Consider the following 44,564-nt stretch of genomic DNA (forward strand, 5'->3'; position numbering starts at 1 on the left):
TCTACGCGATCCTGCCGCTCGCCGAGTTCGGGCTGCCGTTCGAGCGCGAGCGCAAGCAGGACATCCTGGACGCCGGACTCGCCCTGATGGAGGCCGTCAACGGCGGCCCGGACCGGCCGGTGCACCCCGAGGACCCGTCGATCCACAGCTGCCACCACGTCCAACTGCTCGCGCCCGGCTCCACCGCCGAGCACTCCCGGCACGCGATGGCCATCCACCCCGGCTGGTTCGACCGCTCGCCGTGCGGCACCGGCACCTCCGCGCGGATGGCCCAGCTGCACGCCCGGGGCGAACTCCCGCTCGGGCGGGACTTCCGCAACGACTCCTTCATCGGGACGACCTTCACCGGCCGCCTGGTCGAGGAGACCGAGGTGGCCGGACGGCCCGCCGTGGTGCCGACCGTCACCGGCCGGGCCTGGATCACCGGCACCGCCCAGTACTTCCTCGACCCGAGCGACCCGTTCCCGGCCGGGTTCCTGCTCTGAACCGCCTGAACACCCCGAAGGGCTGCCTGCTGTGACGATCCTTTCGTACAACCCCGCCGATCCCGAGGACCTCGTGGCCGAGGTCGACGCGCCCGGTGCCGAGGCCGTCCGGGCCGCCGTCGGGCGGGCCCGGGCCGCGCAGCCCGGCTGGCTCGCCGCCGGGGCCGCCGCGCGCTCGGCCGCGCTCACCCGGTTCGCCGGGGCGGTCGAGGAGCACGCCGAGGAGCTGACGGCGCTGATCGTCCGCGAGGTCGGCAAGCCGGTGGCCGAGGCGCGCGGCGAGGTCGGCCGCACCGCGGCGATCCTGCGCTACTACGCGCAGGCGCCGTACGCGCCCGCCGGCGCCGTCCACGAGACCGCCGCCGGCGAGGGCCTGCTGCTCACCCGCCGCCGCCCGTACGGGGTGGCCGGGCTGATCACGCCGTGGAACTTCCCGCTGGCGATCCCGGCCTGGAAGGCCGCGCCGGCGCTGGCGGTCGGCAACACCGTGGCGCTCAAGCCCGCGCCGGAGGCCACCGCCTGCGCGCTGCGGCTGGCGGAGCTGGCCTCGGCGGCGGGTCTGCCGGAGGGCGTGTTCACCGTGCTGCCGGGCGGGGCGGAGGAGGGCGCGGCGCTGGTCGACACGGCGGACGTGGTGTCGTTCACCGGCTCGACGGGCGTCGGGCGGGCCGTGGTGCGGGCCGCCACCGAGCGCGGCGTCCCGGTCCAGGCCGAGCTGGGCGGCCTCAACGCGGCCCTGGTGCTGCCGGACGCCGACCCCGAGCAGGCCGCCGCCCATCTGGCGGCCGCCATCGCCGGGTACGCCGGGCAGAAGTGCACCGCCACCAGCCGGGTGATCGCCGTCGGCGCGGCCCACGAGCCGCTGCGCGCCGCCCTGGTGAAGGCGCTCGGCCTGGTCGACGACGCGGCCTGCGGGCCGGTCATCTCGGCCGCCGCCCGGGACCGGCTCACCGGCGCCGTCGAGTCCGCCCGCGCCGCCGGGGCCACCGTGCTCACCGGCGGGGGCGTCCCGGAGCGGCCCGGCTGGTACGTCGAGCCGACCCTGCTCGCCGACGTTCCGGCCGAACACCCGCTGCGGCGCGAGGAGTTCTTCGGACCGGTGGCCGTCCTGCTGGCGGCCGCGGACCTGGACGAGGCGATCGCGCTCGCCAACGACACCCCGCACTCGCTGGCCACCTCGGTGCACAGCCGCAGCCTGGACGTGGCGCTGGCCGCCGCGGACCGGCTGGACGCGGGCATGATCCGGATCAACGCGCCCTCCAGCGGCGTCGACTTCCACCTGCCGTTCGGCGGCGCCAAGGGCGCGAGCCACGGGGAGCGCGAACAGGGCGCGGCCGCGCTCGACTTCTACACCGCGAGCCGTACCGTCAGCGTCCTCCCGGCCGGTGGCGCGTGATGCGGGTCAGCGCCGTGGACTACCACTGCGCCGGCGAGCCGTTCCGGATCGTCGTCGGCGGCGCCCCCGGCGTGCCCGGGGACAGCGTCGCCGAGCGGCGGGCCGTCGCGATCGGCGCGGGCGGCACGGCCACCGCGCCCCGGCCGGGCCCGCTCGACGAGGTGCGGCGACTGCTCGTCCGGGAGCCGCGCGGGCACGCCGGGATGTACGGCGGGTTCCTGGTGCCGCCGGACGACGACGAGGCGCACCTCGGCGTGCTCTTCTGGCACAAGGACGGCTACTCCACCGCCTGCGGCCACGGCACCATCGCGCTCGGCGCCTGGGCGGTGGACTCGGGGCTGGTCCGGGCCCCGGACGACGGGGTGGCCCGGGTGCGGATCGACGTGCCGTCCGGGCGGGTCACCGCCGCCGTGCACCGCGCCGGCGGGCGGACCACCGGGGTGACCTTCCGCAACGTACCGGCCGTCGTCAGCGCGCCGAAGCTGGCGGTGCGGACCTCGCGCGGCACCGTGGAGGTGGCCGTCGCGCACGCGGGCGCCTGCTACGCCAGCGTGCCGGCGGCCGCGCTGGGGCTCGCCGTCGAGCCCGGGCTGCTGCCCGAACTCACCGCCGTCGGGCGGGAGATCCGGGCCGCCCTGGCCGACTCGCCGGCCGTCCGGCACCCGACCGACCCGCGGCTCTCGGGGGTCTACGGGGTGATCCTCCACGACGAGCTGCCCGAGGGCCCGGCCGGGCCCGTCCAGCGCAACGTCACCGTCTTCGCGGACGGCCAGATCGACCGCTCGCCGTGCGGCTCCGGGACGTCGGCACGCCTCGCCGTGCTCGCCGCCGAGGGGCGGCTGGCCCCGGGCGGGGAACTGCGCCACGAGTCGCTGATCGGGACGGTGTTCACCGGCCGGGTGCTGCCCGGCGGCGACCCGCTCGGCGCCGGTGTGGTCACCGAGGTCACCGGCACCGCCCACCGCACCGGCGAGCACACCTTCCTGCTCGACCCGGACGACACGCTGGGGACGGGGTTCCTGCTGTGACCGCCCGCCGTCCCGAACCCCTCCTGCTGCCCGGCGCGGCGGCTGAGCCGCTCCAGCGCGTCGCGCCGGGCTCCGACCGGCCGGGCGCGGCCGGGCCCGTTTCCGAGGCCGGGCCGGTCCACGTCGTCGGGCCGGGCGCGGTCGGCTCGTTGGGCCCGGTCCGGGCCGCCGAGGCGATCGAGCGGGTGCTGCTGGCCGGCCTCGACCCGGAGGCCGGGCCCGCCCGGTCGGCGGTACCGGTGCCGGCGGGTGAACTGCTGCTGATGCCGGCGGCCACGGCCGAGTACGCCGGGGTGAAGATCGCCGGGGTGGCCCCCGGGAACGCCGCCCTCGGCCTGCCCCGGATCACCGGCAGCTACCTGCTGCTGGACGGCCCGACCCTGCGGCCCGTCGCCCTGCTCGACGGCGCGGCGCTCACCGCGCTGCGCACGCCCGCCGTCACCGCCGTCGCGCTGCGGCGCCTCGCCGCGCCGGACGCCGCGCACCTGGTCCTGTTCGGGGCCGGCCCGCAGGCGTACGGGCACCTGGACGCGCTGCTCGCCGTCCGGCCGCTGACCAGGGTCACCGTGGTGGCCCGCAGCGAGGCGCCCGCCGAGGCGCTGGCCGGGTACGCGCGCCGGCTCGGGCTCGCGGCCGCGGTGGGCACGGCCGCCGCGGTGGCCGAGGCGGACCTGGTGGTCTGCTGCACCACCGCGCGTACGCCGCTGTTCGACGGCGCGCTGGTGCCCGACCACGCGGCGGTCGCCGCGGTCGGCTCGCACGAGCCGGACGCGCGGGAGGTGGACGCGGTGCTGGTCGGCCGGGCCGAGCTCTACGTGGAGGCGCGGGCGGCCGCGCTGCGGGAGGCGGGGGACCTGCTGATGGCGGGGGTCACCGGCGCCGGTCCGCTCTGGAACCTGGCCGAACTGGTGCGCGGCGAGGTGCCGGTGCCGAGCGACCGGCCGCGGTTCTTCAAGAGCGTCGGGATGGCCTGGCAGGACCTCGCCGTCGCGGCGGAGGTCCACCGGCGGGGCTGAGCCGGGCGGGGGCGGGGGTCCTCCGGCGGGGTGGCCGCCGACCGTTGCGACGGGCGGCGGCCCACTGCCACGATGGGCCCGCCGGGACGCGGCCGCCGCCGGCTGTCCGAATCACGAAATGTTGCACACTCAACGTAACGTGACATTGTACGCTGGTGTTCTGCGACCCATCCGGAGGAACACCATGGCCGACCTCAAAGCCCGCACCCTGATCTCCGTGCAGGAGCGGCTGCGCGACCAGGTCGCCCACGCCCTCCGCGCCGCACTGATCTCCGGCGAGCTGCGCCCCGGCGTGGTGTACTCCGCGCCCGCGCTCGCCGCCGACTTCGGCGTCTCCGCCACCCCCGTCCGCGAGGCGATGCTCGACCTCGCCCGGGAGGGCCTGGTCGAGGCCGTCCGCAACAAGGGCTTCCGGGTCACCGAGCTGACCGAACGCGACCTCGACGACTTCACCGAGATCCGCGCCCTGATCGAGGTCCCGACCGTCGGCCGGGTCACCCGCACCGCCACCGCCGAGCAGCTGGAGGCGCTGCGTCCGCAGGCGGAGGCGATCGTGGCCGCCGCCGGCAAGCACGACCTGATCGGCTACCTGGAGGCGGACCGCCAGTTCCACCTCGACCTGCTCGGCCTGGCCGGCAACGCCCGCCTGGTGGAGGTCGTCGGGGACCTGCGCAAGCGCTCCCGGCTCTACGGGCTGAACCGCCTCGACCAGCGCGGCGAGCTGGTCTCCTCCGCCGAGGAGCACCTGGAGCTGCTCGACCTGATGCTCTCCGGCGACGCGGAGGCCGCCGAGGCCTGCATGTCCCGCCACCTCGGCCATGTCCGCTCGCTCTGGGCGGCCGGCCAGGAGGAGGCGGAGGAGGAGGCCCGCCCGGCCCTGCGGCTGCGGGCCCGGTAAGGGCCCCGGGTCGCTCGTTCGGGTGAACACCGACGATCGGGCGGCGGGCGGGGCAGGCGCTCCACGAAGATGCTCTCGACATCGGCAGTCGGGAGGACCTCCATGTCCGCCGCAGTGGAAGAGTCCGGTGAGCAGCTGATGCTGCTCGAAGCCGCCGAGCTGATCTCGGCCCGGCTCGCCGGCTACCGGGTCGAGATCATCGGGAGCGGGATCACCGTGACGCCGCCGTCGGACCTGCAGCACGGGCGATCGCTGACCAGGCTCATGCGCAGGCTCGTCGCGGCCGGGCTGGACGACGGGGAGGCGGAGGTCTTCCAAAGCGTCGCCGTCCGGCTGCCGGACGAGCCGTCAGGTTTCGCCGTACCCGACCTGGCGGTCCTCGACGCGGACAGCGACGACCGACTGGTCGGGTTCAACTGCTACGACCCCGCGGCCTTCCGCCTCGTGCTGGAGGTCACTTCCTCGAACCTCGGCGACGACCTGACGAAGAAGCCCGCCGCCTACGCCTCCGCCGGGGTGCCGGTCTACGTCATCGTGGACCGGACCGACCAGCGGGTGAGGGTGCTGACCGAGCCGTCGGACGGCGAGTACCGCGTGCACGCCGTCCACCACCCCGGGCAGTCGTTCACGTTGCCGGAGTCGATCGGGGCCTCGGTGACGCTCTCGGTGGACGACGTCCTCACCACGAAGAAGCGGCTCACACCGCCGCCGGCACCGTGAGCCGGCCGTCGTGGACCTCGGCGACGCGGTCGACGGCCGTGAGGTGGGCCCGGTCGTGGGTGACCAGCACGGTGGCGGTGGCGCGGCGGTGGGTGAGTTCGGTGATCAGGTCGATCACGGCGGCGCCGCGCTCGTGGTCCAGCGCGCTGGTGGGCTCGTCGATCAGCAGCACCGTCGGGTCGTTCATCAGGGCGCGGGCGATGTTGACGCGCTGGCGCTGACCGCCGGAGAGCTGGTGCGGTCGGCGCGCCGCCTGGTCGCGCAGTCCGACGGCGGCCAGGAGCTCCAGCGCGCGGGGGAGGGCGCCGCGCGGGGAGCGGCCGTCGAGGTGGGCCATCACCTGGAGCTGTTCGGCGGCGGTGAGCGAGGGCAGCAGGTTGGCCTGCTGGAAGACGACGCCGATCCGGCCGCGACGCAGCGCCGTCAGCTCGGCGCGGTTCAGTCCGGTGGTCTCGACGCCGTCCACCACCACCCGGCCGGTGTCCGGGGCGGTCAGCGTGGCGGCGACCGCCAGCAGGCTGGACTTGCCGGAGCCGGACGGGCCGACCACCGCGGTGATCGAGCCCTTCGGCACGGTCAGCGAGACGTCGTCCAGCGCGGTCAGCCGGCCCTCGCCGTCCGGGTAGGTGAGGGTCACGCGGTCGAGGTGCAGGCTCATCGGGCACTCCCCAGGGCGGTCAGCGGGTCGACGGAGGTGATCCGGCGGATGGACAGGGCCGCGCCGACCGCGCCGAGCGCGATCATCACGACGGCCGGGACGAGGACGGTCGGGGCGTCCAGGACGAACGGCACCGCCGAGCCGAGCAGGGTGCCGGCGCCGACCGCGATCGCGGTGCCGGCTGCCGTGCCCAGCACCAGCAGCAGGACCGCCTGGCCGAGCGCGTCCGTGAGCAGGTAGCGGGTGGAGGCGCCGAGTGCCTTCAGCACCGCGACGTCGCCGCTGCGCTGGATCGTCCAGACGGTGAAGAAGGCGCCGATCACCAGCGCCGAGATGGCGAACAGGAAGCCGCGCATCAGTTGCAGCGAGCCGTTCTCCGAGGTGTAGGAGCCGATCGCGGCGAGCGCGTCCGCCCGGCTCCGGGTCTCGGTGCCATACCGGGCGTCCGCCGTGCCGAGGTCCGCGCCGGGGGCCGTGGTCAGGGCGATCACCGTGGCGTGCCCGGCGCCGCCCGGGGCGACCGCCTGCCAGTCGGTGAGGCTGGTCCAGACGACCGGGGTGTGGCTGAAGGAGGCGTCGCCGGCCACCGCCGCGACCTGGAGCGGGCGGCCCGCCAGGGTGAAGGCCGCGCCGGGACGCAGACCGCCGAGCTCCTCGGCGGCGGCCTGCGACAGCACGGCCCGGCCGGGGCCGACCGCATCGCCCCGGGGGGCCAGCGGCGAGCCGTCCGGTACGCCGAAGGCGGAGAGCGCGGTGGTGCGCTGCCCGGCGGCGGCCTTGGTGGTGGTGATCCCGAGCGGTTGCGCGGCCGTGACCCCGGGGGCCCGCGCCCAGCCCTGCCACTGCTCGGGGGTGACCTGGGAGTCGGTGAAGGAGAGCCGCTGCCCGTCGGCGGGGACGGCGAAGGCGAGGTGGTCGGCGGGCAGGCCGGTGATCGCCGAGACGTTCTGCCGGCCGAGCCCGGCCGTCAGGCCGGACAGCAGGCCGACCAGTACGGTGATCAGCACGACGACGGTTCCCATCAGGGCGAACCGCCCCTTCGCGAACCGCAGGTCCCTCCAGGCGACGAACACGTCCGGGCTCTCCTCTTCCTCGGGTCCGCCGCGGCTTGCGCAGCGGCGGCGACGCTCACCACCGTCCCGCGGAAGGGGGCCGTGGGGCATCGCGCGCGGGATTGGAACCTCGGCATCGAAGGGGAGAGGCGGAGTTCAACCTTTTGATTGATCCGTCCGGGCGGCACGGACCCTAGGCTGGACGGATGGCGACCGAACGACCTCGAACCACCCCCGTCGCCCGCGTGCTCCAGGTCTGCCTGCACCTGCTGGTGGCGGGCCTGCTCGCACTCGCCGTGGCCCGTGCCGTGGTCGGCCGCGGCGCCGAGCCGGCGGCCGTCGTCGCCGCCGGTACCGCGATGGCCGCGGTGTACGCGGCCGGGCCGCTGGTCGGGGCCGTCCGGCGGTCGCGGTGGTCCACCGTCCTCTGGCTGGCCGTGCTCGGTGTGACCTGGGTGGGAGTGCTGACCACCACCCAGGACGGCGTCTGGCTCGCCTTCCCGCTGTACTTCCTGGAGCTGCACCTGCTCGGCCGCCGGGGCGGACTGGTGGCCGTCGCCGTCACCGCCGTCACCGCGGTCGTCGCGTGGTCCTGGCACCAGCACACCGTCGGCTTCGCCGCGGCGATCGGGCCCACGCTCGGTGCGGCCGTCGCCGTCGTCACCGTCTTCGGCTACCAGGCGCTCTACCGGGAGAGCGAGGAGCGCCGCCGGCTGATCGACGAGCTCACCGCCGCCCGGGCCGGCCTCGACGCCGCCCACCACACCGCCGGTGTGCTGGCCGAGCGCGAACGGTTGGCCCGGGAGATCCACGACACCCTCGCCCAGAGCCTGTCCAGCATCCAGCTGCTGCTGCGGGCCGCCCAGCGGGCCCTGCCCGACCGGACCGAGGCCGCCGCCGACTACGTCGAACAGGCCCGTCGGGCGGCCCAGGACAACCTCGCCGAGGCCCGCCGCTTCGTCCGCGCGCTGACCCCGCCCGATCTGGAGAGCGGCTCGCTGGCCGGCGCCCTCGAACGGCTCTGCGCCACCACGACCGCGCACGCCGGCCTGCCCGTCCGGCTGCACGTCTCGGGCGACCCGGTGCGGCTGCCGGTGCCGCACGAGGTCGCGCTGCTGCGGATCGCGCAGTCCGCCCTGGGCAACACGGTGCGGCACGCGAAGGCCTCGCACGCCGAGGTGACGCTCAGCTACATGGAGGGCGAGGTCGCGCTGGACGTGTTCGACGACGGGGCGGGTTTCGACCCGGCGCGGGCAGCCGCCGACGCCGGCGGGGACGGCGGCTTCGGCCTGCCGTCCATGCGGGCCAGGGCGCGGGCGCTGGGCGGTACCTTCGCCGTGGAGTCCGCCCCGGGAGAGGGGACGGCGCTCGCCGTACTGCTGCCCGTCGCCCCCGCCACCGAGGACTCCCCGTGACCGACGCCGTGATCCGCCTGCTGCTCGCCGACGACCACCCGGTGGTCCGGGCCGGGCTGCGGGCCGTCCTGGAGAGCGAGCGGGACTTCGTCGTCGTCGCCGAGGCCGCCACCGCCGAACGGGCCGTGCAGCTGGCGGCGGAGGTCGAGGTGGACGTCGTGCTGATGGACCTGCAGTTCGGGCCGGGCTCGGCGATGAACGGCGCCCAGGCCACCGCCGCGATCACGGCCCGGGCGGCGGCGCCCCGGGTGCTGATCGTCACCACCTACGACAGCGACGCGGACACCCTGCCCGCGCTGGAGGCCGGGGCCACCGGGTACCTGCTGAAGGACGCGCCGCCGGAGGAGCTGGCCCGGGCCGTCCGCTCGGCCGCGCAGGGGCGGACGGCGCTGGCGGCGGCGGTGGCGGACCGGCTCCTGGAGCGGATGCGGACGCCGTCGGCGGCGCTGAGCGCGCGGGAGACGGAGGTGCTGGGACTGGTCGCGGACGGGCTGACCAACCAGGGGATCAGCCGGCGGCTGCATCTGAGCCAGGCCACGGTGAAGTCCCACCTGGTGCACGTCTACGCCAAGTTGGGGGTGGACTCGCGGACGGCGGCGGTCCGCGAGGCACGGGCGCGGGGGCTGATCCGCCGGGGGGCCTGAGGGCCGCGGGCGTAGGGTTGGGCGGAGCCCGAAGCCGTCACGCGCAGTGGAGGAACCCGGAATGGCCGTCCGCCTCGACGAACTCGCCTTGCCCGTCATCGCCGCGCCCATGGCGGGCGGGGCGACCACCCCGGAGCTGGTCGCCGCGGTGAACGCGGCCGGGGGGCTGGGGTTCCTCGCCGCCGGGTACCGGAGCGCCACCGCGATGGTCGAACAGATCGACCGGGTCCGCGAGTTGACCGACCGGCCGTTCGGCGTGAACCTCTTCGTGCCCGCCGCGCCCGGCGATCCGCGGGCCGTCGCCGCCTACCGCGCGCGGCTGCTGCCGGAGGCGCGGCGCCTGGATGTCCGCCTGCCGGAGGAGATCGCGCCGGACCGCGACGACTGGGACGCCAAGATCGCCGCACTGCTGGCCGGGGCGCCGGCCGTCCCCGTGGTGTCGTACACCTTCGGGCTGCCCTCGCCCGAGGAGGCGCGGGCGCTGCGGGCGGCCGGGATCCACCAGGTCGCCACCGTGACCACGCCGCAGGAGGCGCGGCGCGCCGAGGCGGTCGGGGTGGACGCCCTCTGCGTGCAGGGTCCGGAGGCGGGCGGCCACCGGGCCACGCACGGCGTGGCGGACCGGCCGGGGGACGTCCCGCTGCTCCGACTGCTGCCCGCCGTGGGCGCGGTGACGGCGCTGCCACTGATCGGGGCGGGCGGGCTCGCCGACGGCCCGGCGGTCGCGGCCGCGCTGCGGGCCGGGGCGGTGGCCGTCCAGGTGGGGACGGCGCTGCTGCGCGCGGACGAGTCCGGGGCGAACGCGGCGCACCGGGCCGCGCTGACCGAACTCCCGGAGACGGTGGTGACGCGCGCGTTCACCGGCCGCCCGGCGCGCGGGCTGCGCAACGCGTTCATCGACCGGTACGAGCCGTACGCCCCGGCCGCCTACCCGGAGGTGCACCACCTCACCCAGCCGCTGCGGGCGGCGGCTGCCGCCCGGGCGGACACCGCGGCGATGCACCTGTGGGCCGGCACCGGCCACCGCGCGGCCCGCGGCGGCCCGGCCGCGGAGATCGTCGGCGAGCTGTGGCGGGCGGCCCGGAGCTGAGGCGGACGGCCACTCGCCCCACCGGGCGCACACCGGGGGTGCGAGGGATCGGCGGTGTCATCCCCCGCGAGGTGGCGGGACGGCGGAGCCGCGCTACGGCCGGGCCGGTGTGGGGGAATGGGCCGGTGAGGGAGCGCGCATGAAGGGTCGTAGCTGGACCGAGGTGAGGGCAGAGGTCCTGGAGCGGTTCCCCGCGCCGGCGACGCCGGAGGCGGATGCGGAGCGGGCGCGGATGCGGCAGGAGTCGTCGGCGCGGATCCGTGGTCACGAGCTGGCGGAGCTTCTGGCGGAGCTGCGGCGGAAGGTGGGGCTGACGCAGAAGGAGGTGGCGGGGCTGCTCGGGGTGAGCCAGGCGCGGGTGTCGCGGATCGAGCACGGGCAGGTGGACAGCCTGGACAACCTGCGGGCCTACGCGGCGGCGATCCGCGGCGAGGTGGAGGTCACCGTGCGGCAGGGGGACCGGACGATCAAGGCGGCCTGAGCCGGCCCCCTGCCCGTGGCGCGGTGGTGGTCAGGCGAGCAGTTCGGCCATCCAGGCTTCGACGGCGGTGGCGGTGCGGGGGAGTGCGTCGGACATCAGCCGGGCGCCGTCGGCGGTGATGACGAGGTCGTCCTCCAGGCGGATGCCGAGCCCGCGCAGTTCCAGCGGGAGGGTCTCGTCGTCGGGCTGGAGGTAGAGGCCGGGCTCCACGGTGAGGACGTGGCCCTCCTCCAGGACTCCGTCGAGGTAGGTGTCGGCGCGGGCTTTGGCGCAGTCGTGCACGTCCAGGCCGAGCATGTGGCCGCTGCTGCAGAGGGTGTAGCGGCGGTAGAGGCCGCTGTCCTCGGCGAGGGCCTGCTCGGCGGGGATCCGCAGTACGCCCCAGTCGGCGAGGCCCTCGGCGAAGACCCGCATCGCGGCGAGGTGGAAGTCGCGGAACCGCGCGCCGGGGCGCAGCGCGGCGATGCCGGCGTCCTGGGCGGCCAGTACCAGGTTGTAGGCCTGGCGCTGGGCGGGGCTGAAGGTGCCGCTCAGCGGAAGGGTGCGGGTGATGTCGGCGGTGTACAGGGTGTCGGTCTCGACGCCGGCGTCGAGCAGCAGCAGGGCGTTCGGGTCGAGCGCGCCGTCGTTGCGGATCCAGTGCAGGACGCAGGCGTGGGCGCCCGAGGCGGCGATGGTGTCGTAGCCGGTGCCGTTGCCCTCGGCGCGGGCGCGCAGGTTGAAGATCCCCTCGATCCAGCGCTCGCCGCGCGGGTGGCGCAGGGCGGCGGGGAGGGCGCGGACGACGTCCTGGAAGCCGAGCACGGTGTGGTCGACGGAGAGCTGGAGCTGTTCGACCTCCCAGGCGTCCTTGACCAGGCGCAGCTCGGACAGCACCGAGGCGAGGGCGGCGTCGTCCGCGCGCCGGGCGGGTGAGCCGGGCCGGTCGGTGGCGGCGTCCAGGGCGGTGTCGACGCCGGCCAGCACGCGGGTGGCGGGCTGCGGTCCGGTGAGCAGCTTGTCGAGGTCGTCGAGGTGCTCGGTGCGCAGGCCGGTGAGGCGGGTGGCCTCGGCGAGGTCGGGGCGGCGGCCGACCCAGAACTCGCCGTAGCGGCGGTCGCGGTAGAACTCGCCGCCGCGGGCGGAGTCGCCGCCGCGCGGTGAGCGGGGGCGCAGGTAGAGGACGGGCTCGTGGCCCTCGGGGCCGGCGGGCTCCAGGACGAGGATGTGGCCGGGCTGGTCCTCGCCGGTGAGGCCGGTGAGCCAGGCGTAGGCGCTGTGCGGGCGGAACCGGTAGTCGTCGTCGTTGCTGCGCACCTTGAGCTCGCCGGCCGGGACGATCAGGCGTTCGCCGGGAAAGGCGGCGGAGAGCCGGGCGCGGCGGCCGGGCATGGCGGCGTACCCGGGGACGCGCCGGTCGTCGGTGAGCGGGGTGGGGGCCCAGGCGGTGGCCATGTAGGCCTCCAGGGCGGGGGAGGTCGGCAGGTCGTGGCTGCTGGTGTTGAGACCGGTCTGACGGAGGGTCACCGGGGGGTCTCCTCTACGGGGCGGCGGGGTGGCACGGACACAGCTCGATAACGGGACGCGTCATCTCTTGTGCAGTGCAATTTCACATTACTATGTTACGGGTCACACCGCGGAGCGGCCAGACCTGTCGAGGCGCCCTCCCGGTCGATCCCCGGATCACCTCCGGGGTCGGACGACGGGCCATCAACGGCGGCCCCCCACTGCGGAGTTGCACATGAACAGGCGCACCCACGCCGCCCTCGCGGCGGCCCTCGCGGCGACACTCACCCTCGGCCTCGGGGCCTGCAAGAACGACAAGAGCGACACCGCCGGTGACACCACGGCCGCCGGAACCAAGGGCCCGGGCGCGGCGGCCGGCTCCATCGTCGGCGGCTCCCCGGTCAAGGGCGGCACGCTCACCGTGCTGACCAACCAGGACTTCGCGCACCTCGACCCGGCCCGCAACTGGGTGCTGCCGCACATGGACTTCGGCACCCGGCTGATCTACCGCACGCTGGTCACGTTCAAGTCCGAGCCGGGCAGCGCCGGCAGCGAGATCGTCCCGGACCTCGCCACCGACCTCGGCAAGTCCTCCGACGGGGGCAAGACCTGGACCTTCACCCTGCGTGACGGCCTCAAGTACGAGGACGGCAGCCCGATCAAGTCCGCCGACGTCAAGTACAACGTCGAGCGGTCCTTCGCCCCGGACCTCACCGGTGGCCCCGACTACGCCATCCAGTACCTGGCCGGCGGCGAGAACTACAAGGGCCCGCTGAACGGGGAGCACCTGCCCAGCATCGAGACGCCGGACGACAAGACCATCGTCTTCCACCTGAAGCGCCCGGTCGCCGAGTTCTCGTACACCGCCACCTTGCCGACCTTCTCGCCCGTGCCGCAGTCGCAGGAGAAGGGCACCCTGTACGACGCGCGGCCGTTCTCCTCCGGCCCGTACAAGATCGCCTCCTACGACCGCGGGAAGCAGCTCGTGCTGGTCCGCAACACCAACTGGGACCAGGCCTCCGACACGGTCCGCAAGGCGTACCCGGACAAGATCGTGGTCACCCAGGGCCTCAAGGGCGGTCAGGCCGACGACCGGGTCATCGCGAGTGACGGCGCCGACGCCTCCACCATCGAGATGCCGTGGATGCAGCACGAGTCCGTCTCGAAGGTGCTGCCCAAGGCGGACGTCAAGGCCCGCATGGTGGCCGAGCAGACCGGCTGCACCGACATGCTGTACCTGAACACCGCCAAGGCGCCCTTCGACGACCCGAAGGTGCGCGAGGCGATGATGTACGCGGTCGACCGCGAGGCCCAGGTCACCGCCTTCGGCGGCCCGGCGATGGCGGACGTCGCGACCTCCTTCCTGCCGCCCTCGCTGACCGCCGGGGCCAAGGCCGATCCGCTGAAGATCCCGGCCGCCGGTGACCCGGAGAAGGCCAAGGACCTGCTCAAGGCGGCGGGCAAGACCGACCTCAAGGTCTCGCTCCTCGTGTCCATCGGTGACAAGAGCCGCGGCGAGGCGCTCCAGCAGTCGCTGGCCAAGGCCGGCGTCCAGGTCGCCGTCAACACCGTGGACGCGTCGGCCTTCTCCGACACCGTCGGCGACACCAGGAACGCCCCCGAGCTGACCATCAACGGCTGGTGCCCGGACTACCCGTCCGCCGCGACCTTCCTGCCCTTCCTCTTCGACGGCCGCACCATCAAGGAGAAGGGCAACCAGGGCAACTACAGCCAGTTCCGGGACCAGGCCACGATGGACCGGATGGACCAGATCGCGGCCATGACCGACCTGGCCGAGGCCAACGCCGCCTGGAAGCAGCTGGACGAGGACCTGGTGAAGAAGGCCCCCGCCGTGCCGCTGATGTGGCAGCGCCGCCCGCTGCTGGTCGGCACCAACGTGGCCGGCGCGTTCGGCAACTCCGGCTACGCCGGCATGATCGACATGGCTGTGGTCGGCCTCAAGGACCCTGCGAAGAGCCAGGGCTGAGGGAACGTCAGCGATGAGTACTACCACTGACCCCGCCGCCGTGGAGGACACGGCGGCGGGCCCCGCGAAGGCCGCCGGGCGCGGGCCCTGGCGGCTCGTCGGGGAGCGGCTGTGGGCCCAGAGCTCGGCCCGGTTCGGCCTGATCACCGTCGCCGTGCTGGTCCTGGCGGCGGCCCTGGCCGGCCCGTTGAGCTCGCTCGGCGGCTGGACCCCCGAGGAGTTCGACAAGCGCGCCATCGACCCCTACATGGGCGGCACGCCGATCGGCGCCTTCGGCGGGATCGGCACCCGGCACTGGCTCGGCGTCGAACCCGGCTCGGGCCGCGACCTGTTCGCCCGCGTGCTGCACGGCGGCCAGGTCTCCCTGCTGATCGCGTTCACCGCCACCGCGCTGGTCGTGATCGCCGGCACCCTGGCCGGGATCGTGGCCGGCTACTTCGGCGGCCGCGTCGACGCGGCGCTCTCCCGGCTGATGGACCTCACGATGTCCTTCCCCTCGCTGATCTTCATGATCGCCATGATGTCGGTGGCCAAGGACGTCAACCGGATCCTGCTGATGACCCTGGTGATCGGCCTGTTCGGCTGGCCCGGCATCGCCCGGGTGGTCCGCGGCCAGACCCTCTCGCTCAAGCACCGCGAGTACGTCGAGGCGGCCAAGGTCGGCGGCGCGCGCTCCTGGCGCATCCTCACCCGGGAGATCCTGCCGAACGTCTCCGGCCCGATCATCGCCTACACCACGCTGCTGATCCCCGGCATGATCGCCACCGAGGCCGCCCTCAGCTACCTCGGCGTCGGCGTCCGCCCGCCCACCGCGTCCTGGGGCCAGATGATCGCCGAGAGCATCCTCCACTACGAGACCGATCCGACCTACTTCCTCATCCCGACGGTCTTCCTCTTCATCGCGGTGCTCGCCTTCACCCTGCTCGGTGACGCGCTGCGCGACATCCTCGACCCCCGGGGAGGCCGGTCGTGATCATCTACCTCGGCCGCCGGCTGATCGGCGTCGCGGGCATCATGCTCGCCATCTGCGCCATCACCTTCACCATCTTCTACCTGCTGCCCAACGACCCGGCCGCGGCCGCCTGCGGCAAGACCTGCAGCCCCGAGCGGCTCGCCGCCGTCAAGGCGGCGATGGGCCTGGACGCGCCGGTCTGGGACCAGTTCGGCAGCTACCTGGGCGGCATCTTCGCCGGCCGCGACTACGGCAGCGGCCCCAGCGCCGTGCACTGCGGCTTCCCCTGCCTGGGCTACTCCTACGAGTACGGGCTGCCGGTCTGGGACCTGCTCACCGACCGCCTGCCGGTCTCCGTCTCGCTCGCCTTCGGCGCGGCGGCGCTCTGGCTGGTCCTCGGCCTCGGCGCCGGCATCACCTCGGCCCTGCGCAAGGGCGGCCTCACCGATCGCACCCTGATGGTGCTGTCGGTCGGAACCGCCTCGCTGCCGGTCTACTTCACCTCGATCATGCTGATCTGGGGCGTCGTGCGGACCGCCGGCCTGCTGCCCTACCCGTCCTACCACGCGCTCACCGAGGACCCGTTCGGCTGGGCCTCCAACCTGCTGCTCCCCTGGATCGCGCTGGCCCTGCTCTACGCGGCCATGTACGCCCGGCAGAGCCGCAACTCGATGATCGAGACGATGGCCGAGCCGTACATCCGCACCGCCCGCGCCAAGGGCCTGCCCGCGCTCACCGTGACGGTCAAGCACGGGCTGCGCTCCGGGATGACGCCCATCCTCACCATCTTCGGGATGGACCTCGGTGGACTGCTCGCGGGCGCCGTCATCACGGAGTCGATCTTCGGTCTGCCCGGGGTCGGCCGGCTCTTCTACGACGGGCTGATCCGCTCCGACCAGCCCGTCATCCTCGGCGTCACCCTGCTCGCGGCCTTCTTCATCGTCGCGGCGAACCTGCTGGTCGACCTGCTCTACGCCTACGTCGACCCGAGAGTGAGGTACTGATGGCACTGTTGGAGGTCGAGGATCTCGCCGTCTCCTTCGACACCCCGCGCGGCACCGTCCGGGCCGTCGACGGCATCTCCTTCACCGTCGCGTCCGGGCAGACCCTCGGCCTGGTCGGGGAGTCCGGCAGCGGCAAGTCCGTCACCTCGCTGGCCGTGATGGGCCTGCACCGCGGCGCCGCCGTCACCGGCTCGATCCGGCTGGCCGGACAGGAGCTGAACGGGCTGGGGGAGCGGCAGCTGGGCACCGTCCGGGGGCGGCGGATCGCCATGATCTTCCAGGACCCGCTGTCCAGCCTGCACCCCTTCTACACCGTCGGCGAGCAGATCGCCGAGCACTACCGGGTGCACTTCAGGGCGGACCGCAGGGCCGGCCGCGCCCGGGCCGTGGAGATGCTGGGCGAGGTCGGCATCCCCGAGCCGGCCCGCCGGGTCGACGAGTACCCGCACCAGTTCTCCGGCGGCATGCGCCAGCGCGTGATGATCGCCATGGCGCTCGCCTGCGAACCCGACCTGCTGATCGCCGACGAGCCCACCACCGCCCTGGACGTCACCGTCCAGGCCCAGATCCTCGACCTGATCGCCCGCATCCAACAGGACCGCGGCCTCGGCGTCGTCATGATCACCCACGACCTCGGCGTGGTCGCCCGGGTCGCCCACGAGGTGCTGGTGATGTACGGCGGCCGGGCCGCCGAACAGGCCCCGGTCGACCGACTGTTCGGCGCCCCCGCGCACCCGTACACCCGCGGGCTGCTCGACTCGCTGCCCCGCCTCGACGACACCGACGACGCCCCGCTGCGGGCCATCCCCGGCAGCCCGCCGTCGCTGATCGCCCCCGCCCCCGGCTGCACCTTCGCCCCGCGCTGCGCCCGCACCAGCGCCGCCACCGCCGAGGAGCACGCCCGCTGCCTGGCCGAGCGCCCCGCGTTCGGCCCGCTCGCCCCCGGCCACCAGGCCGCCTGCCACCTGCCGCTGGTGCCGCTGGGAGCCCGCTCATGAACGACCGACCGCTGACGGCCGACCGGCCGCGCTCCGCCGAGCCGCTGCTGTCCGTCCGGGACCTGGTGAAGACCTTCCCCGGCCGGCGCAGCCGCACCGGCCGGGCCGGCGCCCCGATCCGGGCCGTCGACGGCGTGAGCTTCGACGTCGCCCAGGGCGAGACGCTCGGCCTGGTCGGGGAGTCGGGCTGCGGCAAGTCGACCACCGGGCGGATGATCGTCCGGCTGCTCGACCCCACCGCGGGCACCGTCACCTTCGACGGCACCGAGATCGGTGGCCTGTCGCAGGCCGCGCTGCGCCCGCACCGGCGGCACCTCCAGATGGTGTTCCAGGACCCGTACTCCTCGCTCAACCCCCGCCAGACGGTGGCCCGGATCATCTCCGAGCCGCTGCTGGTCCAGGGCGCCGGCGCGGCCGGGGCGCGCAAGCGGGCCGCCGAGCTGATGGAGCTGGTCGGGCTGATCCCCGAACACCTGGACCGCTACCCGCACGAGTTCTCCGGCGGCCAGGCCCAGCGGATCGGCATCGCCCGCTCGCTGGCCACCTCGCCCCGGCTGGTCATCGCCGACGAGCCGGTCTCCGCGCTGGACGTCTCCATCCAGGCCCAGGTGGTCAATCTGATGGAGCGGCTCCAGGACGAGCTCGGCCTGGCGTACGTCTTCATCGCGCACGACCTCTCGGTGGTCAAGCGGGTCTGCGACCGGGTCGCGGTGATGTACCTCGGCCGGATCGTCGAGATCGGCGACAAGGCGGAGGTCTACGGCAACGCCGCGCACCCCTACACCCGGGCGCTGCTCTCCGCGGTGCCGCTGCCGGACCCGGCCGCCGAGCGGGCGCGCGAGCGGATCGTGCTGCTCGGCGACCCGCCGAGCCCGGCCAACCCGCCGTCCGGGTGCAGCTTCCACCCGCGGTGCCCGAAGGCCCAGGAGCTCTGCCGGACGGAGCGTCCGCTGCTGCGGATCGCCGGACCGGGCACCCGGCAGGCGGCCTGCCACTTCCCGGAGGCCTGACGCCCCGGCCGCCGGACCACCCTGCCCGCCTGTGGGCCGGGACGTCCGGCGGCACCCCGGGGGCCCGTCCGCGGGCCCTCCTCCCGACCCCCGGTCGGGCGCGGCGGGGAACCTCTTGAGGGCCGCGTCCGACCGGGTTCCAACATCTCGAAGGCCCGTACCCGCTGGTGGGTACGGGCCTTCTGCGGTCGGGGGCCGGGGGTCTCGCGGGCCGGCGGGGAGCGTCGGGGGCCGGCCGGTGGGGGCGGGGGCGGACGCTGTGCCCGGTGCGGACGCGGTGCCCGGTGCGGACGCGGTGCCCGGCGTGGCCGGCGTGGTCGGTGCGGACCGGGCCGGGCGGCCGGCGGGTCGCGGAGCCCGGCCGCCCCCGCGGTCGCGCCCGGCCCCGGACGACGCGAGGCCGTGGCCCCCGGACGGATCCGGGGGCCACGGCCGGTGTGCGGTGCGTGCGGGGGGCGGGTCTCAGGAGGCCGGGCCCACCCGGACGGTGGTGATCCGGCCGTCCTGGGCTTCCCTGACGACCTCGATCTTGGTGTTGGTGTCCGGCACCTTCACGCCGAGCTGCGGCGTGGCGGGGTCGGAGTAGACCCCGGTGCGGTCGTTGAAGGCGGCGACGGCCGGCTCGGCGCCGATCCGCACCGGGACGCCGGCCTTGTGCAGGGTGAAGCCGGTGGTCCGCTTCAGGGAGAAGGTCGCGTCGAAGGTCTGCGCGCGGGCGTTGACCAGCGTGCCGTCGGCGAACCGGATCGGCGCCGGGTGGGCGTCGACCGGCAGGATCAGCCCGCCGCCGGGGTGGTCCTTGGTGTTGTTGTCGCCGTACCCGGTGTCCCAGAGCCAGACCAGTACGCCCTCCTGGTACGGGTAGGTGTCGACGATGTCCTTCTTGCCGTCGACGCCCGTGTACCCGAAGTTGTACGGGCCGGTCTTCAGGAAGGCGCCGTAACCCGCGTACCGGCGGTTCTCCACCAGGTAGGCGCGCGGGTGCGAGGTGACCGCGGTGCGGCCGGTGACCACCGAGAACCCGGTCGCGGTCCAGCCGTCGGCCCCGTTCTCGGCGCCGTCGGCGAAGAGCTCGGTGGCGCCGGCGGCGACCCGGACGGTGTCGACCAGGACGCCGCGGCCGTGGGTGTTGTTGTCCGAGGTGACGTGGAAGCGCAGCCGGACCTGCTGCCCCGCGTAGCCGTCCAGCGGGACGGACAGCTGCCGGTAGGCGCCGGACGTGCCGGTCAGACCGGGGGTGTTGGCGGTGGTGTTGCCGATCGGCGTGCCGTCGACGGTGCCGCCGAGCGCCTTCCAGGTCTTCCCCTCGTCGGTGGAGGCCTCGACCGCGAGGAAGTCGTAGTCCTGCTCGATGTCGTACCAGGTGGCGGCGGTCAGCGTGACCGGTCCGCTCACCGGGCGCAGGTCGACCGTCCGGGCCAGCGAGTTGTCCAGGTTGTCGCCCGTCCCGCTCCACCAGTGCTTGGCGCCCTGGTTCGGGTCGGCCAGGTCGGTGCTGGTGGTGCCGTCGGGCAGGTGCACCAGCACCGCCTGGGCCTGGTCGGTGTTGTAGCCGCTGACGCCGAGCGCGTGGCTGGAGCGGGTGGCGGCCTGCGCCTCGTCGTAGTCGAGCCAGCCGAACTGCAGCTTGCTCCAGGCGTCGAGGTCACCGGGGTAGCCGCCGGTGGTGTTCTTGCCCTTGCCGAGGTACGAGCCGGAGGACATCAGCGACCAGAAGTTGACGCTGTTGTCGCCGCCGGTGGTGCTGTACAGGTCGGGCAGGCCGAGGTTGTGGCCGAACTCGTGGGCGAACAGGCCGACGCCGCTGTTCTCGCCGCCCTGCACGTAGTCGTAGACGTACAGGCCGGTGTCGCCGACCGGGGCGCCGCCGATCCGGTTGCCCACCGGGCCGGTCTGGCCGGCCGGGTCCGGGAAGGCCCAACTGCGGTGCGCCCAGAGGGCGTCGGCGCCCTGCGCCCCGCCGCCCCAGGTCTCGTCGACGCCCGCGTGCACCACGATGACGTTGTCCAGGTAGCCGTCCGGCTGGCTGAACTCGCCGTCCTTGTCGTGGTCGTAGCGGTCGTAGACGTCGTACTGGGCCAGCTCGGCCTTGACGTCCGCGGCGGAGCGGCCCTTGCGGACCTCGCCGTCGTACCAGGCCTTGACCGCGTCCCGGACGAACTCCTGCCCCTGCGTCCAGGCGCCGGACCCCTGGGGGCCCTTGTTGCTGCCGTACCGGGCCTCGTTGTACGGCACGGTGACCCAGTCGCTGACCGTGCCCTCGACGTCGTAGCGGCCGGAGGACTGGGTGCGGTAGTAGTTGCGCATCGAGACCGCGCCGGGCGCGTCGTCGAAGAACAGCTGCTGGTAGTAGTCGCGGTCGAAGTCCTTGGACCAGAGCGTGTGGTTGTCGCTCCTGCCCGGCTTGGGGATCGCGTTGTGCTGCGGGCCGGGCGTGCCGCCGTAGCGGGGCTGCCCGTTGTACTCGGTGGTGTTGTCCACCTGGTCGCCGAACTGGGCGAGGATCACGAAGACCTTGTCCGTGCGCTGCTGCGCGAGCTGGACGTAGTCGTTGCCGATCTTCACCCTGGCGGGCGCCCGCTTCTGCGAAGTCTTGGCCACGGAGCCCTTGTTGACCTGTTCCAGGGCCTTGGTGCGAAGCGACTGGCGCTCGCGTTCCTGGGGGGCGAGCGGGCCGGGCGGGGCCTCGGCGCCACCCTCCTCGGCGCCTTGGGCGGCGGCCGCCGCGGTGAGGGCGGGGGAGGGGGGAGCGGCCTGGGCGGGGGTGCCGAGGAGGGAGGCCGCTATCGCGCTCGTGGTGAGCGCGGCCGCGAGTGCCGCGGACAGTCTGCGCAACTGACCGGTCCTTTCCGGACGGTGGGTGGTCTGGGGAGTCGGTGGAGTCGGGAAGCAGTCGGTGGAGCGCAGGTAATATTTCACATGTCATGGGTCACACGGAAGGGATGGGACGGGGCGACGGGCCGGACGCGCGACCGGCCGCCCCCGTGGGAGCGGCCGGTCGCGGTCCTGTGGTGGCGGGCGCCGGGGCGTCGACGCCCCGGCGTGCCGCCGCCGCCGCTACCCCAGGGCGCCCCGCAGGAAGGCGAGTTCGGCCGCCGTGACCTGCTCGCCCACCCCGTCCGGGGTCATGTGGGTGACGCCCGGCAGCGGCAGCACGCTGTGCGGGCGGCCCGCCCGGGTGAGCGCCCGGGAGAGCAGCAGGGTGTGCGAGGGGTGCACGTTGTCGTCGGCCAGGCCGTGGATCAGCAGCAGTGGCCGGGTGAGCGACGGCGCGTCGTCGATCAGGCAGTCCGCCGCGTAGCCCTCGGGGTTGTGCTGCGGCAGGTCGAGGTAGCGCTCGGTGTACGCGGTGTCGTACCGGCGGAAGTCGGTGGGCGGCGCGCCCGCGCAGGCGGCGTGGAAGACGTCCGGGCGGCGCAGCACGGCGAGAGCGGCGAAGTACCCGCCGTAGGACCAGCCGCGCACGCCCACCCGGCCCAGGTCGAGGTCGGGGTGGTCCGCGGCGAGCGCGTGCAGCGCGGCGACCTGGTCCTCCAGCGCGGCCGCGGAGAAGCGGCGGAAGATCGCCCGGGTGAAGGCGGGGGAGACGAACGGGGTGCCCCGGTTGTCGGTGGTGACCACCGCGAAGCCCTGGTCGGCCCACCACTGGCGGAGCTGCCAGCGGCGCGGTTCGTTGGCCACCGCCTGGTAGCCCGGGCCGCCGTAGACGTCGAGCAGGACGGGCAGCCGCCGGCCGGGCAGATGGCCGCGCGGGTACACCACGGCGGTGGGCAGGCCGTGTTCGGTGACCCGGGCGAGCCGCGGTTCGACCCGGTACGGCAGGGCGGCGGACAGGTCGGTGGGCGCCGCCTCGCCCCAGGGGCCGGTCAGCCGGCGGCGGACCCCGTCGGGGCCGGCCGAGACGAGCAGCAGGGTGTCGGCGGCGGCCAGCGCGGAGTGCACGCCGGGGCCGGAGCTGACCGGCTCGGGGGCGCCGCCGTCCGGGTCGACCAGGTGGACGTACTGGTCGGCGGGGTCGCCCTGGCCGGTCTCGCAGAGCAGCCTGCCGCGCAGCCGCCCGACCACCCGGCGGATCTGCAGGCCGGTGGTGTCCAGCGGCTTGCCGTCCACGGCCAGGCCGCGGGCGGCGGGGGTGTCGTGGGCGGTGAGCTGCCGGCCGCCGTCCAGCCGGGCGGGGGTGCCGGGCAGGTCGTCCACCCAGAACTCGTCGGTGGTGCGGGAGAGTTCACGGGTGGTGCCGGTGGCCGGGTCGGCGGTGAGCAGCAGCACGTTCTGCTGGAGGCGGTCGGCGACGGTGAGCAGGACCTCCCCGGTACCGGCCCACTCGGCCGCGCAGAGGTAGGGGAACGCCTCGGCGTCCCAGCGCAGCCGGGTCCGGGCGCCGTCCAGGTCGAGGACCCAGAGCTGGACGTCCGCGTTGGGCCCGCCGGCCTGCGGGTAGGCGAAGTCCTCGGGCCGCTCGTCCGGGTGGGCCGGGTCGGCGAAGTAGCGCCGGGGCAGGGCGGCCTCGTCCACCCGGGTGGCCAGCAGCGCGCCGCCGTCCGGGCGCCACCAGTGGCCCCGGGCGCGGCCCAGCTCCTCGGCGGCGGCGAACTCGGCGACGCCCCAGCGGGCGCCGTCGGCGGGGCTCAGCGGCGCGGGCGCCGGGGTGACGTGGAGGGCGTCGTCGGCGACGTAGGCGACGCGGTGGCCGGCCGGGTCGGGGCGCGGGTCGAAGGCCGGTCCGGTCACCGGGAGTTCGGCGCAGGTGCCGGCGGTGGTGTCGGCGCGGAACAGCCGCCCGTCCAGGGTGAACACGGCGACCGCGAGGTCGGCGGTGGCGGCGAAGGTGCCGATGCCGGCGGCGGTCAGCCTGGTCCGTTCGCGCAGCCGCCGCTCGACGGCGGGCAGGTCGTCGCGGTCGCCGCCGCGGCCCGGGGCGAGCACGGCGGGGTCGGCGACCAGGCGTTCCTCGCCGGTGGCGAGGTCGAGGAGGTGGAGCCGGTCGACCCGGTCCTGCGGGCCGGCCGAGCGGAGCAGCAGCAGTCGGGTGCCGTCCTCGCTGAGGGTGATGGCGCGCGGGGCGCCGTGGCCGAAGCGGCCGGTGCGGGCGCTGAGGTCGAGGAAGGGATCGGTGAGGGTCACGGCCCGATGGTCGCCGGGAGGTACCTTCCCGGACCAGTAGGGCGTCATGTGAAATGTCACACATCACCCGTCGATGTGAGGTGACGTGGCGTCCAGGGGCCGTCAGGCCGGGCGTCAGTCGGCGCCGGCGCGGAGTTCGGCGAGCAGGACGCTCTGCTCGGCGATCAGCCCGGTGAGGATCCGCCGGGCGGTGAGCAGCAGGTCGGCGACCTCGGTCCCGGACAGCGCGTACACCACCGTGCTGCCCTCCCGGGTGGCGGTGACGATGCCGGACCGGCGCAGCACGGCGAGTTGCTGGGAGAGGCTGGACGGTTCGATCGCCAGCTCGGCCAGCAGGTCGCGGACGGGCGTCGGTCCGGCCTGCAGTAACTCCAGCACCCGGATCCGGACGGGGTGGCCGAGCATCCGGAAGAACTCGGCCTTGGCCTGGTACAGCGCGACCGCCACAGCGCTCCTTTCCTGGTGCCCGGCCCGGTCAGATCTCCAGTCCGACCTCGATCCGCTTGAGGTGGTGGCGGGCCATCGCCAGGTTGGCGCGGCTGCGGTTGAGCGCCAGGAACAGGAAGAGCCCCCGGCCGTTCGGCATGGTGAGCGGCCGGAGCAGGTGGTACTGGCTGGTGAGGCTGACCAGGATGTCCTCGATCTCGTTGTCATGGAGGTTGAGCAGCTCCATGGCCCGCATCTTGGCCCGGACCACGTCGGTGTTGCCGGCGGCGGCGACGTTGAGGTCCAGCTCGCCGCCCTCGCCGAGGGTGCCGAGAGCCATGCCGCTGCCGTAGTCGACCAGGGCCACGCCGATCGCGCCCTCGATCGCCATGGCCTCCTTGAGCGAGGTCTCCAGGTTCGCCATCGTCTTCTCCTCCTGTGAGCGGGGGACTCCCCTGCGTGGTGGCTGTGGGACCGAATGTAGGGAGAGGGGACGGCGTGGCACCGGGAATGACCGGAGACGTTCGAAGTTGGCCGCTTCGTCGCTGCTTGAAGACATTTGCAACTATGGATGTGAGAGAGAATCGATCCGGTAGCGCGAAAAATCGGTGCTATCGATGTCAGTCCTCCCGGGTAACCTCTCGCTGAGATGCGAGATCACACCAATCACACCCGGACGGCGATGAACACCCCTGAGCCCGAGCAGCCCGAAGACCGGGAGCTCAGCCCCGCCGAGGCGTACGCGGCCTTCCGCCGCCGGGCCAAGGAGCAGGCCAGCGCCCTGTACGGCTTCCAGCAGCTCTACGACTTCCCGCTGGACGACTTCCAGCTGGAGGCCTGCCGGGCGCTGGAGGGCGGCGACGGCGTCCTGGTCGCCGCGCCCACCGGCTCCGGCAAGACGATCGTCGGCGAGTTCGCCGTGCACCTCGCCCTCCAGTCCGGGCGCAAGTGCTTCTACACCACGCCCATCAAGGCGCTCTCGAACCAGAAGTACGGGGACCTGGTCAAGCGCTACGGCGCGGCCAAGGTCGGCCTGCTGACCGGTGACAACAGCGTCAACGGGGACGCCCCCGTGGTGGTCATGACCACCGAAGTGCTGCGCAACATGCTCTACGCCGGCTCCTCCTCGCTCAACGGCCTCGGCTACGTGGTGATGGACGAGGTGCACTACCTCGCCGACCGCTTCCGCGGCGCCGTCTGGGAGGAGGTCATCATCCACCTCCCCGAGTCGGTGGTGCTGGCCTCGCTCTCCGCGACCGTCTCCAACGCCGAGGAGTTCGGCGACTGGCTGGACACCGTGCGCGGCGGCACCAAGGTGATCGTCTCCGAACACCGCCCGGTACCGCTGTGGCAGCACGTCATGGCCGGCAACCGGATGTACGACCTGTTCGCCAACCCGGACCGCGACGGCCGCCCCAAGGACGCCCCGCGCAACCCGGCCAAGGCCGTCAACCCCGAGCTGGTCCGGCTCGCCCGCTCCGAGTTGGACCGCAACCCGCGGGACCGGTTCGGCCGCGGCCGGGGCCGCTCGATGCCCAACGGCCGCCCGGGCAAGGTCTGGACGCCGGGCCGGGTCGACGTCATCGACCGGCTCGACGCCGAGGGCCTGCTCCCCGCGATCACCTTCATCTTCAGCCGGGCCGGCTGCGAGGCCGCCGTCCAGCAGTGCCTCAGCTCCGGGCTGCGCCTCAACAAGGAGGAGGACCGGGGCCGGGTGCGGGCCATCGTCGAGGAGCGCTGCGCCGACATCCCCGACGAGGACCTGCACGTCCTCGGCTACTTCGAGTGGCTCGACGGGCTGGAGCGCGGCATCGCCGCCCACCACGCGGGGATGCTGCCGCGGTTCAAGGAGGTGGTCGAGGAGCTCTTCGTGAAGGGTCTGGTCAAGGCCGTCTTCGCGACCGAGACACTGGCCCTCGGCATCAACATGCCCGCCCGCTCGGTGGTCATGGAGAAGCTGGTCAAGTGGAACGGCGAGACGCACGCCGACATCACCCCCGGCGAGTACACCCAGCTCACCGGCCGGGCCGGCCGCCGCGGGATCGACATCGAGGGCCACGCCGTGGTGCTCTGGCAGCGCGGGCTCGACCCGGAGGCGCTGGCCGGCCTGGCCGGCACCCGCACCTACCCGCTGAAGTCGTCCTTCCGGCCCTCGTACAACATGGCCGTCAACCTGGTCTCGCAGTTCGGCCGGCACCGCTCCCGCGAGCTGCTGGAGACGTCCTTCGCGCAGTTCCAGGCGGACCGCTCGGTGGTCGGCATCGCCCGCCAGGTCCAGCGCAACGAGGAGGGCCTGGACGGCTACCGCGCGTCCATGACCTGCCACCTGGGCGACTTCGACGAGTACATGGGCCTGCGCCACCAGCTCAAGGACCGCGAGAACGAGCTGGCCCGCGAGGGCAGCAGCCAGCGCCGCGCGGCCGCCGTCGAGTCCATCGAGCAGCTCAAGCCGGGCGACGTCATCCACGTCCCCACCGGCAAGTTCGCCGGTCTCGCGCTCGTCCTCGACCCGGGCCTGCCGCCGGTCAGCCGCAACGGCCGGGTCGGCTCGCGCCACCCCGACTTCCAGGACGGCCCGCGCCCGGTGGTGCTCACCGCCGAGCGGCAGGTCAAGCGGCTCGCCATGATCGACTTCCCGCACCCGGTCGCCGCCCTGGAGCGGGTGCGCATCCCCAAGTCCTTCAACCCGCGCAGCCCGCAGTCCCGGCGCGACCTCGCCTCCGCGCTGCGCACCAAGGCCGGCCACCTGGAGCCCGAGCGGTTCCGCAAGGGCCGCGCGGCCGCCGCCGACGACGCGGAGATCAGCCGGCTGCGCGCCGCCCTGCGCCAGCACCCGTGCCACGGCTGCGACGAGCGCGAGGACCACGCGCGCTGGGCCGAGCGCTACCACCGGCTGCACCGCGACACCGAGCAGCTGGAGCGCCGGATGCGCTCCCGCACCCACACCATCGCCCGCACCTTCGACCGGGTCTGCGGCCTGCTCACCGACCTCGGCTACCTCCGGGGCGACACCGTCACCGACGACGGCAAGCGGCTCGGCCGGCTCTACGGCGAGCTGGACCTGCTCGCCTCCGAGTGCATCCGCGAGGGCGTCTGGAGCGGTCTGGCCGCCGCCGAGCTGGCGGCCTGCGCCTCGGCGCTGGTCTACGAGTCCCGGCAGTCCGACGACGCCGCCGCCCCCCGGGTGCCCGAGGGCGGCACCAAGGAGGCACTCGGCCAGATGATCCGGATCTGGGGCCACCTGGACGCCCTGGAGGAGCAGCACCGGATCAACACCGCCGAGGGCGTCGGGCAGCGCGAGCCGGACGTCGGCTTCGCCTGGGCCGCGTACCGCTGGGCCCTCGGCCACAACCTGGACTCGGTGCTGCGCGACGCCGACATGCCGGCCGGTGACTTCGTCCGCTGGACCAAGCAGCTGATCGACGTGCTCGGCCAGATCCAGGACGCCGCCGGCGAGGACGCCGAGCTCCGCCGGACGGCCCGCAAGGCCGTCGACGGCCTCCGCCGCGGCATCATCGCCTACTCCTCGGTGGGCTGACCGTCGCACGCCGAAGGGGGCCCGTGGTCATCGACGACGGGCCCCCTTCGTGCTGTGCTGCCGGGGTGTCAGCGCGCCGCGAGGACGGCCAGGACGCGCTCCAGGGAGGTGCCGAGGCCCCAGCGGGCGGAGAGCTCCTCCAGGGTCATCGGGTCCAGCGGCTCGCGCGGGAGGGCCGGGTCGAAGGGCGGCAGCGGCGCGTCGGCGGCGACCCGGACCACGGTCGGGGCGACGTCCAGGTAGGCCGCGCCCTCGACGATGTTGCGCCGGCGGGCCGGGGTGAGCTTCGAGCGGATGTCGAGGGCGGCGGCCCGGATCGCCGGGAGGTCGCCGTACTCGTTGATCAGCTGGGCGGCCGTCTTCTCGCCGATCCCCTTGACGCCGGGCAGGCCGTCGCTGGGGTCGCCGCGCAGGGCGGCCATGTCGGCGTACCGGGCACCGCGCACGCCGTACTTCTCCAGCAGCAGCGCGTCGTCGGTGACCTGGAGGTTCCCCATCCCCTTGACCGGGTAGAGCACCGTGATCCCGCGGGCGTCGTCGACCAGCTGGAAGAGGTCGCGGTCCCCGGTGACGATCTGCACCGGGCCCTCGGCCCGGGCGGTGAGGGTGCCGATCACGTCGTCCGCCTCGTAGCCGGGGGAGCCGACCCGGGCGATGCCGAGCGCGTCCAGCACCTGCTCGATCACCGGTACCTGCGGGGCGAGGGTGTCCGGCACCTCCTCCTCGCCGTCCACGGCCGCCTCGGCGACCCGGTGCGTCTTGTAGGAGGGCACGAGGTCGACCCGCCACTGGGGGCGCCAGTCGGCGTCCATGCAGGCGACCAGCTGGTCGGGCCGGTGGTCCTGGACCAGTCGGGCGATGAAGTCCAGCAGGCCCCGGACGGCGTTGACCGGTTCGCCCTGCGGGGAGCGCAGGGAGTCCGGCACGCCGTAGTAGGCCCGGAAGTACAGGCTGGCGGAGTCGAGCAGCATCAGTCGCGGTGCGGTCACGTCTCAGATCATGCCGTACCCGGCCGACAGCCCGCCGGTTCCGGCGCTCCCGGGGTCCGCTGTCCCGGCTTCGGCGCCCCGGGATCAGTGCTCGTGCGGTCCGGCGCGGTGGACCGGGCCGTGCGAGTCGGCGCAGTGCTCGGGGAGGTCGCCGGCGGGGGTGGTGATCTGCAGCAGCGCGCCCGCCTCGTCCTCGCCGACGTGGTCGACCTGGAGGGTGCTGTGGGTGATCCCGTACTCGCCCGCCAGCCGGCGCTGCAGCTCCCGGCGGACGGCGTGGCAGTCACCGCCCGGGGTGACCAGGATGTGCGCCGACAGGGCCGGCTGGCCGGAGGTGATCTCCCAGATGTGCAGGTCGTGGATCTCCTCCACCAGCGGCTGGGCGACCAGCCGGTCCGCCACCGCGTCCGGGTCGACGCCGGCCGGGGCGGCCTCCAGGAAGATCCGCCCGGAGGCGCGGACCAGGCCGATGCCGGCCTTCAGCATCAGCGCCACCACGATCAGCGAGGCGATCGCGTCCGCCCGGGCGAACCCGGTGGTCAGCATCACCGCGCCGGCGACGGCGGTGGCGATGAACGCGTAGAGGTCGGTGACCACGTGCTGGAAGGCACCCTCGACGTTGAGCGAGCTGCGGTTGGCCTTGGACATGCACCAGGCGGCGGCCAGGTTGACCACGATCCCGATCAGCGCGGTGACCAGCACCAGCGAGCCGGTCACGTCCGGCGGGTCGATCAGCCGGGTGACGGCCTCGTAGCCCAGCCAGGCCGAGAGGACCAGCAGGGTGACGCCGTTCGCCTGGGCGGAGAGGATCTCGGCGCGCTTGAGCCCGTAGGTGTAGCCGCCGCGGGCCGGGCGGGCGGACAGTCGCATCGCCACCAGGGCCAGCACGATCGAGGCGGCGTCGGTGAGCATGTGCGCCGCGTCGGAGATCAGCGCCAGCGACCCGGCGGCGAAGCCGACCACCACCTCGCCGGCCATGAACACCACGATCAGCGCGAGGGCGCTCACCAGCCAGCGGCGGTCGGCGTCGGCGGCCACGCCGTGCGAGTGCCCGCCGTGACCGTGCGCGCCGTGACCGTGCCCGCCGTGCCCGCTCCGCGCGGGCCCGTCGCCGTGCCGGTGGTCATGCGCATGATCATCGTGGGAGTGGTCGTGCCCGGCCATCGAAGTCCTCTCCTGGACGCGCGGGGGTGGAGGCAGGGAGGCGAACGCCCCGCAGTCGAAGTGAACCGCAGATCGAAGGAAGATCCAAAGACTGCACTGGAGACCGTTGTCATTGCCGCGGCGCGACCCCCGCCCGGTGCCGCCGCGCCACCGCTGAGCAGGGAAGACGGGAATCGGGCAGGTCGGACGGCTCGGTCCCGCCCCGACCGCCGTGGCGGCCGACGCGGTGACCGCGGGGCCCGCCGGACCGGTGGCCGTGACCGCCCGGCGGGCCGGGTGGGTCTAACCGAGCGCGCCGACCGGCTCCAGCGGGACCGTCCGGGCCGCCGTCGCCGCCCGGACCAGGGCCTGCATCACCCGCAGGTCGTCCCCCTGCTCGGGGTGCCACTGCACCCCGAGGGTGAACCCCGGTCCCTCCACCGCCTCCACGGTGCCGTCCGGCGCGTGCGCGCTCACCCGCAGCCCCGCGCCGAGCCGGTCCACCGCCTGGTGGTGGAAGGTCGGCACGGTCAGTTCGCTCTCCGGCAGCAGTCCGCCGAGGAGCGTCCCGGGCACCGGCCGCACCGTGTGCTCCCCGTACGTGCCGGGCGTCCCGGCGTGCACGTCGGGGTGCACCACGTCCGGGAGGTGCTGGACGAGCGAGCCGCCGCAGACCACGTTCAGCACCTGCATGCCCCGGCAGATGCCCAGCAGCGGCATGCCCGCCGCCAGGGCCGCCCGCAGCAGCGCGGACTCCCACTGGTCCCGCTCCGGCGAGTCCGCCTCGGTCAGCGGGTGCGGCGGCTGCCCGTAGTACGCCGGGTCGATGTCCGGTCCGCCCGTGATGACCAGGGCGTCCAGCCGGGCGAGCACCTCCGGCGCGCGCTCCGGGGAGTCCGGCGGCAGCAGGAGCGCGATCCCGCCCGAATCCCGCACGTACGCGGTGTACCGCTCGGGCACCAGTGCCACCGGGCGGTTCCGCCAGTCGCTCCAACTCACGTCCACCTGGTAGGTGCTGACGCCGATGAAAGGCCTGCGATCCATGGCGCGCATTCTCCTCCAGCCCCGCCTGATACCCCGTCAACCACGCGTATCGGCGCGCCACACCCGTCCGCCCTCTTCCGCGCTGTCCGTGGCAGGCCGTACGGTTCGCTGTGACCGTGTGATCTCGCTGAGTGAGCGAAGGGGAGGGTCCCGTCATGCCCGACAACACCGCCGCGACCGCGCGGCCGCGCGCGCCGCTCACCCTCGGCGAGCTGCGCACGCTGGTCGACGCCGGCGAGATCCACACCGTCGCGCTCGCCTTCACCGACATGCAGGGCCGGCTCCAGGGCAAGCGCTTCGCCGCCCGGTTCTTCCTCGACGAGGTCGCCGAGCACGGCGCCGAGGCCTGCGACTACCTGCTCGCCGTCGACATCGACCTCAACACCGTCGACGGCTACGCCCAGTCCTCCTGGGAGACGGGCTACGGCGACTTCGCCATGCGTCCCGACCTCGGCACGCTCCGGCTCACCCCCTGGCAGCCCGGCACCGCCCAGGTCACCGCCGACCTCGCCCGGCACGGCGGCCACCCCGTCGACACCGCGCCCCGGCAGGTGCTGCGGCGTCAGATCGAGCGCCTCGCCGAGTACGGCCTGGCGGCCGACATCGGCACCGAGCTGGAGTTCCTGGTCTTCCGCGACACCTACGAACAGGCCTGGCTCGGCGGCTACCGCGGCCTCACCCCGGCCAACCAGTACAACGTCGACTACTCGCTGCTCGGCACCGCCCGGGTCGAGCCGCTGCTCGCCCGGATCCGCAACGAGATGGCCGGCGCCGGCCTCGTCGTCGAGTCGGCCAAGGGCGAGTGCAACCTCGGCCAGCACGAGATCGCCTTCCGCTACGCCGACGCCCTCACCACCTGCGACCAGCACAGCGTCTACAAGACCGGCGCCAAGGAGATCGCCGCCCAGCAGGGCTGCGCAATCACCTTCATGGCCAAGTACGACGAGCGCGAGGGCAACAGCTGCCACATCCACCTCTCGCTGCGGGACCTCCGCGTCCCGGGCGGCGCCCCGGCCTTCGCCGACCGCGACGGCCGGATGACCGACACCATGCGGCACTTCCTGGCCGGCCAGCTCGTCGCCCTGCGCGAGTTCAGCGTGCTCTACGCGCCCAACATCAACTCCTACAAGCGCTACCGGCCCGGCTCCTTCGCCCCGACCGCCGTCGCCTGGGGCCGCGACAACCGCACGTGCGCCTACCGGGTGGTCGGCCGCGGTCCGAGCCTGCGGATGGAGAACCGCGTCCCCGGGGGCGACGTCAACCCGTACCTCGCCGTGGCGGGCATGATCGCCGCCGGTCTGCACGGCCTCCAGCAGAAGCTCGAACTGCCCACGCCCTGCCTGGGCAACGCCTACGCCGCCGACGAGTACACCCGGGTGCCCGGCTCGCTGCGCGAGGCCGCCGACCGCTGGTCGCAGAGCGAGCTCGCCCGCGCCGCCTTCGGCAACGACGTCGTGGAGCACTACCTGCACATGGCCCGGGTCGAGCAGTCCGCGTACGACAGCGCCGTCACCGACTGGGAGCGCTACCGATCCTTCGAGCGGATGTGAGCCGCGTGGGGAGTCCCGCCGTCAGCACCGTCCTCAACCCGGCCACCGGGGAGGTGCTCGGCACCGTCCCGGACACCACCCCGGCGCGGCTGGACTCCGCCGTCCAGCTCGCCCTCAAGGCCCAGCAGGGCTGGGCCGCGCTCGCCCCCGGCGAACGCGCCCGGCTGCTGCGCCGCTTCGCCGACCAGGTCGAGGTGCACATCCCCGAGCTGGCCGCCCTGGAGGTGAGCGAGGCCGGGCACACCGTGGGCAACGCCCGCTGGGAGGCCGGCAACGTCCGCGACCTGCTGGAGTACGCCGCCGGCGGGGTGGAGCGGCTGACCGGCCGCCAGATCCCGGTGGCCGGCGGCCTGGACGTCACCTTCCACGAGCCGATCGGCGTGGTCGGGGTGATCGCCCCGTGGAACTTCCCGATGCCGATCGCCGCCTGGGGCTTCGCCCCGGCTCTGGCCGCGGGCAACGCCGTCCTCCTCAAACCCGCCGAGGCCACCCCGCTCACCGCGCTGCGGCTGGCCGAACTCGCCCTCGCCGCCGGGCTCCCGGAGGGCCTGTTCCAGGTCGTCCCCGGGGCCGGCGCCACCACCGGCCGGGCGCTGGTCGACCACCCTGCCGTCCGCAAGATCGTCTTCACCGGCTCGACCCTGGTCGGCAAGGAGGTCGCCGCCCGGTGCGCCGCCCAGGCCAAGCGGGTCACCCTCGAACTCGGCGGCAAGAGCCCCAACATCGTCTTCGCGGACGCCGACCTCGCCCGCGCCGCCGACCCGATGTCCTTCCTCGACAACAGCGGCCAGGACTGCTGCGCGCGCAGCCGCATCCTGGTCCAACGCGAGGCCCTCGACGACTTCCTCGCCCTGCTGCTGCCCGCCGTCGAGGCCGTCCGCACCGGGGACCCGGCCGACCCGGCCACCGAGCTCGGCCCGCTGATCTCCGCCGCCCAGGTCCGCCGGGTCGCCTCCTACGTCACCCCCGAGCTGCCGGTGCTGGCCCGTGGCGCGGTCCCCGACGGCCCCGGCTTCTGGTACCCGCCGACCGTGCTCGCGCCCACCGACCCGACCGTGCCCGCGGCGACGGAGGAGATCTTCGGCCCGGTCGCGGTGGTGCTCCCCTTCGACGGCGAGGCGGACGCCCTGCGGCTGGCCAACGGGACTCGCTACGGACTCTCCGGGTCCATCTGGACGCGGGACGTCGGCCGCGCGCTGCGCCTGGCCCGGGGCGTCGCGGCGGGCAGCCTCTCGGTCAACTCGCACTCCTCGGTGCGGTACTGGACGCCCTTCGGCGGGTTCGGCGAGTCCGGCATCGGCCGGGAGCTCGGGCCGGACGCGCTGGTCCCCTTCACCGAGACCAAGAACGTGTTCATCCAGAGCGAGGAGTAGGAGCCAGCCATGAGCGAGAAGCCTGCCGCGGCCGGGAAGGACGGCCCGGTCTGCCGGCGCCTGGTCGGCCGTACCGCCGTGATCACCGGCGCGGGCAGCGGCATCGGCCTGGCCGCCGCCCGCCGGCTCGCCTCCGAGGGGGCGAAGGTCGTGTGCGCCGACGTCGACGAGCCGACCGGCGAGGCGGCCGCCCAGGAGGTCGGCGGCCTCTTCGTGCACACCGACGTGACCGACCCGTACATGGTCGAGGCGCTCTTCGACCAGGCCTACGAGACGTACGGCAGCGTGGACGTCGCCTTCAACAACGCGGGCATCTCGCCGCCCGAGGACGGCTCCATCCTGACCACGGAGCCGGCCGCCTGGCGCAGGGTCCAGGAGGTCAACCTGACCTCGGTCTACCTCTGCTGCAAGGCGGCGCTGCCGTACATGCGGCGGCACGGGCGCGGTTCGATCATCAACACCGCCAGCTTCGTGGCCCGGATGGGCGCGGCCACCTCGCAGATCTCCTACACCGCCTCCAAGGGCGGGGTGCTGGCGATGTCCCGCGAGCTGGGCGTGCAGTTCGCCCGCGAGGGCATCCGGGTCAACGCGCTCTCGCCGGGGCCGGTGGACACCCCGCTGCTGCGCGAGCTGTTCGCCGCGGACCCGGAGCGGGCGGCCCGCCGGCTGGTGCACATTCCGCTCGGCCGCTTCGCCCGGCCCGAGGAGATCGCGGCCGCGGTCGCCTTCCTCGCCAGCGACGATTCGTCCTTCATCACGGCGAGCGAGTTCCTGGTCGACGGAGGCATCGCCGGTGCCTATGTGACCCCGGTCTAGGGTCGATCCGGGGCCGACCGGGGGCTGATCCGGGGCCGATCGGGGCCTTCGTTCGGCCTTCTCACCGTAATCTCATGGAGAATGCCGGAAATCGGCGGTCGCGCTGATATCGCGTTTATCCGGCTGCCTTTAGATTCTCTGACGTGAGCGAGCAGATTCCCGCCGGGTGGTACCCGGACCCGAAGGACACCACCAGCGATCCGCGACCGCAGCGCTGGTGGGACGGTAAGGGCTGGACGGCCGACACCCGGCCCGCACCCTCGGACGCCCCGCCGGAGCCGGTGGCTCCGGCGGCCCCGGGGCCGGACGAGACCGCCGAGACCCGGGTGCTGGAGGGGGAGGTGCTGGGGAGCGGGCCGACGGTCCGCTACCCGGAGCCGCCCCCCTTCGGCGCCGCCTACGGCGCCATCGCACCCCCGGCGCCCAAGACCAGGCGCAGGCCGTCCAAGCTGGTGATCGCGGCCACCGTCGCGGCCCTGCTGGGCCTCGGCGCCGGCTCCGGGATCACCTACCTGGCGATGGACGGCCACGGCGAGCCGCGTGCCACGCACCGCACCTCGCGGCAGGCCCCGCCGATCGGCGAGGAAGGCCCGTGGGGCGGTCTGCCCGACCTGGGCGGCCCCGGTAACGACGGTGGCCAGGGCGGCAACGGCGGCAGCGGTCAGGGCAACGGCAACGGCAACGGCAACGGCGGCAAGGGCAACGGCCAGGGCCGGGGCAACGGCGGCAGCGGCCAGGGCAACGGTGGCCAGGGCAACGGCGGCCAGGGCAACGGCGGGAACGACGGCACCTCCCAGGGCAGTGACACCGCCGCCGACCTGGTGAACCGGATCACCCTGCCCGTCCCCTCCGGCTGGCAGGGCGGTACCACCCCGGACGGCTTCGCCGCGCTGAGCGTCGGCGCCTACACCTGTGACGGGGGCGGCAGCTGCTCGCTGGGCGGTGCCAACACGGGTGTGGTCGCCGGCGGCACCGACGTCCAGGCGGCGGCCAAGGCCGACATCGAGAAGGCCGCCAAGGACTCGTACAACGACCTCAACTCGCACCAGGAGCTGAAGTCCGAGGCGGTCAAGGTCGACGGCCGGGACGGCTACCTGGTCCGCTGGAAGGTCGACGCGGCGAAGGGCAACGACGGCTACGTGCAGACCGTCGTCTTCCCGTCCGCCGACGGCAAGTCGCTGATCTCCGTCCACCTCGGCTTCGACATCGCCGACAAGGCGCCCGACGTCGCCGTGATGGACACCATCGTCAAGGGCATCGCCGCCTACACCGGCAAGCTGCCCGCCTTCCCGGGCGGCGGCGCCGGCCCCGGCGGGGGCACCGGTACCGCCACCACCTGATCGCACCGCTCCGCTCACGTACGGCGGCCCGCCCGGACACGTCCGGGCGGGCCGCCGCCGTGTTCACACGCCGAGCTGGGGATCGCCTGGGCCGGACCGCACGGGGGGCGGTGTGCGGTCCGGCCCAGGCCTCCGGCGGTCAGGAGTCGCGTCGAACAGCCTCGAAGCGACGGCGCCGGAGCACCATGCCGGCCCAGCCGACGCTGATCGCGGCGGCGCCGGCCAGCAGCAGCGGACCGGTGGGCGAGCCGCCGACGGCCGCGCTGGCGGTCGGCACCACCGCGCCCGCCGGCTCGTTCGCGTTGCCGCCGTGCCCGTGGTGGGAAACGGTGGACCGGGACTGGCCGGCGGCGATCTGCGCCTCGCTCGGCGCGGCCGGGGCCTGCGCGGCGAGCGCCGACACGGGCTGGTCCACAGCGGCCGCCGTCTTGCCGAAGTCGACGTCGGAGCAGCTGTAGAACGCCTCCGGGCTGTCGCTGCGCTGCCAGACCATGTACAGCAGCTGGCGGCCGGTCCGCTGCGGCAGCGTCCCCGTGTAGGTGTAGTAGCCGTCGGTGGCGGTACGGGTGACCTGCACCTGGGCGACCGGGGCCGACTCCAGGTCGGACCACTTCAGCGGCTTGGTCGGGTCGTAGCCGGCCTTGGTGATGTAGACGGTCTGGGTGCCGACGTGCGCCGCGGTGACGCGGAACTTGAAGGCGAACGAACCGGCGCTGACCGGGGTGGCCGGCCAGTCGGTGCGGGGCATGTCGAGCGCCTTGTACTTGTCGCGGTTGGCCGAGCAGAGCTTGCCGTCCGGGATCAGCGCCTGGTGGTTGCCGTTCGCGTTGGCGATGTTGACCTCGTTCCAGTCGTACAGCGGCTGGGTGCCGCTCATCGCCACGAGGTCCTTGCAGACCTGGGACTTGGGAGTCTCCGGCCCTTCGGCGTAGCAGGCCGCGATGCGGCTGACCGGGTTGGTCATGGCACCGTGGGCGCTGGCGGTGCCGGCGGCGGTCGTCGAAACGGCGAGGACCGCGGCGCCTATGACGCCGAGGGACAGAGCGCTTCTCTTGATGGACATGGGGTGGGGACTCCTTGACCGTGTTCCGGGCCGAGAGTGTGGGGGAGTGGGCACGTCTGCCCGGGGCCCGCCGGCCCGGCGCGCGGGGCCCGGGCTGAGCGTATGATTGGACTAGACCAGCTGGCAATAGCCCGTTGTGGCGTACTTTTTGACGGACTGTAGCCGTACGCGCAGCACAGAGGCCCGAGGGGCGCCGGAGTTCGGGCGCCCTCGGGCCTTCTTAAGGTGGGGGAAAGGCCGGGAAAAGGTCAGCGGCCGCCGGAAGGCCGGCCCGGGCCCTCCCCGTACTGATGGAAGTGCGCGCCCCCGTGCACGTTCTTGGCCTGGATCACCATGCCGTGCATCGTTCTGCCGGTGATGGTGTTGTTCAGGGACTCGCCGCCCGGTGCGGGCAGCCGCGGCTCGAACTCCGCCAGGATGGCGCGGAGTTCGTCGGCCACCTCGGGGTTCTCCAGGAGTGCCTGGCGGAGCCGGCCGCGCCAGGTGCCGGTCAGGTCGTCGACGGCCCCGGTGTCACCGGTCTCCCGGGCGCGGGCGATGACCGTCCGCGAGCGCTCCAGGGCCGCGGCCTCCGCCTCGTCGGTCTCGCCCCGCCCGAACAGCGCCGCGAAGCGCGAACGCGCCTGGGTCCAGGCCTCGGTGGCCATCAGCCCGACCAGGGTGGTGGCACCCGAGGTCACCAGCCCCTGCACGATCTCGGCCTCCATGGCGCCCCCTGACGTCGCGTCCGGTCCTGTCGAGGACCACGGTAGGGCAACGAGGGCGCCGCGGCGGCCCGTTCGGCCGTGGTGGCGTACCCGGTGGTCAGAGGAAGGTCCGCTGCTCGCCCCGGTAGGTCGGGACGGTGCGCACCACCCGGTCGCCCTCGATCAGGTGCAGCTCGGCGAAGCGCTCGCACAGCTCGCCCGCCTTGGCGTGCCGGAACCAGACCCGGTCCCCGATCAGCAGGTCGTCGGCGGCCGCGCCGAGCAGCGGGGTCTGCACCTCGCCGGCCCCCTCCATCGGGTCGTAGCGCAGCCCCGGCGGCAGGTGGGGCACCGGCGAGCGGTCCGGCCCGGCCGCGCCGGAGGCCGGGTAGCCGCCGCCGAGCACCGTCACCACCCCGAAGCCGGGCCGGCGCACCACCGGCTGGCCGAACAGCGCGGCCGGCCGGCCCCGGAACGAGCGGTAGTTGTCGAACAGCCGCGGCAGGTACAGCCCCGAGCCCGCCGCCACCTCGGTGACCGCCCGCTCCGCCACGGTCGACTCGACGCTGCCGGTGCCGCCGCCGTTGACGAACTCCAGCTCGGTCACCCGGCGCAGCCGCCGGACCGTCGCCGCGCGCCGCTCGGCCAGCTCGGCCCGGGCCTTCGCCTGCATCAGCCGGATCATCCGGGAGCGCACCGGCCGCCCGGGCACGCTGTCGCCCACCCCGGCGATGTGTCCCTCGTAGGCCATCAGCCCGACCACCCGGAACCCGCGGCGGCGCTGCACCAGCTCGGCGAAGGCCCCGAGGTCCTCGGGCGTGCGCATCGGCGAGCGCCGGGCGCCGACCCGCACCCGCCCGCCGAACAGCTGCAGCGCGGTGTCCAGCTCCAGGCAGACCCGGACCTCGGCGGGGCCGGTCCGGGCCGCGTCGATCAGGTCGAGCTGGGCCGGGTCGTCGACCAGCACGGTGACGGCGGCGGCCAGCTCCGGATCGCCGGTCAGTTCGGCGAAGCCGGAGCGGTCCGTCGAGGGGTAGGCCAGCAGGACGTCGCGGATGCCCGTGCGGGCCAGCCAGAGCGACTCGCCGAGGGTGAAGCTCATCACCCCGGCAAAGCCGTCCATGGTCAGCACCCGCTCCAGCAGGGCGCGGCAGCGCACCGACTTGCTGGCCACCCGGACCGGCTTGCCGGCCGCCCGGCGGACCAGGTCGGCCGCGTTGGCGTCGAAGGCCGCGAGGTCGACGACGGCCACCGGGCCGTCGAGATGGGCGGTGGCCCGGTCGTACCGGGCTCGGTCGGCGGCCGGCGAGGGCACGGCGGCGGTACGGGCAGCAGCTTCGAGCGTGGCCATGGGCGCAGAGTGCCACACCCCGCTACCGGTGGGTAGGCCTGCGGCGGACGATCCACCCCGACGGCGCGGATCCGCCTCGCCCCGGCGGCGGGTGTGAGGTGGCATAGGGTCGGCCGGGTGGACCGCAAGAACATTCCGAACCCAGGATTCGCCGCCGACGACGGCACCGCCGACCCGGCGCTCGCCGAGGCGCTCGCGCGCTGGTCGCAGGAGCCCGGGGCCGAGCCGGAGGTGCTCGCGGCGCTGACGCCGACCCGGCTGATGGTCCCGATCGTCGCCGTCCTCGGCGAGGTGGAGCTGGACGAGCACGGGCACAAGCACGAGAAGACCAGTGACATGGCCGTCCCGGTGATCGAGGCCGCGGACGGCCGGCGGGCGCTGCCGGCCTTCACCTCGATGGAGGCGCTGACCCGCTGGCGCGCCGACGCCCGCCCGGCACCGGTCGCCGCCCCGCAGGCCGCGATGGTCGCCTACTCCGAGCGCGCGGACACCCTGCTGATCGACCCGGCCGGCCCGGTGCCGTACCGGCTGTCCGGGGCCCGGCTGCGCGCGCTGGCGGAGAACCGGCCGTACCTGCCGCCGGTGCGCGACCCCGAGGTGCGCGAGGCCGTCCGGGCGCTGCTGGCGGCCGAGCCGCAGGTGGTGAGCGGTCTGCTGGCGCCCTACCAGGAAGGGGACGGCCTGCTCGCGGTGGTGCTGGACCGGGCGCTGGACCAGGAGGCCGTCCAGGCGGCCGCCCGGCGGATCGGGCAGGCGGTCGCGGCCGACCCGGTGCTGCGGGTCCGGCTCGACCGGGGCCTGAACCTGGCCGTGCTGCCGGCCGACTCCGCGCTGCCCGGCGAGCCGCTGTACCGCCGCTAGCGGCGCCCGGCCCACGCGCGGTGCCCGGCCCTCGCGCGGTGCCCGGACGCGGCGGTGCCCCTCGCCCGGTGCCCGGGCACCGCCGGTGTCCCGGTGGGGCTCAGGCGTAGACCGGCCCGGTGAACTTCTCGCCCGGCCCGGTGCCCGGCGCGTCCGGCACGATGGACGCCTCGCGGAAGGCCAGCTGGAGCGACTTCAGGCCGTCCCGCAGCGGGGCGGCGTGGAAGTTGCTGATCTCGGGGGCACCGGCGGTCACCAGCCCGGCCAGCGCGGTGATCAGCTTGCGCGCCTCGTCGAGGTCCTTGTCGGCCTCGCCGCCCTCGGCCAGGCCGCACTTCACGGCGGCGGCGCTCATCAGGTGCACCGCGACGGTCGTGATCACCTCGACGGCGGGGACCTCGGCGATGTCCCGGGTGAGGTCGTCGAAACCGATCGCCTCGTCGTCCGCGGCGGGGTTCTGGGTGGGCTCGCTGCTCAAGGGGGGCTCGTTCCGTCGTGCCGGTGTCCGTACCCAAGGAGCGTACAAGGGGGCCGGCCGGGGGCCGGGCCGCGGGGAGCGAGGGGCGGAATACCGGGCGCGGCCGAAACGCTGTATGCTTCGAGACTGACCGGCCAGGAGCTCCTGAGGAGCGCCCGGCCAGCAAGAGGAGGCTCCACCCAGGAGGCCCGAGAGGGCAACCGCGAAAGTCTCCCACCCGATCGGCCTCACGGTCGACGGGTCCCGGTCCGCGACGGGCGCCCAGGCGCCGAGTCGCCCGCCGCACCCCTCACCGGGTGCAGCCCCCGGTTGTGTGGAGCCCCGCTTGTACCGAGCGGGGCTTTTTTCGTGTCGCGGTGCATGCAGTGCCAATCAGCAAGGTAGGCAGCGCAGCACGAATGAAGCCCCGCCCAGTGGTCGAGTCCACTACGTGCGACCGCCGTCCGACGGCCGCATCGCAGAAGGTGCAACCTAGGAGGCCCCATCAGCACCGAGCCCCGCATCAACGACCGGATTCGCGTCCCCGAGGTGCGACTCGTCGGTCCCAGCGGCGAGCAGGTCGGCATCGTGCCGCTTGCCAAGGCGCTGGAGCTCGCGCAGGAGTACGACCTCGACCTCGTCGAGGTCGCGGCGACCGCCCGGCCGCCGGTGTGCAAGCTCATGGACTACGGCAAGTTCAAGTACGAGTCGGCCATGAAGGCCCGTGAGGCGCGCAAGAACCAGGCGCACACGGTCATCAAGGAGATGAAGCTCCGGCCGAAGATCGACCCGCACGACTATGACACCAAGAAGGGTCACGTCGTTCGGTTCCTCAAGCAGGGCGACAAGGTCAAGATCACGATCATGTTCCGCGGTCGCGAGCAGTCGCGCCCCGAGCTGGGCTTCCGACTGCTGCAGCGGCTGGCCAACGACGTCCAGGACCTGGGCTTCGTCGAGTCCTCGGCCAAGCAGGACGGCCGAAACATGATCATGGTTCTCGGCCCGCACAAGAAGAAGACCGAGGCGATGGCCGAGGCCCGCGCGATCGCGGACGCCCGCAAGGCCGAGCGTCAGGGCCGCACCCCCGGCTCCGACGCCGCCGAGGCCGACGAGGACGCAGCGCTTGAGGCCGAGAACGCCGCGGCCGAGGCGGAGGCCGACGAGGCCGACGCCGAGGACGACGCCGCCGAGGTCGAGCAGCCGGCCGAGGCCTCCCAGGACGCCTGAGCCTTCACCGGCCAGGGCGGTTCGGGAGACCGGCCACCAAGGTGAACGGGCGTCCGCCCGGTCATCGCAGATCCATCCTTCACGCCCGCGCGGCGCACACCGCGCGGGCGTGGACGGACCGACGAGGAGATACGGCGAAATGCCGAAGCAGAAGACGCACAGTGGCGCCAGCAAGCGCTTCAAGATCAGTGGCTCTGGCAAGGTGCTGCGCGAGCGCGCCGGCCGCCGCCACCTCCTGGAGCACAAGCCCTCCACGCTGACCCGCAAGCTGGCCGGCACCGTCGTGGTGGCCCCCGCCGACGCCAAGAAGATCAAGAAGCTTCTCGGCAAGTGATCGCCCTCCCGCCCGGCGCGAGCCGTGAGCGGGGCAGCTGATCCTTCCCGACCCATTCGAATGACGGACCGCGTGAAGTAGTCCGTGGTCCAACCCAAGGAGTAATCAAGTGGCACGCGTCAAGCGGGCAGTCAACGCCCACAAGAAGCGCCGGGTCATCCTGGAGCGCGCCAGCGGCTACCGGGGCCAGCGCTCGCGCCTGTACCGCAAGGCCAAGGAGCAGGTCACCCACTCGCTGGTCTACAACTTCAACGACCGCAAGAAGCGCAAGGGCGACTTCCGTCAGCTGTGGATCCAGCGCATCAACGCTGCGGCCCGTGCCAACGGCATCACCTACAACCGCTTCGTGCAGGGCCTGAAGGCCGCCAGCGTCGAGATCGACCGCAAGATGCTGGCCGACCTCGCGGTCAACGACCCGGGCGCGTTCGCCTCGCTCGTCGAGGTCGCGCAGAAGGCGCTGCCGGCCGACGTCAACGCCCCGAGGGCCGCCGCCGACGCCGCCTGATCCTCCTGGATCGGCCTGATCCCCCCGGGATCGGTTCGTCGCACCGACCGGACCCGCAGGCTCTCCCTGCGGGTCCGGTTTTGCGTTTCCCCGCCACAGTCCCTGCACGCCACCGGCGCCCCGCCTCAGAGACGAGACCATGTCGAGCACCGACACCCCCCTGCTGACCTCCCTGCGCTCGCCCCGCGTCGTCGCCGCCCGCCGGCTCGCCAAGCGGAACCAGCGCACCAAGGAGCGCCGCTTCCTCGTCGAGGGCCCGCAGGCCGTCCGGGAGGCCGTCGCGTTCGGGACGCTGCCGGGCACGGCCGACCACGCCGTGGTCGAGGTCTACACGACCCCCGAGGCCGCCGAGCGGCACGCCGGCATCGTCGCCGCCGCCCGCGCCGAGGGGCTGCCGGTGCTCACCGCCACCGACGAGGTCATCGCGGACATCTGCGACACCGTGACCCCGCAGGGCATCGTGGCGCTCTGCCGGTTCATCGACACCCCGTTCGCCGAGGTGCTGGCGGCCCGTCCCAAGCTGGTCGCGGTGCTCGCCCATGTGCGCGACCCCGGCAACGCCGGCACCGTGCTGCGGACCGCCGACGCGGCCGGCGCGGACGCGGTGGTGCTGACCGACGCCTCGGTGGACCTGTACAACCCGAAGGCCGTGCGCGCCTCCGTCGGCAGCCTGTTCCACCTGCCGGTCGCCGTCGGCGTGCCGGTGGAGGAGGCGGTCGGCCGACTGCGCGAGGCCGGCGTGCGGGTGCTGGCCGCCGACGGCGCGGGGGAGCGCGACCTCGACCAGGAGCTGGACGAGGGCACGCTGGGCGCGCCCGGCGCATGGGTGTTCGGCAACGAGGCCTGGGGGCTCCCGGAGGAGACCCGCGCCCTCACCGACGAGGTGGTGCGCGTACCGATCCACGGACACGCCGAGAGCCTCAACCTCGCGACGGCCGCCGCCGTCTGCCTCTACGCCTCCGCCCGGGCGCAGCGCTCGCCCGGCGGCTGCCGGGCGCGGGCGTAGGCCGTACCCGGACGCTCCCGGAAGTCGTCATCGCGACGCCGCGGGCCCTACTGCGGGGGGCCGCGAGACGCTAGGGTCTGCCTCGGTGGGGGGAAAGACACGGTGGGTAATCGGGGAGGACACCCATGGTCGGCAGCGGGCCAGAGCTCGACCCGGACGACCTGCCGGACGGCCTGGTGGTCGCCGACGCCCTGGGCCGGGTGGTCTGCTTCAACCGCACCGCCGCCCGGCTGACCGGCATCCTCCAGGAGGCCGCGCTCGGCAGCCCGCTGGAGCACGCCCTCCCGCTGGAGGACCTGGACGGCCGCCGCTGGTGGCAGCTGACCGACCCGTACGGTGGCCTGGCGACCCGGACCAGCCAGCCCGAGCGCAATCTGCTGCTCCCCGGCGGCCGCGAGGTGCTGGTGTCCGCCCGCTACGTCCGGACGCGCCCGCAGGCGCCGCTGGAGCGGCTGGTGATCGCGCTGCGCGGCACCGAGGCCCGCCGGCGGACCGAGCGCAGCCACGCCGAGCTGATCGCCACCGTCGCGCACGAGCTGCGCTCGCCGCTCACCAGCGTCAAAGGCTTCACCGCGACCCTGCTGGCGAAGTGGGAGCGGTTCACCGACGGGCAGAAGCGGCTGATGCTGGAGACCGTCGACGCCGACGCCGACCGGGTCACCCGGCTGATCGCCGAGCTGCTGGACATCTCCCGGATCGACGCCGGGCGGCTGGAACTGCGCAAGCAGGTGGTCGACCTGGCTGCCTCGGTGCGCCGGCACGTGGACCGCAAGGTCGCCACCGGCATCCCCGAGGACCGCTTCGACATCCGGATCAGCGAGCCGCTCACCGTGCTCTGGGCCGACCCGGACAAGGTGGACCAGGTGCTGGCCAACCTGCTGGAAAATGCGGTGCGCCACGGTGAGGGAACTGTCACGATCGAGGTGGCACCGGCCAAGGAGGTCGTCGAGGCACCCGTCTGGGAGCGCTCCGGCACTCCGCCCCGAACTGTGGAAGGCACCGCGGTCACCGTGAGCGATGAAGGCACCGGCATCCCCGAGGACTCGATGCCGCGCGTGTTCACCCGCTTCTGGCGCGGTTCCAAGCGCGGCGGCACGGGCCTGGGCCTCTACATCGTCAAGGGCATCGTGGAGGCCCACGGCGGCTCGATCCGCGTCGACCGCGCGCCCGGCGGCGGCGCCCGGTTCCGATTTATCCTGCCCGCCGGCGTGCCCGACTTCATGCTCTGACGGAGCCTGGAGGCAGCCGCACCGGGCTCCGGGGCGGCGCCGCCGTCCCCGGAGCCCGGTGCGGATCGGGAGGCCGGACGGGCTTGACGGCAGCCGCACCATGCGCTGCGACTACACTCGACCTTTGGCGTTGTGGGACGCCCTGCGCGGCCGTGCCGCGGACACCCCTTCCGAGCACCTGCG

40 protein-coding genes (1 of these 40 cut by a window edge) are annotated in these 44,564 nt (G+C 74.0%); 26 read left to right on the plus strand and 14 right to left on the minus strand.

The window, feature by feature from the left end; all coding sequences use genetic code 11:
• From ACIF6L_RS33800 to ACIF6L_RS33825, 6 genes are all read left to right on the plus strand, one after another.
• On the plus strand, nucleotides 1-485 hold the end of the coding sequence (locus ACIF6L_RS33800) for a proline racemase family protein (RefSeq protein ID WP_329486915.1). Its footprint begins 520 nt before the window's first position; 485 of the gene's 1,005 nt are visible here — the last part of the coding sequence; its start codon lies beyond the left edge, outside the window; its stop codon occupies nucleotides 483-485.
• Between the two features lie 22 nt (nucleotides 486-507).
• Entirely contained in the window at nucleotides 508-1,881 is a 1,374-nt protein-coding gene (locus ACIF6L_RS33805) for an aldehyde dehydrogenase family protein (RefSeq protein WP_329492054.1), read from the plus strand.
• Nucleotides 1,881-2,909: a proline racemase family protein gene (locus ACIF6L_RS33810; RefSeq protein WP_396489531.1), complete on the plus strand. Its 1,029-nt coding sequence runs from the start codon at nucleotides 1,881-1,883 to the stop codon at nucleotides 2,907-2,909. Before ACIF6L_RS33805 ends, ACIF6L_RS33810 begins: the two co-directional genes overlap by 1 nt.
• Before the next feature lie 149 nt (nucleotides 2,910-3,058).
• Nucleotides 3,059-3,925 (plus strand): ornithine cyclodeaminase family protein, encoded by an 867-nt coding sequence (locus ACIF6L_RS33815; RefSeq protein WP_396489832.1) that lies wholly within the window; start codon nucleotides 3,059-3,061, stop codon nucleotides 3,923-3,925.
• 184 nt (nucleotides 3,926-4,109) lie between these two features.
• Nucleotides 4,110-4,823: a GntR family transcriptional regulator gene (locus ACIF6L_RS33820; RefSeq protein ID WP_396489532.1), complete on the plus strand. Its 714-nt coding sequence runs from the start codon at nucleotides 4,110-4,112 to the stop codon at nucleotides 4,821-4,823.
• Nucleotides 4,824-4,925: 102 nt separating this feature from the next.
• The gene (locus tag ACIF6L_RS33825) at nucleotides 4,926-5,543 is read left to right on the plus strand and encodes a Uma2 family endonuclease (RefSeq protein ID WP_396489533.1); all 618 of its coding nucleotides are present in this window, start codon (nucleotides 4,926-4,928) and stop codon (nucleotides 5,541-5,543) included.
• Here the strand turns inward: ACIF6L_RS33825 and ACIF6L_RS33830 are convergent.
• Nucleotides 5,521-6,201 carry an ABC transporter ATP-binding protein gene (locus ACIF6L_RS33830; RefSeq protein WP_329486911.1) on the minus strand — a complete coding sequence of 227 codons (681 nt, stop codon included), beginning with the start codon at nucleotides 6,199-6,201 and terminating at the stop codon, nucleotides 5,521-5,523. The two genes, ACIF6L_RS33825 and ACIF6L_RS33830, sit on opposite strands and share 23 nt — an antisense overlap.
• Nucleotides 6,198-7,274 (minus strand): ABC transporter permease, encoded by a 1,077-nt coding sequence (locus tag ACIF6L_RS33835; protein ID WP_359807231.1) that lies wholly within the window; start codon nucleotides 7,272-7,274, stop codon nucleotides 6,198-6,200. The genes ACIF6L_RS33830 and ACIF6L_RS33835 overlap by 4 nt, the downstream gene beginning before the upstream one ends.
• A gap of 185 nt (nucleotides 7,275-7,459) precedes the next feature.
• On the opposite strand from ACIF6L_RS33835, the gene ACIF6L_RS33840 reads away from it, so the two are divergent.
• The 4 genes from ACIF6L_RS33840 (at nucleotide 7,460) to ACIF6L_RS33855 (ending at nucleotide 10,883) form a co-directional block, all read left to right on the plus strand.
• Nucleotides 7,460-8,668 (plus strand): sensor histidine kinase, encoded by a 1,209-nt coding sequence (locus ACIF6L_RS33840; RefSeq protein ID WP_359807234.1) that lies wholly within the window; start codon nucleotides 7,460-7,462, stop codon nucleotides 8,666-8,668.
• Nucleotides 8,665-9,312: a response regulator gene (locus ACIF6L_RS33845; protein WP_396489536.1), complete on the plus strand. Its 648-nt coding sequence runs from the start codon at nucleotides 8,665-8,667 to the stop codon at nucleotides 9,310-9,312. Before ACIF6L_RS33840 ends, ACIF6L_RS33845 begins: the two co-directional genes overlap by 4 nt.
• 61 nt (nucleotides 9,313-9,373) lie before the next feature.
• Entirely contained in the window at nucleotides 9,374-10,402 is a 1,029-nt protein-coding gene (locus ACIF6L_RS33850) for a nitronate monooxygenase (RefSeq protein ID WP_396489538.1), read from the plus strand.
• Between the two features lie 139 nt (nucleotides 10,403-10,541).
• A complete protein-coding gene (locus ACIF6L_RS33855) occupies nucleotides 10,542-10,883 on the plus strand; it encodes a helix-turn-helix domain-containing protein (protein WP_396489540.1) in 342 nt (113 codons plus the stop codon).
• 30 nt (nucleotides 10,884-10,913) lie between these two features.
• Here ACIF6L_RS33855 and ACIF6L_RS33860 read toward each other — a convergent pair whose 3' ends face one another.
• Nucleotides 10,914-12,389, minus strand: coding sequence for an aminopeptidase P family protein (locus tag ACIF6L_RS33860; RefSeq protein WP_396489542.1), 1,476 nt, complete (start codon nucleotides 12,387-12,389; stop codon nucleotides 10,914-10,916).
• A 214-nt stretch (nucleotides 12,390-12,603) separates the two neighbouring features.
• On the opposite strand from ACIF6L_RS33860, the gene ACIF6L_RS33865 reads away from it, so the two are divergent.
• From ACIF6L_RS33865 to ACIF6L_RS33885, 5 genes are read left to right on the plus strand one after another with little or no spacing between them, the layout of a single operon-like run.
• Complete coding sequence (locus ACIF6L_RS33865; protein WP_396489543.1) at nucleotides 12,604-14,355, plus strand: ABC transporter substrate-binding protein; 1,752 nt, start codon at nucleotides 12,604-12,606, stop codon at nucleotides 14,353-14,355.
• A gap of 13 nt (nucleotides 14,356-14,368) precedes the next feature.
• A complete protein-coding gene (locus ACIF6L_RS33870; RefSeq protein ID WP_396489544.1) occupies nucleotides 14,369-15,328 on the plus strand; it encodes an ABC transporter permease in 960 nt (319 codons plus the stop codon).
• Complete coding sequence (locus tag ACIF6L_RS33875; RefSeq protein ID WP_329486900.1) at nucleotides 15,325-16,311, plus strand: ABC transporter permease; 987 nt, start codon at nucleotides 15,325-15,327, stop codon at nucleotides 16,309-16,311. The genes ACIF6L_RS33870 and ACIF6L_RS33875 overlap by 4 nt, the downstream gene beginning before the upstream one ends.
• Nucleotides 16,311-17,309 carry an ABC transporter ATP-binding protein gene (locus ACIF6L_RS33880; protein WP_329486899.1) on the plus strand — a complete coding sequence of 333 codons (999 nt, stop codon included), beginning with the start codon at nucleotides 16,311-16,313 and terminating at the stop codon, nucleotides 17,307-17,309. The genes ACIF6L_RS33875 and ACIF6L_RS33880 overlap by 1 nt, the downstream gene beginning before the upstream one ends.
• The gene (locus ACIF6L_RS33885) at nucleotides 17,306-18,319 is read left to right on the plus strand and encodes an oligopeptide/dipeptide ABC transporter ATP-binding protein (RefSeq protein WP_329486897.1); all 1,014 of its coding nucleotides are present in this window, start codon (nucleotides 17,306-17,308) and stop codon (nucleotides 18,317-18,319) included. Before ACIF6L_RS33880 ends, ACIF6L_RS33885 begins: the two co-directional genes overlap by 4 nt.
• A 462-nt stretch (nucleotides 18,320-18,781) precedes the next feature.
• Here ACIF6L_RS33885 and ACIF6L_RS33890 read toward each other — a convergent pair whose 3' ends face one another.
• From ACIF6L_RS33890 to ACIF6L_RS33905, 4 genes are all read right to left on the minus strand, one after another.
• Complete coding sequence (locus ACIF6L_RS33890; RefSeq protein ID WP_359838698.1) at nucleotides 18,782-21,154, minus strand: immune inhibitor A domain-containing protein; 2,373 nt, start codon at nucleotides 21,152-21,154, stop codon at nucleotides 18,782-18,784.
• A 222-nt stretch (nucleotides 21,155-21,376) separates the two neighbouring features.
• Nucleotides 21,377-23,443 (minus strand): prolyl oligopeptidase family serine peptidase, encoded by a 2,067-nt coding sequence (locus ACIF6L_RS33895; protein ID WP_396489547.1) that lies wholly within the window; start codon nucleotides 23,441-23,443, stop codon nucleotides 21,377-21,379.
• Between the two features lie 114 nt (nucleotides 23,444-23,557).
• Nucleotides 23,558-23,890 carry a metalloregulator ArsR/SmtB family transcription factor gene (locus ACIF6L_RS33900; RefSeq protein WP_329486894.1) on the minus strand — a complete coding sequence of 111 codons (333 nt, stop codon included), beginning with the start codon at nucleotides 23,888-23,890 and terminating at the stop codon, nucleotides 23,558-23,560.
• A 28-nt stretch (nucleotides 23,891-23,918) separates the two neighbouring features.
• A complete protein-coding gene (locus ACIF6L_RS33905; RefSeq protein ID WP_329486893.1) occupies nucleotides 23,919-24,293 on the minus strand; it encodes a hypothetical protein in 375 nt (124 codons plus the stop codon).
• Nucleotides 24,294-24,551: 258 nt separating this feature from the next.
• Between ACIF6L_RS33905 and ACIF6L_RS33910 the strand changes: the two genes are divergently transcribed.
• A complete protein-coding gene (locus ACIF6L_RS33910) occupies nucleotides 24,552-27,407 on the plus strand; it encodes a DEAD/DEAH box helicase (RefSeq protein ID WP_329486891.1) in 2,856 nt (951 codons plus the stop codon).
• A gap of 68 nt (nucleotides 27,408-27,475) precedes the next feature.
• Here ACIF6L_RS33910 and ACIF6L_RS33915 read toward each other — a convergent pair whose 3' ends face one another.
• The 3 genes from ACIF6L_RS33915 to ACIF6L_RS33925 all read right to left on the minus strand — a co-directional run bounded on the left by ACIF6L_RS33915 (nucleotide 27,476) and on the right by ACIF6L_RS33925 (nucleotide 30,583).
• Entirely contained in the window at nucleotides 27,476-28,378 is a 903-nt protein-coding gene (locus ACIF6L_RS33915) for a 5'-3' exonuclease (protein ID WP_329492052.1), read from the minus strand.
• Between the two features lie 102 nt (nucleotides 28,379-28,480).
• Entirely contained in the window at nucleotides 28,481-29,560 is a 1,080-nt protein-coding gene (locus ACIF6L_RS33920; protein ID WP_329486889.1) for a cation diffusion facilitator family transporter, read from the minus strand.
• Nucleotides 29,561-29,842: 282 nt separating this feature from the next.
• Nucleotides 29,843-30,583, minus strand: coding sequence for a gamma-glutamyl-gamma-aminobutyrate hydrolase family protein (locus ACIF6L_RS33925; protein WP_329486888.1), 741 nt, complete (start codon nucleotides 30,581-30,583; stop codon nucleotides 29,843-29,845).
• A 155-nt stretch (nucleotides 30,584-30,738) separates the two neighbouring features.
• On the opposite strand from ACIF6L_RS33925, the gene ACIF6L_RS33930 reads away from it, so the two are divergent.
• The 4 genes from ACIF6L_RS33930 (at nucleotide 30,739) to ACIF6L_RS33945 (ending at nucleotide 35,662) form a co-directional block, all read left to right on the plus strand.
• Nucleotides 30,739-32,133 (plus strand): glutamine synthetase family protein, encoded by a 1,395-nt coding sequence (locus ACIF6L_RS33930; RefSeq protein ID WP_396489551.1) that lies wholly within the window; start codon nucleotides 30,739-30,741, stop codon nucleotides 32,131-32,133.
• Nucleotides 32,134-32,138: 5 nt separating this feature from the next.
• Nucleotides 32,139-33,506 (plus strand): aldehyde dehydrogenase family protein, encoded by a 1,368-nt coding sequence (locus ACIF6L_RS33935; RefSeq protein WP_396489552.1) that lies wholly within the window; start codon nucleotides 32,139-32,141, stop codon nucleotides 33,504-33,506.
• A 9-nt stretch (nucleotides 33,507-33,515) separates the two neighbouring features.
• Nucleotides 33,516-34,322 carry a 3-oxoacyl-ACP reductase gene (locus tag ACIF6L_RS33940; RefSeq protein ID WP_359807265.1) on the plus strand — a complete coding sequence of 269 codons (807 nt, stop codon included), beginning with the start codon at nucleotides 33,516-33,518 and terminating at the stop codon, nucleotides 34,320-34,322.
• 143 nt (nucleotides 34,323-34,465) lie between these two features.
• The gene (locus ACIF6L_RS33945) at nucleotides 34,466-35,662 is read left to right on the plus strand and encodes a DUF2510 domain-containing protein (protein ID WP_396489554.1); all 1,197 of its coding nucleotides are present in this window, start codon (nucleotides 34,466-34,468) and stop codon (nucleotides 35,660-35,662) included.
• A 139-nt stretch (nucleotides 35,663-35,801) separates the two neighbouring features.
• Here ACIF6L_RS33945 and ACIF6L_RS33950 read toward each other — a convergent pair whose 3' ends face one another.
• From ACIF6L_RS33950 to ACIF6L_RS33960, 3 genes are all read right to left on the minus strand, one after another.
• Nucleotides 35,802-36,725, minus strand: coding sequence for a lytic polysaccharide monooxygenase (locus ACIF6L_RS33950; RefSeq protein ID WP_359807270.1), 924 nt, complete (start codon nucleotides 36,723-36,725; stop codon nucleotides 35,802-35,804).
• A gap of 248 nt (nucleotides 36,726-36,973) precedes the next feature.
• Nucleotides 36,974-37,432 carry a hypothetical protein gene (locus ACIF6L_RS33955; RefSeq protein WP_396489556.1) on the minus strand — a complete coding sequence of 153 codons (459 nt, stop codon included), beginning with the start codon at nucleotides 37,430-37,432 and terminating at the stop codon, nucleotides 36,974-36,976.
• 97 nt (nucleotides 37,433-37,529) lie between these two features.
• A complete protein-coding gene (locus tag ACIF6L_RS33960; RefSeq protein ID WP_396489558.1) occupies nucleotides 37,530-38,762 on the minus strand; it encodes an amino acid deaminase/aldolase in 1,233 nt (410 codons plus the stop codon).
• A gap of 117 nt (nucleotides 38,763-38,879) precedes the next feature.
• Here ACIF6L_RS33960 and ACIF6L_RS33965 point away from each other — a divergent pair, with 117 nt between their 5' ends.
• Entirely contained in the window at nucleotides 38,880-39,623 is a 744-nt protein-coding gene (locus tag ACIF6L_RS33965) for an SseB family protein (RefSeq protein ID WP_329486879.1), read from the plus strand.
• Between the two features lie 100 nt (nucleotides 39,624-39,723).
• Here the strand turns inward: ACIF6L_RS33965 and ACIF6L_RS33970 are convergent, their stop codons facing one another.
• On the minus strand, nucleotides 39,724-40,101 hold the full coding sequence (locus ACIF6L_RS33970) for a DUF1844 domain-containing protein (protein WP_329486878.1): 378 nt from the start codon (nucleotides 40,099-40,101) through the stop codon (nucleotides 39,724-39,726).
• A gap of 483 nt (nucleotides 40,102-40,584) precedes the next feature.
• On the opposite strand from ACIF6L_RS33970, the gene infC reads away from it, so the two are divergent.
• The 5 genes from infC to ACIF6L_RS33995 all read left to right on the plus strand — a co-directional run bounded on the left by infC (nucleotide 40,585) and on the right by ACIF6L_RS33995 (nucleotide 44,381).
• Nucleotides 40,585-41,307: a translation initiation factor IF-3 gene (gene infC, locus ACIF6L_RS33975; RefSeq protein ID WP_359807314.1), complete on the plus strand. Its 723-nt coding sequence runs from the start codon at nucleotides 40,585-40,587 to the stop codon at nucleotides 41,305-41,307.
• Between the two features lie 139 nt (nucleotides 41,308-41,446).
• Entirely contained in the window at nucleotides 41,447-41,641 is a 195-nt protein-coding gene (rpmI, locus tag ACIF6L_RS33980; protein WP_329486877.1) for a 50S ribosomal protein L35, read from the plus strand.
• A gap of 109 nt (nucleotides 41,642-41,750) precedes the next feature.
• Complete coding sequence (gene rplT, locus ACIF6L_RS33985; protein WP_329486876.1) at nucleotides 41,751-42,146, plus strand: 50S ribosomal protein L20; 396 nt, start codon at nucleotides 41,751-41,753, stop codon at nucleotides 42,144-42,146.
• A gap of 139 nt (nucleotides 42,147-42,285) precedes the next feature.
• Nucleotides 42,286-43,152, plus strand: a complete 867-nt coding sequence (locus tag ACIF6L_RS33990) for an RNA methyltransferase (RefSeq protein WP_329486875.1) — start codon at nucleotides 42,286-42,288, stop codon at nucleotides 43,150-43,152.
• Between the two features lie 125 nt (nucleotides 43,153-43,277).
• Nucleotides 43,278-44,381 carry an ATP-binding protein gene (locus ACIF6L_RS33995; RefSeq protein WP_329486874.1) on the plus strand — a complete coding sequence of 368 codons (1,104 nt, stop codon included), beginning with the start codon at nucleotides 43,278-43,280 and terminating at the stop codon, nucleotides 44,379-44,381.
• Nucleotides 44,382-44,564: the final 183 nt, after the last annotated feature.

The organism is Kitasatospora sp. NPDC086009, from assembly GCF_044540385.1.
In the GTDB taxonomy this organism is placed as follows: Bacteria; Actinomycetota; Actinomycetes; order Streptomycetales; family Streptomycetaceae; genus Kitasatospora.

What these genes read in the sequence shown, in the direction of transcription:
- ACIF6L_RS33960 (WP_396489558.1), bottom strand. Translation starts at nt 38,762, where the DNA reads ATGGCCACGCTCGAAGCTGCTGCCCGTACCGCCGCCGTGCCCTCGCCG.
- ACIF6L_RS33925 (WP_329486888.1), bottom strand. Translation starts at nt 30,583, where the DNA reads ATGGATCGCAGGCCTTTCATCGGCGTCAGCACCTACCAGGTGGACGTG.
- ACIF6L_RS33885 (WP_329486897.1), top strand. Translation starts at nt 17,306, where the DNA reads ATGAACGACCGACCGCTGACGGCCGACCGGCCGCGCTCCGCCGAGCCG.
- ACIF6L_RS33840 (WP_359807234.1), top strand. Translation starts at nt 7,460, where the DNA reads ATGGCGACCGAACGACCTCGAACCACCCCCGTCGCCCGCGTGCTCCAG.
- ACIF6L_RS33825 (WP_396489533.1), top strand. Translation starts at nt 4,926, where the DNA reads ATGTCCGCCGCAGTGGAAGAGTCCGGTGAGCAGCTGATGCTGCTCGAA.
- ACIF6L_RS33950 (WP_359807270.1), bottom strand. Translation starts at nt 36,725, where the DNA reads ATGTCCATCAAGAGAAGCGCTCTGTCCCTCGGCGTCATAGGCGCCGCG.
- ACIF6L_RS33865 (WP_396489543.1), top strand. Translation starts at nt 12,604, where the DNA reads ATGAACAGGCGCACCCACGCCGCCCTCGCGGCGGCCCTCGCGGCGACA.
- ACIF6L_RS33830 (WP_329486911.1), bottom strand. Translation starts at nt 6,201, where the DNA reads ATGAGCCTGCACCTCGACCGCGTGACCCTCACCTACCCGGACGGCGAG.
- ACIF6L_RS33850 (WP_396489538.1), top strand. Translation starts at nt 9,374, where the DNA reads ATGGCCGTCCGCCTCGACGAACTCGCCTTGCCCGTCATCGCCGCGCCC.
- ACIF6L_RS33995 (WP_329486874.1), top strand. Translation starts at nt 43,278, where the DNA reads ATGGTCGGCAGCGGGCCAGAGCTCGACCCGGACGACCTGCCGGACGGC.
- ACIF6L_RS33855 (WP_396489540.1), top strand. Translation starts at nt 10,542, where the DNA reads ATGAAGGGTCGTAGCTGGACCGAGGTGAGGGCAGAGGTCCTGGAGCGG.
- ACIF6L_RS33920 (WP_329486889.1), bottom strand. Translation starts at nt 29,560, where the DNA reads ATGGCCGGGCACGACCACTCCCACGATGATCATGCGCATGACCACCGG.
- ACIF6L_RS33940 (WP_359807265.1), top strand. Translation starts at nt 33,516, where the DNA reads ATGAGCGAGAAGCCTGCCGCGGCCGGGAAGGACGGCCCGGTCTGCCGG.
- ACIF6L_RS33990 (WP_329486875.1), top strand. Translation starts at nt 42,286, where the DNA reads ATGTCGAGCACCGACACCCCCCTGCTGACCTCCCTGCGCTCGCCCCGC.
- rpmI (WP_329486877.1), top strand. Translation starts at nt 41,447, where the DNA reads ATGCCGAAGCAGAAGACGCACAGTGGCGCCAGCAAGCGCTTCAAGATC.
- ACIF6L_RS33905 (WP_329486893.1), bottom strand. Translation starts at nt 24,293, where the DNA reads ATGGCGAACCTGGAGACCTCGCTCAAGGAGGCCATGGCGATCGAGGGC.
- ACIF6L_RS33880 (WP_329486899.1), top strand. Translation starts at nt 16,311, where the DNA reads ATGGCACTGTTGGAGGTCGAGGATCTCGCCGTCTCCTTCGACACCCCG.
- ACIF6L_RS33955 (WP_396489556.1), bottom strand. Translation starts at nt 37,432, where the DNA reads ATGGAGGCCGAGATCGTGCAGGGGCTGGTGACCTCGGGTGCCACCACC.
- ACIF6L_RS33820 (WP_396489532.1), top strand. Translation starts at nt 4,110, where the DNA reads ATGGCCGACCTCAAAGCCCGCACCCTGATCTCCGTGCAGGAGCGGCTG.
- ACIF6L_RS33915 (WP_329492052.1), bottom strand. Translation starts at nt 28,378, where the DNA reads ATGCTGCTCGACTCCGCCAGCCTGTACTTCCGGGCCTACTACGGCGTG.
- ACIF6L_RS33810 (WP_396489531.1), top strand. Translation starts at nt 1,881, where the DNA reads ATGCGGGTCAGCGCCGTGGACTACCACTGCGCCGGCGAGCCGTTCCGG.
- ACIF6L_RS33930 (WP_396489551.1), top strand. Translation starts at nt 30,739, where the DNA reads ATGCCCGACAACACCGCCGCGACCGCGCGGCCGCGCGCGCCGCTCACC.
- ACIF6L_RS33870 (WP_396489544.1), top strand. Translation starts at nt 14,369, where the DNA reads ATGAGTACTACCACTGACCCCGCCGCCGTGGAGGACACGGCGGCGGGC.
- ACIF6L_RS33910 (WP_329486891.1), top strand. Translation starts at nt 24,552, where the DNA reads ATGAACACCCCTGAGCCCGAGCAGCCCGAAGACCGGGAGCTCAGCCCC.